Here is a 57,671-nt window from a genome sequence, read left to right on the forward strand (position 1 = left end):
AGTAGAGCTGCTGGCGCACGTCGTCGTTGATGGCGAACGGGTTGAAGAGCCGCTCGCCGTGGGCCAGCAGGAACACCAGCGCGCTCAGGCCCAGGGCCCAGAGCGCGTCGGTCGCGGGCGGCGGCGGCTCCGCCTGACCCGTGAGCAGGCTGATGTGCGCGCAGCGCGGCTCGTGCGTGGTCATGGAGGGGCTAGATGTCGCGGTCGTAGAGGCGGAAGGTGCGCCAGATGCGCCCGCCGAACATGACCAGCGTCTTGTTCCACTTCACCAGCGATTCCGGGATCAGGGAGCAGTCGCAGTAGCTGTAGCCTGTGCGCCATTTGCTCTGCACGATCATGGTGTGCAGGATCAGCGCGTGGTGCAGCTTGCGCCACTGGTGGGATTTCTTCACGCCCATGATGACGTCGCGGGTGGCCGTGAGCGGGAACACGCGGCAATCCAGCAACAGGCGGATCATGCCCCACCAGTTCAGGTTGCTGCGGATCTTGTGCAGGGTCACGTTGATGTCGGGCACCACCACGTTGAAGGCCAGCAGCTCGTCGTTCTCGATGATGAAGTTGATGAGCTCCGGGCGGATGATGGGCTTCATCTGCAGGAAGATGTCGTCGAACTGGCGCTCGGTCAGGGGCACGTGGCCCCAGTTCTTCTGCCAGAGGGTGTTGAACATCTCCAGCACTTCGGGCCCGCGCTTGAGGAACTCGCTGGTTTTGCCCTCGGTGATGGTCACGTTGGCGGCGGTGAGGATCTCGTCGCGGCGGGCCGTGAGCTGCTCGATGGTGCCTGGAAGCTTGTCGATGTTGTAGGCGAACCAGTCGAAAGCCTTTTTGAAGCCCCAATTCTCGACCAGCTTCTCGTAGTAGGGCGGGTTGTAGACGTGGAACATCACCGGACGCTCGTGGTAGCCCTGCACCAGCAGGCCCACCTCGTCGTAGATGCCGAAGGAGAGGGGGCCGTGCAGCTTGCTCTTGCCGCGGGCCTTCACCCAGTCGGCCGCTGCCTGGAACAGGGCGTCGGCGGTGTCCTGGTCGTCGATGCACTCGAAGAAGCCGAAGAACCCGGTGCTGGCGTCGTGGTGCTTCTCGTAGGCGAAGTTCAGGTGCGCGCTGATGCGCCCGATGACGCGCTCGCCGTCCTTGGCCAGGAAGTACTGGGCCTCGCCCACCTCGAAGAAGGGGCCGGTCTTGGGGTCAAGGAACTTGCGCTGGTGCGACAAAACGGGGGGGACCCAGTGCGGGTCCCCTTCGTAGATGGAAAACGGGAGCTGGAGGAAATCCTCCATGTCCTGCTTGGTGGTTACTGCGACGATGCGTGCGGACATAATTCTGGATTATTTTTTCGGTATGATGGTCACAAGGCCCTTGAGGCCTTCCTTGAGCGTGTAATCCGCGTTGGGCAGGGTCAGCTCGATCTCATAGTAGGACGGCTGCTGGAGCGAGCTGGGCAGCGGAGCCCAGGGGATGCGGCTCACGGTGGCGGTGAACTCCTTGCCGGGCAGGGAGTCGAAGGTCACCTTGGCCTGGTCGCCCAGCTTGAGGCGCAGGGCCTCAATCTCGTGCACCTGGGCCCGGATGAGGATGGGGTCCAGCGTGCCCACCTGGAACACCTCGGCGTCGCGGCTGAGCTTCACGCCCGCGCGCAGCTCGGGGTTGATCCAGAGGATGTAGCCGTCGATGGGGGCCTTGACGATGCCCTCGGGCGGAAGCTGGCCGTAGTTGGCCTTGGGGCCGAAGCGTTCGCGGGCCTGCTCCAGGCGCTGCTGGGCCATGTCGCGCTCGAGGTTGAGCTTTTCCTGCAAGGCCACGCGCTGCTTTTCGGCCACTTCGATGTCCTGGGCGTTCTGCGCCAGGGCCTGGGAGGTGGCCATGTTCTGCTTCTCCATGACCTCCAGTTCCTTGCGGCGCACGCGCAACCGGTCGATATCCTTGCCGGTGGTGGCGAGCTGGTGCTCCAGGTCCTTGACGGTGGCCAGGGACAGGGCGCGCTTCTCGGCCATGCGGGTGTCCAGCGGGGTGTCGAAGGTCAGCAGCACCTCGTCCTTCTTGACCTTCTGGCCGATGCTGGCGTTCATGGTCATTATCTTGGAGGTGTAGGGCAGGGTCACCGTGAGCTTGACCGGGCTGTAGAGCTTGCCGGAGAAGATGATCTCCTGCGCCGCCGGGGACGGATCGGGCTTGGCCATGGTCTGAGCGGGGGCCTGGGGCTGCCCCGCGTTCTGGGGGGCCTGGGCCAGGGCTTCGCCGCCCGCGAGCATAAGGGCCAGGGCGAGGGCGGTCAGTCGCTTGTTCATCTATTTCTCCCAGGAGGTCACGTCGACGTACTGCGACTGCAGGTCGCCGGAGAGGTGCTTGAGCGTCAGCAGGGCGATGTCGCGCTGGGTCTTGACCAGGATCATCTTCTGGTAGTCGTCGTAATAGGCGAGGCGGTCGGTCATGAAGCGGTCGAAGTCGATCTGCCCGGTCTTGTGGCGGTATTCGGTCTGCTCGTCCTGGAGTTTGGCCAGGTCGGACTTGGCCGTGGCCAGGGTCAGGTCGCTGTTGGCGCCCATATACTCTGAGAGGGCCTTCTGCACGGTGACCATGAGCTCGAAATCCTTGGCGCGGGTGGTGGCCTGAACCTGATCGAGCTTCTTGTACTGGCGGGCAACGTCGCGGCCCTTGGTCCAATAGTCCAGGGGCATGGAGATGTTCAGGCCGGGGTAGAAGGGGATGCCTTTCTCCAGCTTGCGCTGTTCGCTGGAGAGGGCGTCCTGCGTCTGGAAGGTGAAGCCGAAGCTGGGCATCATCTTCACGTAGGAGAGCCCGATGTTTTTCTTCTGCAGGCGCTTCTCGTACTCGGCCATGCGCAGGTCGAAGCTGGCGGCGCGGACCTTGTCGTCCGTCACGTCGGCAGGGGCGAACTTGCCCAGGATCTGCTGCTTGGCGTTCTCGGGCTTGAGTTCGAGCTTCTGGCTGAAGGGCACGCCCAGGATGAACTTGATGTCGTCGAGCACCATCTGGCGGGAGGTGAAGAGCTTGTCCTCTTCGGCCTTGGTCATCTGGACGCGGGTCTCGGCGATGCGCAGATCGAGCTGCGTGGCCTGGCCCATGCTCTGCCTGGTCTTGAAGAAGTTCAGGTTCATGGTGGCCAAATCCTGCTTCTTGCGGATGACTTCGCGCTGCTCGGCCATGGCCTGGAGCTGCAGGAAGTCCATGGCCAGGCGGCGGATGCCCTCGCCGATGACCTTGAGGTGGGACAGGATGGCCATGTTGGTCATCTCGTTGCGGGCGTGGACCTCGAATCCGGAGAGGACGGGGTTCCACTGGCCGGTGGAGAAGCCGATGGTGTAGGGCTTGGAGTTGGTGGAGCTGTCGGTCTGCGGCGGGAGCTTGAACCAGTAGGTCGTGTTGATGCTCACCGTGGGGATGAAGGTGGACCAGGCGTCCTGCACGTCCAGCCGCCGGGACTCGATCTCCAGGGCGGATTTGACCAGCATGGGCGACTGCACCAGGGCCACGCGCACGCACTCGTTGAAGTCGGCAGGGCTCTTGATGCTGGTGGACCCGTGCACGGCGTCGCCCGCGAGCACCGCCCCGGCCGGGATGGGGCCGGCGGTGGTGGCGGTGGCCTTGTCGGCGGGCATCTCCTTGGAGAGCGGGGCCTCCTTGGAGGCGGTCGCATCCTTGGAGGCGGACGTATCCTTGCCCGGCTGCGCCAGGGGCTGCGCGGGCCTGTCCGCCCCGGCGGGGGGCGAATCCGGCAGGGATTCGTACTGCTGGGGCTTGCCGGAGGAGGCCTTGGGCGCCGCCAGGGCCTGGCCCAGGGGCGCGAGCGCGAAGCACAGGCACAGGGCGAGAATGCGCCACATGGGGCGGGCCGCAGTGGAGGCAGTGGTGCGATGCGTCATGTGTTTCCCGTCAGTAGGGCTTGAGCACGCCGTCGGAGAGCAGGCATTTGCGCGTGCAGCGTTCAGCGGTGGCGGCATCGTGGGTGACGATGACCATGGCCACGCGCGCCTCTTCGGTGATCTTCACGAAATAATCCATCACGCGCTCGGAGTTGTCCTTGTCCAACTGGCCGGTGGGTTCGTCGGCCAGAATGAACTCGGGCTCGTTGACCAGGGCCCGCGCGATGGACACGCGCTGCCGCTCGCCGCCGGAGAGGCGGTTGGAGGGCTGGCGCACGCGGTGTTCCAGGTTGACCCTTTGCAGGGCCTCCATGATTTTGTGTTCCCTCTCGTGGCGTTTAACCCCGGTATAGATCAGGGGCAACTCCAAATTCTCGTAGACCGTGGAATTTTCGAGCAAATCGCAGCTCTGGAACACGAAGCCCATCTTCTCGCGGCGAAAGACCGCCTGGGCGTCGCGGTTCAGGTTGAGCACGTCCACCCCGGCGATGGTGTAGCTGCCCGAGGTGGGCGGCTGGAAGATGCCCAGGATGAACAGCATGGTGGACTTGCCCGAACCCGAGGGGCCCATGATGGCGAGCATCTCGCCCCGGTTCACCTCGAGGTTGATGTCCTTGAGTACCTTGATCTGCTCCGAGCCCGACGCGTAGGTCTTGCTCAGGTGGCGGATGTCGATGACGCGGTCGGAATGTCCGTTATTCATAGCGCATGGCGTCCACAACCTGCATCCGGCTGGCCCGGATGGAGGGATACAGGCCCGAGCCCACGCCCAGGACAGCCGCGAAGATCAGGCCCGCCAGCAGGCAGATCGCGAACAGGCCCTCGGGCGGCTGCGTGCCCAGGGAGCGGCACATGTACTGCACGCCCACCATGCCCAGGGCCACGCCCAGAAGGGCCGAGGAGAACGTGACGCACAGGGCCTCGAACAGGAACTGCCAGAGGATGTCGGAATCCTCGGCGCCCATGGCCTTCTTCAGGCCGATCTCGCGGGTGCGCGCGGTGACCGCGGCCATCATGATGTTCCAGATGCCGAAGCCGCCCAGGACCAGCGTGGCCCCGATGGAGGCGTAGATGAACAGGCTGACCCACCAGAACACGCGCTGCACCTGCTTGAGCGGCTCCCAGCCCACCTGGATGCGCAGGCCCTTGCTGGGCTGGTAGGTGGTGATGGTCTTCTCCAGGGCGGCGGCCACGGGGGCCACGTCGTCCCAGGTGTTGCAGCGCACGTAGAGGCTCGAAAGCTCCGAGATGTTGGGCACGCGGGCCTGGGCCGTGGTGATGGGCAGGAAGGCCATGAGGGTCTTGTCGGCCGCGCGCACGCCGCCGATGATGCCCACCACGGTGTAAAGGTTGTTGTCCAGGTTGAGCATCTGGCCCACGGCGCCCTCGGGGGAGCCGAAGATCATCTTGGCCAGATCCTGCCCGAGCACGCAGACCTTGCGGCCCTCGCTTATGTCGGCGTCGTTGAACAGCCTGCCGTAGCGCGGCGTGAAGGAGAACAGCGACCAGTAGTTGGTGTCCACGCCCAGGAGGTTGAAGCCGTAGACCTTCTCCTGGAAGGTGGTGGTGGCCGCCGAGCGGAAGCGGCTCTTGGTGACTTCCTTGACCCCGGGGATCTTCTCGATGGCGTCGATGGTGCCTGTGCGGAACCACTCCTGCCGGTCGCCCATCTGGAGGTCGAAGTGGGCGGCGATGATGGTTGCGCCGCCCAGGAGGTCGAGGTCGTTGTTGAGGTTGGCCTTGAGGTCGCGGCCCATGGTCACGATGGTGATGAGCCCGGCCGTGCCCAGGGCGATGGCCGCCATGACGCCGATATAGCGGCGGCGTTTGCGCACCACCTCGCGGAAGCTGATGCGCAGCAGGTCGCTGAAGCGCAGAAGGCGGGTGCCCCTGTCCTTGGGGAGGAAACCTTCTGCCCTCAGGCTTTGCAGTGTCTTGTTGGCCATGCTCTCTTGTGGGCGGGCTGGGCGCCCGTCCCTTATTGGACCCGTTTCACCGGGCTCCGGTTACAACAGGGACTGGCTGGAGCGCGCCCCGGCGATGTTGGACGCTCCGGCGGACTCGTCCTCGCCCTGGACCTCTTCGTCCTGGTCCTGCACGCGGATGCGGTATTTCTTGGCCATGTCGTCCATGACCTCCAGCACGTAGTCGAGCTGGCGGTCCTGGTGGGTGGACATGCACGCGGTGCGGATCAGGGCCTCGCCGCGGGGCACCGCCGGGTAGATGGCGGGCAGGGCGAAGATGCCGCGCTCGAACAGCTCGCGGGCGAACATGAAGGCCTTCTCGTCCGTGCCGATGGTGATCGGGATGATCGGGGAGATGGAGTCCGTGATGCGCAGGCCCATCTCGCGGTAGGCGTTGCGCATCTTGCTCGTCACGGCGCGCAGGCGCTCAACGCGCTCCGGCTCCTTCTCCATGATGTCGATGCAGGTCATGGCCGCCACGGTGGAGGCGGCGGGCAGCGCGGCGGAGAATATCTGCGTGCGGGACTGATGCTGGATGTACTCGAGCACGTCGTCGTGGTCCGAGGCGATGAAGCCGCCGATGGAGGCGAAAGCCTTGGAGAACGTGCCCATGATGAAGTCGGCGCGGTCGGTGATGCCGAAATGGTTGGCGGTGCCGCGCCCGTTCTCGCCCAGCACGCCCAGGCCGTGGGCGTCGTCCAGGTAGATCAGGATGTCGGGGAACTGGTCCTTCAGGGCGGCCAGCTCGTCCATGCAGGCCACGTCGCCGGACATGGAGAAGATGCCCTCGGTGATGAGCAGCACCTGGCCGTCGAAATCGGATTTGCCCAGCTCGTTGGCGATCTTCTTGGCGGCCGAGGCGGCGTCGTTGTGGGCGAAGGTGCCAAGCTTCCGGGTGCTGGTGGTGCCGGCGAAGATGGAGGCGTGGTTCTCGCGGTCGCAGAGCACGTAGTCGCCGGGGGTGAGCAGGCAGCCCAGGGCGCCCAGATTGGTGGAGAAGCCCGTGACGTGAAGCACGGCGCGCTTCTTGCCCACGAAGGCGGCCAGGCGCTCCTCCAACTGCTGGTGCAGCACCATGTTGCCGGAGAGGAAGCGCGAGCCGCCGGGGCCGGTGCCCATGCGGTAGAGGGCCTGGGCCGCGGCTTCCTTCACGCGGGCGTCATGGGACAGGCCGAGATAGTCGTTGGAGCCGATCATCACCAGGCGTTTGCCGGCCACCTCCACCTCGGTGCCCCAGGAGCGTTCGATGGGGCGGAAGTAAGGGTAGATGCCCGCTTCCCTGAGGTGGCGGGTGATGCCGGAAACTTTCTGGCAGCGTTCATGCAATTTCATCGGCAGGTGTTCCTCGCGAATGGATTTGCCGGGCTGGCAAGACGGCGCTTTGCGGCCATTTTAGGAACGGGGCTCTACCCCAAATACCCGGCGCGCGCAACCTCTTGCGGGTCAGGGGGTCGTACGCCCCATATATTCCCGGACGTGGCGGGCGTTTTCGCCCATGATCTTGGACAGGGCGGTGGCCGCTCGCCCCAGTTGTTTCGGGAAGGCCGGGGTATAATAGGCCTCGTCGTCATCGTCGGCCAGCACCAGGGTGTAGCTGCGGGTCCACAGTTTGCGCTTGGCGGACCACTCCAGGTAGATCCAGGCCAGTCGCTCGCGCCCGTCGGCGGTGCGGCACAGGGCCGTGCCCCAGCAGTAGGCCTCGTCACCGGTCTCCACGGGGCGGTACTTGATGAAGGTGTCGCCCTGGAACGTAAGCCCGCTGGACTCGCAGAAACCCTTGGCGGCGCGCTCCCAGGCGGTGCGGTACTGGTCCTTGCCGAGGTCCGTGAGCCCCATGGGCGGGTAGACCCAGGCGTTGAAGAAGGCGAACGAGCCTATGGCCAGCGCGAGCACGGTCAGGAGCGCCAGGATGATTTTCTTCACGGCCTGCCCGCCTCCGCGCCCAGGTCGTCGAAGCGGGGGAAGTCCGCCCCGCCGAGGCTCCAGCCCAGGGACCAGCCTTCGGCCTTGAGGCGCCTGGCCCGGTCCAGCTTCTCCTGCGCCAGCAGCACGTAGTCGGCGTTGCGGGCGTCCTTGGCCAGGCATTTGCCCAGGGCCAGCTCCGCGCGCTCGCGTGTGACCAGCGCCGTGTCGGGCGGGGTCTCGCCGCGCTCGCGCATCTCCCTGAGGCGCATGGCGACGGCCAGCCCGGTCTGGTAATTGAAGTCGAAGTGGCGCTCCTTCATGACGAGGGAGTTCTCCCCGTCGTTGATCAGGCCCCGGTAGAAGCGCTCGGGGTCCAGCACGGGGTAGACCTCGGGCAGCTTCATGAAGCCCTTGTAGAAGGTGAGCGCCAGGCACAGGAACAGCCCCAGCTTCACCACGCGGGTCGCGTCAATCCGCACGGGGGGCCTCCTTGCGCCTGTAGACCTCAAGCGTCGCCTGGGGCGGCCCGGCGGGCACGAAATAATGGAAGTAGGGGTCCGCGCGGTTGCCGAAGGTCTCGTCGGGCTGGGTCATGGGGACGCGCTCGTAGTCCCGCTCCAGGTTCAACTGCTCCAGAATGAAAACGCGCGGGGCGAAGACCAGACCGTCGCGGTTCACGCGCACGTCGCGGCGCATGCTCACCCAGTCGGGTCTCTCATCCGGGGCGATGGGGCCCTGCAGGCCGCCGAGAACGCGGAAGGGGGTGTGGAACTGCAGCACCATGTCGCCGTACTCCGCCAGGATGGTCTGGCCGGGCTTGGCGTTCTTGTTGAAGAAGCGGATCAGCGCGGTGTTCACGTCCGGGTAGCCCCGCGTGAGTTCGGTCAGATGGAGCTTGATGGGGATGTTCACGCTGGTGAGCATCCTGAAGTCGTTCTGCCAGGGCCGGTTGACGATGCCCAGGCGCTCCATGGGGATCAGGTGCAGCCAGTTGGTCAGGCCCACCAGCACCAGGAACAGCACGGCGGACGGGCGGGAGAAGCGCCACAGCCTGAGCCCGGCCCAGGCCAGGATGATGGAGCAGGAAGGGTAGAAGTGCACGATGTAGCGGTGGAAGCGCTGGGGGAACAGAGCCAGGATCATGAAGCTGCCGATCATCAGCAGCACCATGAACAGGCAGAAGCGCTCCCGCTGGCCTTCGGGGCCGCCGCGCCCCGCGAAGAAGCCGCGCCAGCGCCAGGCCAGCACCGCCAGCACCGGCAGCGGGATCATGAACATGAGCCAGTCCGCGAAGTAGAGCTCCAGGTTCTCGGGCACCAGCATGATGTTGAACAGCGTGGACTGGCGGCCCAAGCGGTAGAGCAGCACCCCCGGCACGATGAGCGCGGACGCCCACAGGCCGATGAGCACGAGCCTCTTGAAGGGCACGGGTCTGTAGAGCAGGTAGGTGGCCAGCACCAGCGGGGGGCCCAGCGAAATGAGCAGCAGGTAGTTGGCGTGGAAGAGCACGCCCAGGGTCAGCCCGATGACGGCCGCTGGCAGCGCCCTGCGCCGCCAGTCGCCCAGGAAGCCCCAGAACAGGATGAGCATGAGCAGCGCGCCCGCCGAATAGTAGCGCCCCTGGCGCGCGAACAGGAGGAAGGGCACGTGCAGGGTGAGCAGCGCGGCGGAGAGCAGGGCCCAGGCCCTGTCGCCGAAGCGGCGCAGGATGAGCAGGTATGTGCCCGCCACGCAGGCCAGGCCGGTGAGCGCGAAGAAGAACCGGGCCCAGTAGGCCGAGGTCTTGTCGATGAGTTGGCCCGCCGCGGACATGTAGATCTGCAGCCAGGGGGACCAGCGCCAGACCATGTCCGCGTCGAACTCGCGGCGCTCCTCCTGGGAGACGAGGTTCACCCCGTCGGTGACGTAGGGCACGCCGGTCTTGAGGACGTTGCGGGCCAGATTGGCGGTCTCCGCTTCGTCCTGCCAGAGTGGGCGGTCGCCCAGGCCCTTGAAAATAAGGAAGGCGGCCAGGGCCATGATGGCCAGGAACAACGGGTCGCGCCAGGCGCGTGGGGGGGCTGCTGTGGTGTTGGTCATGATGAGAGCGGCCCGTCTGTAACCGCAAACGCCGGAGAAAACAAGGCCGGTGTTATTTGGGGTTGACAGGGGGCGGCCTTTGGGGATTAATCCCGCGTTCCCGATTTATCCTCGACGAGACCATTCGGAGGAATTCCCCGATGATGAACGGCAAGAAAGTGGTGGTGGTGATGCCGGCCTACAACGCCGCCGCCACCCTCGAACGCACCTACGCCGAGGTGCCCAAGGACATCGTGGACGACGTCATCCTCGTGGACGACGCCAGCCGCGACAACACCATCGAACACGCCCGCAACCTGGGCATCAAATGCTTCCTGCACGAGCGCAACTGGGGCTACGGCCGCAACCAGAAGACCTGCTACTCCGAAGCCCTCAAGCTGGGCGCGGACGTGGTCATCATGGTGCACCCCGACTACCAGTACACCCCGCTCATCATCCCGGCCATGGCCAACCTGGTCACCTCCGGGCTGTACGACGCTGTGCTGGCCTCGCGCATCCTGGGCGGCTCCGCCCTGCAGGGCGGCATGCCCATGTGGAAGTACGTGGCCAACCGCTTCCTCACGGCCAGCCAGAACATGCTCATGGGCGCCAAGTGCTCCGAGTACCACACCGGGTACCGGGCCTTCTCCCGCGAGGTGCTCGAGAAGCTGCCCCTGTGGGAGAACTCGGACGACTTCGTGTTCGACAACCAGATGCTGGCCCAGACCATCTACTTCGGCTTCAAGATCGGCGAAGTGAGCTGCCCCACCAAGTACTTCAAGGAGGCAAGCTCCATCAACTTCCGCCGCAGCTGCATCTACGGCATGGGCTGCCTGAAGACCGCCTCGCAGTTCCGGCTGCAGAAGATGGGCAAGGCCGACTACAAGATCTTCGATCCCAAGGGCCGCGGCCTCAAGGATCAGGACGCCTCCTACTACTCCGACCAGACCCGCGAGTGCTGCGAAGGCTAGTTCGCGGACATCCGCACGATTCGAAAAGAAGCCCCCGGACGTGTGAGTGTCCGGGGGCTTCCGCTTTTTGGGGGAGCATGGGGAGGACGCGGGGCTCAGCGCAAATCGAAGGCCGCCTTCATGGAGCCGCTGCCCTTCTTGTCGAAGCTGGACTGGAAGGCCTGTTTCCAGTCCTCCAGCTTGAAGAGCCCGGTGAGCAGGCCCCGCGTGGGGTAGCCGCCCGAGGCCAGCAGATCCAGGCAGAGCTGGTAGGTGCGCACGCGCTCCCCGTTCCAGAGGGCGGTCGCATACGCCATCGTGCCCGTGACCTTGAGCTGGCGGAACCACAGGCTGGAGACGTCCACGCCCGAAAGCGCCCCGGCGGTGCCCACCATCACGTAGCGCCCCCTGGCGCGCAGGGCCAGCAGGCCGTCCTGCACGGTGCGCGGGGAGGCCACGCAGTCGAAGATCACGTCCGCGCCGCCCTCGATGTTGCCCCCGCCCATGGTGGTGGGCACGAAGCGCGCCCCCAGGGCCTTGGCCAGCTCCTGGCGGGAGGCCGAGCGCAGCACGGTGTCCGCGCCGCCCTCCCTGGCCAGTTCGGCCTGGAAGGCGTGCCGGGCCACGGCCACGATGCGGCCCTCGAAGCCCAGGGCCCGCAGGCAGCGCACCGCGTGCTGCCCGAGCACGCCCGCGCCCCAGACCAGCGCGGTATCGCCCGGCTCGGGGAAGTTCTCAAGCACGGGCTGGGCCACGGAGGCCATGGAGTCCACCAGCACGGCCTCCTCGTCGGAGAGGCAGTCCGGCACGGGAAGAATTTTCGAGGGGTGCGCGGCGGTGCGCTCGGCCATGCCGCCCGAGGCCGCCGCGTTGAAGCCCAGGGTGGAGCCGGGGGGCAGCGCGCCGTCCAGGAAATTTTCGCAGAGGTTGTAGTCGCCACGGGCGCAGAAGCGGCAGGGGGGCAGCTCGCGAACGGCGCAGTCCAGCACGGGCTCGATGACCACGCGCTGCCCGGCCTTCAGGCCGGAGCCCTCGGGCGCGTCCTCCAGCACACCCACGATCTCGTGGCCCAGGACCATGGGCAGGGAGGCGTAGGGCTCCAGCAGCATGGACTCCGCGCCCTTGAGCAGGTTCAGGTCCGAGCCGCAGATGCCGCAGAGGCTCACGCGGACCGTGGCCCAGCCTGGGCGCGCCGGGGCGAAGGGCACCTCCGCCAGGGAGAGCGGGGTGACGAGATGATGGAAGCGCCTGCGCTGCAGTTTGGAAAAAAATGCCGAGAGCAGATAGCGCGGAATGGAGCGGCGATAGAGGAGGGCTTTCATGCCCCGGGTTGTGTGGCAGGCCGTCCGCGCTGTCAAGGTTGACCCGGAAGGCTTCCCCGGTTAGTAGACCCCGCTTCTTTGGGTTGACAAACCCCTCCCGATTCCTACACTGCGCCGTCGCCGACTTTTCGGCCTGCGAGGTTCCATGTCCAAGCGTTCAAGCATCGCCCTCGGCACCATTCTCAAGAATTTTGCCCGCGTCTCCCGCCATCCCTGGATCGCATCCCGGCTGGTGGCCCTCGAAAAGGAGAAGATGCTCTTCAAGTGGCTCAACCCCAAGGCGGAGGAGGGCTACGCCCGCTCCATCCGGCAGGTCTCCGTGCGCATCACGGACATCTGCAACCTGCGCTGCCACACCTGCGGTCAATGGGGCGACCAGGGCTTCCTGCACTGCGCTGACCTCAAGAACCTCAAGAAGTCCGAGGTGACGCCCGAGCGCTACCACCTGCTCCTGGGCGACCTGGCCACCCACGGCCACTTCCCCTCCGTGTACCTCTGGGGCGGCGAGCCCACCATGTACAAGGGCTGGCTGGAGATCATCGAGCACGCCACGGCGCTGCGCATGCCCACCTCCATCGCCACCAACGCCACGGGCATCGCCAAGGCCGCCGAGCGCCTGGTGGCCGCGCCCATGTTCCTGCTGCAGATGTCCATCGACGGCCCCGACCCGGACACCCACAACGCCGCGCGCCCCTCGGCCGGCGGGGGCAACAACTTCCAGGACATCCTCGATTCCCTGGAGGCCGTGAACGAGGCCAAGAAGCGCACCGGCCGCAAGCTGCCGCTCACCGCCTCGCTGACCACCATCTCCCAGGCCAACGTGGGCCGTCTGGTGGACATCTACGAGACCTTCAAGGACAAGGTGGACCTCTTCGTGTTCTACCTCTCCTGGTGGATCGACGAGCAGAGCGCCGACGCCCACGAGGTGGACTTCATGCAGCGCTTCGGCTTCGCGCCCAAGCTGCACCGTGGCTGGGTGGGCGACTGGACCATCAAGGAGTACGCCACCCTGGACGCGCAGCTCAAGGAAGTGCTGGCCCGCTCCAAGAGCTGGGACAGCCCCGCCGTGAACATCATCCCCAACATCACCGGGGTGGACAACCTGCGCGAATACTACTCCGACCACTCCACCACCTACGGCTACAACCAGTGCATCTCGATCTACCAGGCGGTGGAGATCGACTCCAACGGCGACATGTCCCCCTGCCGCGACTACCACGACTACGTGGTGGGCAACGTCAAGGACCAGACCATCACCGAGATCTGGAACAACGAGAAGTACCGCAAGTTCCGCTCCAGCCTGCAGACCAAGGGGCTGATGCCCGTCTGCACCCGCTGCTGCGGCCTGATGGGCTACTAGGCCGAGATTCCTCTCCGGGCCGGGGGCTGACCCCGGCCCGGTTTCCGCCTTCTCCCAGTCCGCCCCCAGCTCGACCCCAGCTCGACCGAGGTTGCACCCCATGGCCCAGCCCAAACGCCTCGTCCTCCTCTTGCAGGATTTGCTCTTCGGCGGCACGCAGCGCCACGCCCTGGAGCTGGCCCGCCGCATCGACCGCACCCGCTTCGCCCCCGAATTCTGGATGATGAGCGCCGGGCGCGATTTCGAGGCCCAGGCCCGCGAGGCGGACATCACACTGGCCTGGGTTGACGATAAGCGTTCGATAAGCGCCGGAACAATTCTCAAGCTGCATCAGCATCTTAAGCGTGAGCAGCCGGACATCCTCATGCCGCTCACCGCCGTGCCCAACATCTGGGGGCGGGTGCTGGGCAGGCTCTCCGGCCTGCCCCTGGTGCTGGGCACCTGCCGGGGCGGGGGCAACATCACCCGCCAGCACGAGCGCTTCCTGGCCCGCTTCGCCCACCATCACATCACCAACACGCAGGCCCTCAAGAACGCCCTGCTGGCCCTGGGCCGCAGCGACGAGCAGGTGACCGTGATCCAGAACGGTGTGGACACCGATTTCTTCAGCCCCGACCCCGACGGCTTCGCCCCGGTGCGCAAGGTTGTGCTCTGCGTGGCCCGCTTCGTGGAAGACAAGGACCATCTGACCCTGCTCCAGGCCTTCGACAAGGCCTGGAAGGCCGTGCCCGAGGCCGAGCTGTGGCTGGTGGGGGATGGGCCGCTCAAGGGGCGCGTGGAGCACGCGGCGCGCAAGCTGGGCTGCGCGCGCAACATCCGGGTGTATCCGGGCGGGCCTGATTTGCGTCCTTTCTATCGGCAGGCCACGATACTGGCTCTGTCCTCCCTGCGGGAGGGGTTGCCCAACGTGGTGCTGGAGGGCATGGCCACCGGCCTGCCCATCGCGGCCACAAACGTGGGCGGCATCCCCGAAGTGGTGGAGCAGGGCCGCACCGGCCTGCTCAGCCCCGCGCGCGACGCCGACGCCCTGGGGGCCAATCTCGCGGCGCTGCTCTCGGACGAGGAACGCCGCGCGTCCATGGGCTCGCAGGCCCGGGCCGCGGCCCTGGAGACCTACTCCATGGAGGCCATGGTCAGGCGGCACGAGGAGCTGCTCACGCGCCTCGCCGGATGAGCAGCGAGTGATTATATGGGATTCCAAAGGGAGGAACTCCCTTTGGCCGCCGGAGGCTCTCTTGATGCCTGATCGCGCCGGAGAACGTAGAGCGCCTCCGGCGGCCCAAGAGGGCTCCGCCCTCTCGGGACTCTCCCGCCAAAGGGCCTTCGGCCCTCTGGACTCCCATGCCGCTTCGCGCCTGTCCGGCGGGGATTGTGGGCTGGGGCAGCGATATGCGGGCTGTTCAATCCAGTTGCGAACGTTTATAAGGCGCGGGCGAAGCCCCCGCTGGAGTATGATATGAAGCCTATAACGACGGCCTGCGCCGTTCTGCTGGCCCTCGCCCTGGCCCTGCCCGCCGCCGCCTCGGCGGACATGACCGGGCTGTGGGAGGCCGACTTCATGGGCAACCGCGTGGAGTGCCACCTGGAGCAGCGCGGCAATTTCCTCTACGGCGTTGCCTACGTGTTCACCCGCAGCGGCGATCGCAACACCTACCACCTGGCGGGCATGGTGGACCACGGCCGCATCCGCGCGCAGCACGGCAGCGGCAACTATTTCGAGGGCGCGCTTCAGAACGCGGACACGGCCGCGGGCACGTTCTACTTCAAGGACGGCCCCTCGGTGCCCATGCAGGCCAAGCGCACCGCCAAAGGCCGCACAGCCCCCGGCGGGCTGGAGTGGCCGGCGGGATTCCCCCCCGCCAACTGATTTTTCAAGGAACCATACGCAGTGAAAACCCTTTTCGTTCTCTCGGCCCTGGCCGAAATCGCAGTCCTTTTCGCGCTCTATTTCGCGGGCCGCAAACACGTGCTGAGCGGCATGCGCCTCCAGCCGCCCCTGGACAGGCCCCCGGCCAAGCCCCTGCGCGCCGCCATGATCGTGCCCGTCACCGGGGATACGCCCACGGTGCGAAACGGCCTGGCCAGCCTGCTCAAACAGGAATACCCCGGCATCCGCTACGTCATCGTCACCCGCGACGAGGAAGACCCGGCCACGGACATGGTCCGCGCGCTCATCGAGGGCCGCGAGGACGCCGTGCTGCTCACCAGCGGTCCCGCCACCACCAGCGGCCAGAAGAACCACAACCTGCTGGCCGGTGTGCGCCACCTGGGCGACTGGCCCGAGGCCTACATCTTCTGCGACTCCTCGCACCTGGCCAAGCCCGACCTGGCCGCGCTGCTGCTGGAGCCGCTGGCCAATGAATGGGCCGTGATCTCCGGCGGGTTCCATCGCGTCATCCCGCGCGACACGGTCATCCCCACCCTGGGCATGCTCAACGTCTGCCTGGCCCTGCACTGCCTGCAGCCCATCCGGGCCATCACCCAGCCCTGGGGCGGGGCCATGGCCATCACCCGCGAGGCCTTCGAGGAAAACGGCGTGGCCAAGGTCTGGGCGCACAACATCGTGGACGACTTCTCCATGGGCCCCCTGCTGGCCAAGAAGCGCATCCGCACCTGGCCCGTGGCCGACGCCTGCCTGGACACCCCGCTCAAGGCCGTGAAGTGGAAGCTCTGGGAGGACTGGCTCACCCGCCAGCTGCTCTACCTCAAGTTCTGCACCCCGGAGATGTGGCTCGGAGCGCTGGCGGTGGTCTGGCTGTTCCTGTTCCCGCCGCTGGCCGCGCTGGGCGGCGTGCTGGGCGCGCTGCTGGGCTGCGCCGGGTGGTGGTGGCTGGGCGCGGCCCTGGCCTACGCTGGCGGGTTCACCGCTGTGGGCATGGCCTTCAGGAACTTCAGCCCGCGCCCCATGCCCCTCTGGCACTGGATGCTGGGATTCTTCACGACCTTCCTGGTGACCTCCTGGTGCTACCTGCGCACCTGGACCACGTTCACCATGTCCTGGCGGGGGATATCCTACAAAGTGACCTGGGGCGGGCGCGTGGTGAAGGTGCTCAGGAGCTGAGCGGACGGGCGCTCGACGCTACGATGCGATGAAGGCCGGTGCGGGATGTTCCCGCACCGGCTTTTTTCTGTTCGGTCGGGGGAGGTGTTTGAAGACGCGGGGCGCTGCCCCGCACCCCGCCAGGGGGCGTGGCCCCCTGGACCCGCAAATGGGACAGGATCGCCCTCCCTACGTGCGTATGGGGCCGCCTGTGTCAGTGGTGATGAAACACTCGCAGCCTGTCTGCCCAGTGGGGGGCAGGCTGTCGGGATAATTGCCGCCGGACGGCGCGAAGCTATTGGGGGTGCAGGGGAGTCACTCCCCTGCCGGTGGGGTTTGGGGAGGCGGAGCATCCCCAAGAAATATCGTCTAACAGGTCTCTTCAACCCTTCTGCAACTGCCCCCGCATCTCCTTCCACCACTTCCAGCCCAGCACGACAAACGGCGCAATCGCCGCGCCTTCGGCCAGTTCCCTGATCCCCAGGGGGCGCAGGGCGAAATAGAGCGCCGCGCCGATGGCCGTGGTCAAGGCCACGGGCGCCACGGCCCGCCATTTGATGAGCTGCATGGTGCGCTGGCAGTAGAGCGTCGTGCAGGCCCCCACCACTCCCTTGGTGATGACGATGGCCAGCCCGGCGCCAAGCAGCGGGTTGTGCGGGATGAGCAGCGCGCACAGGGCCACGTTCAGGGCCAGCCCGGCCCCGTAGATCCAGAACAGGGCGTTCTGGCGGTGCTGGCTCATCATCAGGTAGGCGGCGAGGTTGTGGATGAAGCTGAACATCACCGAGGGCACCAGCCACTTCTGCAGCCACATGGCCTGGGTGTAGCTCTGGCCGTAGATCAGGCCGATGATCCTGTCGGACTCGATGAACAGGAAGAACATCACCGGCACGGAGGCCCCCAGCAGCCACTTGACCGAGTTGTCCTTGAGGCGGTCGAATTCGTCCTTGTTGTGCCGCCAGAGCCCAACGAACAGCGGGAAGAGCACGCTTTTCATCAAGAGGCTTGAGATGGGGATCTGGATGGCGTCCACCACCTCCCAGGTGGCGGAGTACTGGGCCACGAAGTTGGGGCCTGCCACGCGCTGCAGGAAGAAGAGGTTGGCCTTGTTGTAGAGGATGGAGAACAGGGCCATGAACACGAACACCAGCCCGCCCTTGGCCGTGGCCCAGGTGCGGGCCAGGGCCTTGCCCTTGAGGGTCAGGCTCTGGATGTCGGTCTTGTTGATGGCGATCCAGGCGCCGCCCACCAGGTTGATGCCGTTCTCGATGATCTTGAACAGGGCGATCCAGTGGGGCTGGAACCCAAGGGCCAGGGTGCCCAAAGCCCAGCCGTAGCCGCAGACCGCGCCCACGGTGCGGATGCGGGCCTCCAGATCCTGCCGGCCCTGCACGCGGCAGGCCACGAAGAAGGTGCTGGCCAGGGCCTCCAGGCCCACGCCCGCCGTGATGACCTGGATGAGGTTGGTCAGGCCGCCGGTGTAGCGCTGCTGCATGACGAAGGCCGTGACGCCCAGCCACCCGAGGACCAGGATAGTGGCTTTGATGAGCGTGTACTGCACCAGGATGTCGCCCTTGTGCCCGAACTTCTTGGAGAGCGAGGAGACAAGGGGCTGGTTCAGGCCGAACTCGCCAAGGAAGAGCACGATGACGGCCGTGTTGAAGGCCAGCTGGAACTCGCCGTAGTGGCTCTGGTTCACGCGGGCCAGGTAGATGAAGAAGGCGGTGTGCAGCAGGTCGCGGATGGTCTGGGCGGAGGCCAGATGCAGGAATTTTCCCAATATGCCGTGGGATTTGACGCCGGTAGTCGACGATGCGGGCGGACGGCTCATGCGGTTGGCGTCTTATGGGGATGGAGAGGGGCGGGCCGGTCGGCCCGCCCCTGCGGCATCACTTGGATTTTTTGGCCTTGGAGGCCTTGGATTTCTTCGCTGCTGATTCAGCTTTGGGCTTTGCCTTGGGGTTGGCCGCCGGAGCGGGCTTCGCGGCGGGCGCTGCAACGGGTTCTGACACGGCGGGCAGCGGCGTCTCGTGCACCACGGGCAGGGGCATCTGCTTCACCTGGGGCAGGGCCTCCTCCTTGGGGGTGGGCAGATGCTCCTCGGCCACGGCCGGGGCCGGCGCGGCCTTGGGTGCCTCGGCCTCGGCCGCTTCGGGCTGGGTGTCGCCCTCGGGGGCCTGCTCCTGGGCGGGGGCGGCCTGGGCCGCGCCGCCGCAGCATCCGCCGCGAGGCGTGCAGGAGATGAACCCGCCGAACTTCTCCAATTCGTCCACGCGGCAGCTCCAGACCATCTTGCCCTTGTAGTGGATGGCGTCCGGGCAGCCGTCGCACATGTTCTGGCGGCCGTCGTCGAAGACGTCGCAGGGCTGGATGATCATGATGGACTGGATGTGCAGGCAGTCGGCCCACTTGGAGGGGGCCTTGAGCCAGCGCCCGAAGATCTTGCGGATGGACTTGTCGAACAGCGCCAGGGGGAACATGGCCTGGGCCGTGTTGGTCAGCCAGGGGCGCCCGTAGGCCAGGTAGGTGCCGAAGAACAGGTGGTGGAAGCTCTGGACGAGCTCCGCGAACTTGGGGGAGAGGTGCCCCAGGATGCGGTTCTTGTCGCCAACGCGCAGGGTGAGCAGCCACTTCATGGACTGCGGGTCCTCGGTGCCGTTCAGGTAGGCGCAGGGCTCGAATTCGGGGCAGATTTCGCGGATCTTGTCCGCCACTTCCTGGGCCACGATGTCCTTGTGGGTCTCCATGTGGTCCAGCTGGTAGACCAGCTCGGTGGGCTTCACCTCGCGCCCGCCCACGTGCACGTCGAAGTTCCACTGGGTTCTGGCGGAGCGGAACAGGATGTAGACCATGGTCTGCACCAGGTCCATGTGCTCCTGGGCCCAGTTGGTGAGCATGGGGATGTCGTCCAGGGTGTCGCGGTAGATGGTGGCGTTGAAGGCGCAGGCCACCTTGCCGCCGCTGTGCTCCTTGATCATCCTGGCCAGCTTCAGGCGCAGCTCGCATAGTTCCGCCTCGGTCTTGCCGATCCAGCCGGGACGCTTCTGGTGGGAGTCCACGTGCATGGTGAAGCCCACCAGCCCGGCCTTGGTCAGGTCGCGCACCAGGGCGGGCGTCAGGGCCTGGCCGTTGGAGTTGATGATGGGCTTCCAGCCCTGTGCGGCCACGTAGCGCACCAACTCAACGATGTCGGGGTAGATCAGGGGCTCGCCGCCCGCGATGGAGATGCCGTCCGTGCGGCGCAGCGCGCGGACCTGCTCAAGGTCGCGGATGACGTCGGCCAGGGGCTTGTGCCCCTCCGGGTCGTTCTCGCGGTAGCAGCCCTCGCAATAGAGGTTGCACTTGGTGGTGGGCTCCAGCCAGGTGATGGCGTTGTCGGCCAGGTTCCAGGGGAGACGGTAATAGCTTCCGGGAGTCAGGGGGCGTTTCGCATTCATGGCGTATCCGTAATCGCTTAGGTGACTGTCCTATTTTTTACACATCCTGCCCGAACTAGCGCAATCGTCAATCCTTGGCAACGGCGGGGAGGCGCTTCCCGCCTATGTAGCTTTCCACGAGCCCGAAGGCGTACTCGTTGCCCCTGAAGTCCACGGCCGCGACGCGCTCCCGGCAGCGCTCCACCTGGCCCTCGAAGCCGGAGACGGCGGCCTCGTCCAGGTGGTGCATGTCCAGGTGCAGGCCGTAGCCGAGCTTCTGCAGGTAATGGGCGTTGAGCCACTGCTCGAACGCGCCCTTGACCGGCAGGGAAATGATGGGCTTGCCGTAGTAGAGGGCCTCGCTCATGAGCGTGTGCCCGCCGCCGCAGATCACGTATGCGGCGGAGGCCATGTCCTTGAGCAGGCCGTCTTCGCTGAAGGTCTTGAAGGTCAGGGGGCCGTCCACCTCGTCGCGGTGGTAGCCGTAGACGATCACGGGGCGGCCCAGGGTCTTGAGCAGGGGCACGAAGCGGTCGCAGATGGAGCAGCTCTGGTAGACCAGCACGTGTTCGCCGATGCTCGGCGCGTGCTCGAAGACCTTCTCCCGGTGGATGGGCGGCGAGATGGCCCGGTGCGGCCCGGGCTTCAGCGGGGGCTGATAGAAGGAGATCACCAGGTGGTCCGTGGAGTTGGAGAAGAGGTTGTCCACGGAGAAGGACGTGGAGCGCAGGTCCCACCAGACGGAGCGGGGCAGGTGGTGCTGGCAGAGCGTGATGACGTGCTGGTGGTCGATGGAGAGGCAGCGGATGCCCGCGCGCTTGGCCGCGATGGGCACGAAGTATTCGTAGTCGGAGATGCAGGCGTCGGGCTTGAAGCTTTCGATCACGCGGCCCAGGCGTTTCAGCTCGCTTTCGCGCCGCGCCAGGGTCTTCACGCCGAGCTTCATGGTCTCCCAGAGGTCCAGGGAGTAGTTCTTGTAGCGGGTGCCGGGGTTGAGCGCGGTCTCCACGCGGTAGTCGCGCCGCAGGATGCCGGCGGCCTCCTCGCTGGTGACGAAGAGGAACTCGTGCTGGGGGAAGCGCCGGGCCAGGGTCAGGGCGCGGATGGCGTGCCCGTGCTGGGAGCCGTGAACGCCGTAGAGGATGCGTGCCATGTTCGGTCCGTTCCCTGGGCGCGGCCTAGCCGATGCTCGGGTTGTTGTGCTTGAGCCAGAGCTGGAGCACCAGCAGGGTCCACAGCTCCTTGCGGCGGTCGGCGCGGCCCGTGGCGTGCTCCTCCACCAGGGCGCGCACGGCCTTTGGCTCGAACAGGCCCTGGGCGCGCAGGTGCGCCTCGCCCAGCAGCTCGTCCACCAGGGGGCGGAGCCTGCCGCGCAGCCACTTGGCCACCGGGATCAGGAAGCCGCGCTTGTTGCGCGTGAGGATCTCCCTGGGGAGCACGTCCGCCAGGGCCTTCTTCAGGATGTATTTGCGCTTGAGCCCCCGTAGCTTGAAATCGAAGGGCAGCCTGCAGGCGAACTCGGCCACGCCGCGATCCAGGAAGGGGGCGCGGGCCTCCAGGGAATGCATCATGGTGCAGCGGTCCACCTTGACCAGGATGTAGTCCAGTAGGAACTGCCTGGCGTAGGTGTGCGCGGCCTTGTCCATGACGGAGCCGGGTGCGCGCTCGAAGATGCGCCTGGTGGAGTCGTAGAGGTTCTCGCCCTTGAGCGCGCCCATGCCCTGGTCCAGCCAGAGGGCGCGCTGCTGCGCGGGGTGCAGGGCCGTGAGCCAGGTCTGTATGCGCAGCCACTCGGGCTTCGTGGCCCCGGCCAAAAAGGTTGCCGCTCCCAGGCGCAGGTTCACGTAGCCCTCGGAGGCGGGCAGCACGGCGCACAGCGGCTCCACCACGCCCCGGCGCAGGAAGCCGGGCAGGGCGTTGTACCAGCGCGAGGCCTTGAGCCCGATGAAGTGCTCGTAGCCTGAGAAAAGTTCGTCCGCGCCGTCGCCGCCCAGGGCCACGGTGACCTTCTCCCGCGTGATCTTGGAGAGCAGGTAGGTGGGCGCGATGGAAGGGTCGGCCATGGGCTCGTCGAAACGGGTGACGATCTCGGGCAGCAGGTCGGCGCAGTCCTCGGCGGCCAGGATGCGCTCGTGGTGGTCCGTCTCCCAGCGTTTGGCCACCACGCGCGCATAGGAGGACTCGTCGTAGCTGGCCTCCTTGAAGCCGATGGAGAAGGTCTTGATGCGCGGGGCCAGCTGGGCCATGAGCCCGGCCACGATGGAGGAGTCGATGCCGCCGGAGAGGAACACGCCCAGGGGCACGTCCGAGACGAGCCTGCGCTTCACGGCCAGGGTCAGGCGCTCGCGCAGCTCTTCGCAGAGCTCCTCCTCGGTGGCGTGGGTGGGTTCGGGGCCGGGCAGGTGCCAGTAGGGCTCCACCACCACCTGCGCGTCGTGCAGCAGCAGGAAGTGCGAGGGCGGCAGCTTGCGCACCTCGCGGTAGATGCTCTCCGGCGTGGGCACGTATTCGTAGGCCAGGAAGCGGGCCAGGGTCTCGGAGGCCACGGTCAGCTTCAGGCCCGGGTACTGCGCCAGGGCGGTGAGCTCCGAGGCGAAGGCGAACACGCCGTTCTGCACGGTGTAGAAGAAGGGCTTCTTGCCGAAGCGGTCGCGGGCGCAGAACAGGGTGCGGGTGGAGTCGTCCCAGAGGGCGAAGGCGAACATGCCCTCGAAGCGGTCCAGGCAGTCGGGGCCCCACTCCAGCCAGCCCGCCAGGATGATCTCCGTGTCGGAGCTGGTGCGGAAGCCGTGGCCCCTGGATTCTAGCTCGGCCTTGATCTCGCGGTAGTTGTAGATCTCGCCGTTGAAGGTCACGGCGCAGCGGCCCGAGTGGTGCTCCATGGGCTGGCCGCCGCTGGAGAGGTCGATGATGGAGAGCCTGCGGTGGCCCAGGGCCGCCGGGCCGCGCAGCATGTGCCCCCAGCCGTCCGGGCCGCGGTGGGCCATGCGCGAGGTCATGCCCTCCAGCACCTGGGTGGCGTCCTGGGGCAGGGGCTCGCCGCCCGTGAGAACGAAACCGGCTATGCCGCACATGCGCTAGGGTTTCTCCGTGTCCTGGGGGGTGAGGTGCCGGGCGAAAAGCTCGAAGAGCGCTTTGGCGTTGGCCTGCGGGTCGAACATGGTCTTCACCAGTTCGCGCCCTTTCGCCGCCATCTCGACGGCGCGGCCCCTGTCGGAGGCCATCCGGCGCACGGCGGCGGCCAGGGCGGCCGGGTCGCGCTGGGGCACGATCAGGCCGGTCTCGCCGTCGCGGATCACCTCGGGGATGCCGCAGACGTCCGTGGCCACCACGGGCATGCGGTAGGCCAGGGCCTCCATGATGACGTTGGGGATGCCGTCGCGGTCTCCGCTGGAGTGCACGACGCTCGGCACCAGGAACACGTCGTGGGTCTTGAAAAGGTAGGCCAGCTGGTCGTGCGGCAGGAAGCCGGGCATGTCCACGCAGTCCTTGAGGCCCAGCAACAGGCGCAGGGCGCGCAGGATGGGGCCCTGGAAGCCCGCGCCCACCAGGGTCAGCTTGAAGCGCACCCCCTGCTTCTTGAGCAGGGCGCAGGCCTTGAGCAGCACGTCGAAGCCCTTGGTGCGGGCGAAGCGGCCCACGGCCAGCAGCTTGAGCGGCTCGGCCATGGCGGCGTCGCAGTCGCCGTTCTCGCGCAGGGTCAGGCTGTTGTAGACCAGGTTGACCTTGTGCTCCTGCCCGGGCGCGAAGGAGCCCAGGTAGCCCACGTTGGCCAGGTTGTTGGCGCGCACGAAGGCGCTGTCGCGGATCTTTTCGGCCAGGGCGCCGTCGGGGGGGTAGATGTCCCCCGCGCGGCCGGCCATGGAGAAAGGAATCCCGGTCAGGCGCGAGGCCACCCAGGCCGCCGTGGCCGGGCCGTTGGCCCAGGGGGAGTGGATGTGCCCCACCTGGTCGCGCTCCAGCAGGCGCGCCAGCCTGAACCCGGCGAGAAAGGCCCACCAGGCCTCGCCCTTGACCTCCAGGCAGCTCCACTTGCGGTTCAGCACCTCTTTGGCCAGGGCCTTGAAGCATCCGGGGATGCGCCTGTTCCAGTAGAGGATGTCGCGCACCATCAGCGGCAGGGCCTTGAGGCCCATGCGCCGCACCCCGTAGGAGGCGTCCAGCATCTCGGGAGAGAGGTTGGAGAGCTTCTTGCCGTACAGGCTGTAGACGAGCACGTGCAGACCCTGCTGACGCAGGGACTTGACTTCGCGGAAGATGAAGGTTTCCGATGAGAGAGGAAACCAGAGCAGTACGTATGCGGTAGTGGGCAGATTCAAAAGTGGTCCCCAATGGCGGATCGGTCCATGATCCCTTGCTGGGGTGTAATCCAGCACGGGCCGTGTGTAAAGTGTGCAGGTCCGGAAGAAAGGCTTGACAAGCGAAGGTTTGTAACACATCCGGTATGTGGCTTGAACTGAAGCGGTTTATGCCCGTGTGACTTCATTTCGCACCACATTTTCCAGGGCAGGACATGAGCCAGACCAACATCCTCCTCGAATCCGGCACCAACGAGCTTGAGATCGTCGAGTTCTATATCGACGAAACGGGCGAAGACGGCGCGACCTACCGCAGCCATTTCGGCGTGAACGTGGCCAAGGTGCTGGAGATCATCCGCAAGCCCAAGGTCACCAAGCTGCCGAGCACCCCCCACCCCTCCGTGGAGGGCACCTTCAACCTGCGCTCGCGCATCATACCGCTCATCGACCTGTCGGTCTGGCTGGGCAAGGTCATGGTGGAGACGGACAACGCCAAGGTCATCGTCTCGGAGTTCAACAACATCACCAACGCCTTCCTGGTCTCGGGCGTCACGCGCATCCACCGCCTGAGCTGGGAGCAGGTGGAGCCGCCCAGCGGCTACGTGGCCAGCTTTTCTTCCAACAGCTTCACCGGCGTCATCAAATTCGAGGACCGCATCGTGCTTCTGCTGGACATGGAAAAGATCATCTGGGACCTCAACCCCAGCCTGGCCATGCGCGAAGACCCCGATGCGGACGCCCGCGTGGAGGCGACGGAGGATTTCCATTACCGCGCCCTGGTGGTGGACGACTCCACCTCCATCCGCAAGCTCATCGCCGGCACCCTGGCGCGCGACGGCTACGAGGTGGAGCAGGACATCAACGGGCAGAAGGCCTGGGAGCGCCTGCTCGCCATCAAGCAGATGGCCTCCGAGCGCGGCGTGGACATCCTGGACGCGGTGAACCTGGTGGTCACCGACATCGAGATGCCGGCCATGGACGGACACAACCTCTGCAAGCGCATCAAGGACGACCCCGTGCTGCGCGACATCCCCGTGATCCTGTTCTCCTCGCTCATCAACGACAAGCTCTACCACAAGGGCCAGTCCGTGGGCGCGGACGACCAGGTGACCAAACCCGAGATCACCACCCTGACCGTGCGGGCCAAGAAGCTCATCGAGCAGAAGGGCAAGCGCCTGGGCATTTAGGCGCTTAAGCCCGGCCCGAGCCGGAGAGGACCCATGAGCATTCGGGTGTTGCTTGTCTGCGAGGAGGGGCCCGCCAGGCGGGCCTATCTGCTCGCCCTCGAAGGGCCGGACCTGCGGGTGGACGTGGCGGACTCGCCGCGCAGCGTGAAGGAGCGCATCCAGACCGTTGCCTACCAGGGCGTCGTGGTGGACATGCACACCCTGATGCGCGACCGGACCTACGACAAGCGCGAGCTCTTCCGCCTGGAGGAGCGGTTCCCCGTGGTCCGCGTGCGCCTTGACCCGGCCACCGGCGAGATCGCGGGGGTCTCCTGCGGGGAGGCCATACGCGGCAAGGCGGGCCTGCGGGAGTTCATCGTGAGCCAGTGCGGCTGCGCGAGGTCCGCGGCGGCCCATCTGGCGGAGGGTGTGCCCCTCAATCTGGCCGTGATGATCTGCCCCGCAAGATCAAGCCTGGAAGAGAAGTGCGGCAAGTCCGTTACGCTGCGCATGGCCTTGGCCGGGTGCTCGGTGTTCGCGCCCGCGCCGCCCGAGGAAGGCGCGCTGCTCTGGCTCATATTCCCCGACCTCAGCGACCGCACGCCCATACCGTCCCGGGTGGTCTGGCGGGTGCCCTGGGGCGGCAAGCGCGCCGCGCCGGGCATGGGGCTCACCTTCACCTCGCTCACGCAGGCGCAGTTGCGCGAGTTCCTGGATATGGGGCTCACCGGCCCGCAGCCTCCCCTTGCCCCGGACCTCCAGGACGTGTAGACACTTGGCCCACGGCGCGGAGGGATGGCCGAGCGGTTTAAGGCGGTGGTCTTGAAAACCATTGAGGGGGAGACCCCTCCGGGGGTTCGAATCCCTCTCCCTCCGCCATATCGGCGCCTATCGAGCCTTCTCCCGTTTTTTGCCGCTCCCGCGGTGTCTTCTTCTTCCGACGATTTCCTCATTCTTACGTTGCCTTCCCGAACGCCGTATTTCGTGAACAAGGCCGCCATCGGCTGAGTCGCGCTGGCGACCATGCTCCTCAGTCCGGCGGTCAGGCGGTTCAACCGGGCCAAAGGAGGTGCGGGAGAATCCTTTTCGGGTGACGCTGGGGCAAACCAGCAGAGTTCACATCCCAACGGCATCGAATCCCAAGAGAAGCAGCACCCTACTCGGAGCCCTCTTCCCCTGGCGCGTCCTCCCGCCCCGCACGGGCCCGGCTCTCCTCCATCGTGTTGGCGATGAGTTCCTTGAGGGCCGCGATGTCCATCGGCTTTGAGATGTAGCCGTTCATGCCGACCGCCAGAAAGGATTCCCTGTCGCCGTTCATGGCGTAGGCGGTCAGGGCGATGATGGGAATTTCCCTGACCGCCTCGAAGCGTTCCTGGAAGCGGATGGCGCGGGTGGCTTCGATCCCGTCCATTTCCGGCATCTGGATGTCCATGAGGATCAGGTCGAACGGCTCCCGCTCGAGCAGTTGCAACGCCTCCAGCCCGTTCTGGGCCACGCTCACCCTGTGCCCGGCATTTTCGAGGAGCTTCTTGGTGGAAAGCCTCGTGACGGTGTCATCCTCGGCGAAGAGGATGTTCAGCACAGTCTCGTCACCTGCGCGGGTTTTCGGGCGGGGGAGCGCGGCGGTCATGGTGGGCATTCTGAGCGGAAGCGAGATGCAGAAGGCTGACCCTTCCCCGAGGGTGCTTTCCACCGCGAGGTTGCCCCCGAGCAGCTTCACCAGCTTGGCGACGATCGTCAGGCCCAGGCCGGCTCCCTGGAAGCGCCTGGCGTATTTGGTCTCACCCTGGACGAAGGGCTGGAATATGGCCTCCACCTGCTCGTCGGAGATGCCCTCGCCCGTGTCGCTTACCGTGATGAGCACCCGGTATGGAATGCTGTCCCAGGAGGAGGACAGCGGCGAAATGTCCACCCGGATATCCCCCCGGGTTGTGAACTTGACCGCGTTGCCCACCAGGTTGAAGAGTATCTGCCTGAGCCTGACCTCGTCGCCCACGACCACCCCCGGAAGGCGTTCGTCCAGGTCGAATTGAAGCCGCAACTCCTTCTGCCCCACCGTGAAGGCGAACAGGTCCAGCACGGCCTCCTTGAGGTTCGCCAGTTCGAAGCGCTCCTCATGCAGGATCAGCTTGTCCGCCTCCACGCGGGCCAGGTCGAGAATGTCGGTGAGCAGCGTGGCGAGCCGCTTGGATGAGCGCAGGGCCGTGTGCACGAAGTCGTGCTGCTCCTCGTCGAGAGTTGTCGTCTGCAGCAGCTGGAGCATGCCCTGGATGCCGTTGAGCGGGGTGCGGATCTCATGGCTCATGTTGGCCAAAAAGCCGGACTTGGCCCTGTTGGCGGTCTCGGCCTTTTCCCTGGCCGCGGTCAGCTCGATCTCGGCTCTCTTGCGCTCGTCTATGTCCTGGATCGTGCCGATGAGTGAGGTCTGGCCTTCTTCGTCCATGCGGCTCACGGCGCGCAGGTGCGCCCACTTCCTCCTGCCGGTTCCGGTGAGGATCTCGCATTCGAGTCCTGCGGACGCATTCTCCCGCATGGCCGTGAGCAGCAGTTCCTTGACCTTCGGCAAATACTCGGGGGCGTAGAACTGCATCCCCTCACGGAGGGAGGGCTTGTATGATGTCGGAATCTCGAAGATGCGGTTCACCTCGTCCGTCAAGTAGAGGGAATCGGTGTCGAGGTTGGCCTTCCAGCTGCCGATCTGGCCGATGCGCTGCGTTTCGATGAGGAACACCTCCCTTTCCCGGAGCTCCTGCTCGATCAGCTTGCGCTCGGTTATGTCGCGGTTGCAGCCACGCCTGCCGAGGAACTCCCCCCCGGCGCCGAATATGGGTTTGCACGTGTGAGCGATCCAGACCACCCTGCCGGATTTGGTGACGATTCTGAATTCGAGCGTCCGGTGTTCGGGTTCGGCCAGGTTGATCTCCCGGATGTGTTCCGCCCAGATGGCCCGGTCGTCCGGGTGGATGAGCTCCATGAACTTCTCGTCGCCCCCGCCCATGAACTCCTCCGAAGCAAGGCCGGAGGTCAGCCGGCAGGAAGGGGAGACCCAGAGCATCCTGCCGTCGGGGCCGCGCCAGTATTCCCAGTCGTAGGTGTTGTCCGCGATGATGCGCAGGTGCTCCCTCTGGGCCTCCAGGGCCTTTTCCGCGGCGTGGCGCTCGCTCACGTCCCTGGCCACCCCGAGGACGCGGCGTTCGCCGTCCTGCTCGAAGATGACGCCCATTATCTCCACGGGGTAGCAGCTGTTGTCGGCCCTGCGGTGCTTGGATTCAAAGCTTATCCTGGTGTTCACAGGCAGGGATTCGATCTTCTCCCAGCTCTGCGGGGATTCGTTGCAGTCGACGTCGAACACGCTCATCCGCAGCAGCTCCTCACGGGAGCGGCCCGTCTGGCGTTCGGCCTCCTGGTTGACCTCCAGGAGCTTGCCGCTGCCGTCGGCCAGGTAGATGGCGTCGCCCGCGTTCTGGAACAGCCTGCCGAGCTGGTCCGCATGCTGCTGTTCCAGGCGCTGCAACCGCTCGAAGAACATGATGACGATGCCGATGGCCACGGTGAGGGCGAGTATCGCCCCGGCGAGGAATCCCCAGGGGGCGATCCAGGTCACATGGCGCAGGAAGGGGTAATCAAGCTGGTGCACCCCCCAGACGATGAGCGAGAAACCGGCCAACCTGCTGCCAAGCCCGCTCCGGCCCGACTTGTGCCGCCAGAGGGTGAGTCCGGCCAGGATGAACATGCCCCCGAGCAGGGCGTATGTGGGGGTGTAGAGCATGGGCCGGGGCACATCCAGGGCGATGGCGGCCGGTATCCAGCAATAGGCCGCGAGCAAGGCGGCGACCAGCATGCGGGGGAACCGGCCCTTGGTGAACCAGGTGGCGCCCAGAACCAGCAGCGTGGCCGTGGAGAGCACGCAGAACTGCTCGGCCCCGAGCAGGAGCCGGCTCGCTCCGCCCATGCTCGTGGAGGCCAGCAGGAATATGTTGCGCAACACGTGGAAGCCGAAGGCGCCGCCCCAGGCCAGCAGGTAGGCGTGGCGGTAGGTCGAATAGAGATAGCAAAAGGCCAGGGAGAGAATGCCCGATGTGGCAAGGACGGATATGAGTGCGACAGGCAGCCAGGTGTCCATGTGTTCCTTGCGTAGACGGCCAGGGATTATGGAAGTTTTCTATAAATAATTCTGTCTTCCGGGGGATTGTTTGTCAATGAGGCCTCGCAGCCCAAAGCCGCGAACGGCAGGAGGCGTGATGAAGCCTGCGCGGCCCCGGCTCCGGCCGAGCCCATCCTCAGGAAAGCCCCTCCAGCGGCTCGCTCTCCCCGCCTTGCCCCTCGTACCCGTCTGACAACAATCCATCCGCCAGCAGTTGTTCGGGCGGCATGGGCCTTGCGAAATAGTATCCCTGCCCGATGCGGCAGCCCAGCGCCTTGAGGGTGCTGAACTGCTCGATGGTCTCGATGCCTTCGGCCACGACCGACAGCCCCAGCGACTCCGACATGGCGATGATGGCCTGGGTGATGGCGCGGTCGTCCGGGCTGCGGTCCACCTCCATGATGAACGAGCGGTCGATCTTGAGCTGGTTGATGGGGTAGTGGCGTAGCGACGACAGGGAGGAGAAGCCCGTGCCGAAGTCGTCGATGGCGACCTCCAGCCCCATGTCCCGGAAGGCGGTCAGGGCCTGCTGCACCTCCTGGCGGTCGGACATCAGGGCCGTCTCGGTCAGTTCGATGGCCAGCAGCCGGGGCGGGATCCCGTGGCGCTTGAGGATGCGCTCGATCATGGGCTGGACGTCACCTCGCCGGAACTGGCTGGGCGAGAGATTGATGGCCACCTGCGGCGGAGCGAGCCCCGCCTTCAGCCAGGCTGCTATCTGGGCGGCGGCCGTATCCGCGACCCACTCCCCCAGGAGGTCGATCAGCCTGCTCTTCTCGGCCTGAGGGATGAAGCGGCCGGGGAGAATGCACCCCTCCACGGGGTGCTGCCAGCGCACCAGGGCCTCCAGTCCGACGACCTTGAGCGAATCCATGTCGAACTTCGGCTGGTAATGCAGCAGGAGTTCGCCATGTTCGATGGCGCGGGGCAGCCCGGTCTCGATGTTCAGTTGCTCGTTCACCACCTGCTGGAGCTGGTCCGTGAAGAACCTGTAGGTGTTCTTGCCCTGGTCCTTGGCGAGGTACATGGCGGTGTCGGCGTTCTTGAGCAGGCTCAGCGCGTCGGCCCCGTGCTCTGGGTAGAGCGAGATGCCGATGCTGGCCCCGGCGTATATCTCCTGGCCGCCCACCCTGATCGGGCGGGTCAGGGCTTCGCTGATGCGCCGCGCGGTCTTGTCGGCGATGGCCCGGTCCGCGTTGTGGAGCAGCATGGCGAACTCGTCGCCGCCGAAGCGGGCGATGATGTCCGTGGCGCGCAGCAGCTCCCGCAGGCGTTTGGCCAGCTCCCTGAGCAGCTCGTCGCCGGTGGAGTGCCCCAGGGAGTCGTTGACGATCTTGAAGTTGTCGATGTCGATGAAGGCCACGGCGAAGCGCCCGCCAGTCGCGGCGCAGCCCTCGATGGCCTGCTGGATGCGGTCGTTGAACAGGGTCCGGTTGGGCAGCAGGGTCAGCTCGTCGTGGGTGGCCAGGAACTCGATGCGCCGTTGGGTGCCCGCGATCTTCTTGATGTCCGAGAACACGCCGATATAGTTGAGCGGCTCGCCCCGGCTGTTGTGAATGACGTTGATGCTCAACCATTCAAGGTAGATAGTGCCGTCCTTCTTGCGGTTCCAGATTTCTCCCTGCCACCAGCCCCTTGTGTTGATGCTGTCCCACATCTCCTTGTAGAATTTCTGGTCATGCCGCCCGGAGGCCAACTTGCGGGGCGTTTCGCCCACGATTTCATTGTGGGTGTAGCCGGTGATGCGGCAGAAGGCGTCGTTGACGGTGAGGATGGTGGTGTCCACGTCCGTGATGCAGATGGCCTCCCCGGAGCGGTCGAAGACGTTGGCCGCGAGCTGCAACTGGCGCTTGGCCCGCTCCCGGTGGCGCAGATTGTCGATGATGAGCGCCGCGAGGATCAGCAGGATCACGGAAACCGACGCCACCACGAGGATGACGGTGTTGCGGACCTGCTCGAAGGGCGAGAACACGGACTCCACCGAGCGCCCGCTGACGAAGGTCAGCCCGTACAGGGGGAGCCTGTAGAACCCGAAGACCCGCTCGATGCCGTCGATCTGGGAGGCCCGCCGGAAGTTGCCGCTCATGGGCGGGGCCGGCACCAGGTAGGGCGTGTCGGTGATGGTCCCGCCGAAGATGTTGTCCGTGGTGGAGGCGCGCGCCAGCAGCACGCCGTCGTCGCGGACGATGTCCACCACGTCCTTCTCGTCCAGGCCCAGGCTCCAGAAGAAGTGGGCGAAATAGTCGGGGTCCACCGAGAGCACGATCACTCCCGCCAGCTTGCCGTCGCGCACGATGCGCCCCGAGAACTGGATGGACCACTTGCCGGAGACGCGCCCAAGCACGGGCTTGCCGATGAAGATCGGCTTGCGCGGGCCGGAGAGGTGGGCCTTGAAGTGCTCCCGGTCGGCGATGCTCACCGGTGCGGCGCCCAACTGCGTGGAGGAGTAGGAGACCAGGCCGTCCGGCTCCGCCAGGGATATCTGGAAGGCCAGGTCGTCGATTTCGGTGCGCAGCCGCTGGGATTCGTCGATGAACCGGGCGTGGTCCGGAGTCCAGGCGCGGTCCAGCACCTTGAGGACCATTTCGATGCGCTTCACCGTGGAGAGCATGTGCTCGGCCAGGATCCTGGCGAGGTTCTTCGTCATGGTCTCGGCGGCGGCCCGGGCGTCCTGCTCGGCCCGGGACAGCTCCCAGAGGGTCGCCCCCCACAGCGCGGCCAGCAGGCAGATGAAGAAGACGGCGACAGTGGCCCGCGAATGCCACCTGCGGGGCTGGCCTGCGCCCGTGGCCTGCCTGCCGCCTGTCTGCGCGTCTCTCGTGGGATATTCTTGGGTGTTGGTCATCTATGGGAACCGTAAAGGTGCTGGTAAACGGTACAAAGCAATTATACGCCTCACGATGCGGTCTTGTAAATGATTCTTGCCCCTTTGGAAAAGCGGCGCTGTCGAATCATCCCCGACTGTAAAACAGGAGTGGAATTGTCTTGATTGAAGCAGGCGAAAAAGATGCGGCAGGCATTTCCCCAGCCTAAGTTGGCCGGGCCGCGCACTCCGGGGCGTATCCCGGCGGGGGGGGGGGAAGGCCCAGCCGGGTGGGACGCCGCGAGAGTCATCCGGGTGTGGAAGCACGTGGGATGGGGCTCCAGCCTTGTGTCCCCAACGGGGTTGGCGCGCAGCCCCCGTGCGAAGTGCCTTGGGCGTCAGGAGCGGCGCGCCCCTTCGACTGCTGACGGCACAAGGCCAGAGTGCGGGGCGTCATCCCCGGCGTAGCCCGGCGCGGCCCTTCATGGTAGTCTTGAGTCTAGGCGGGAGGCCGGTGCGGCCAATTGTTCGACCCGCGGGAGGCAGCCGATGGACGACGCCGATATCGTGGAGCTTCAGGCCCGCAGCGTGGCCTATTATTCGCCCGGGGATGAGGAGGCCTTCTTCGAGTGGCTGGACAGGATCGAGTGCGTGGAGGGCGGCTCCGGGAGCGGCGACACGCTCTACATCTCGGTGGACAGGGCCGAGCTGGACGAGGAGTGCCTCACCGAATTGCTGGCGCTGTTCAGGCGCTACGGGGTGGATCTGAAACAGTTGCGCGTCTTCGACAGCGAGGAGTTCGCGTCCTGGTTCCGCAACCCCGAAGCCTTTTGGTACGCCGAAGTGTTCGGCTAGAGGCCAGGCTGGCCCGGGGCGCGCGAGCGCGTTCCCCGGGCCTGCATGGCAAGGTTTTCGCCTGCCGGAGCGGCGTCCTCAGCCGGAGTGCTTCCCGCCAGGGAGCCCGCGGCGTGCCTGCGGGCGGGACGCGCCCTCGTCCTTGAGCTTGAAGAAGCTCACCGTGGAGAGCAGCTGTTCGGCCTGGCTGGAGAGCTCCTCCGCGGTGGAGGCCATCTCCTCCGAGGCGGAGGCGTTCTGCTGGACGACCTGGTCCAGCTGCTGCACGGCCTTGTTGATCTGGCCCGCGCCGTTGTTCTGTTCGCGGGAGGCGGCGGATATCTCCTGGATGAGGGCGGCGGTCCTGCGGATATCGGGCACGATCTCCCTGAGCATCTCCCCGGCCTTGTCCGCCACGGCCACGGATTCCGCCGAGAGGGCCGATATCTCGGTCGCGGCCCGGCCCGAGCGCTCGGCGAGCTTGCGCACCTCGGCCGCCACCACCGCGAAGCCCTTGCCGTGCTCGCCCGCGCGGGCGGCCTCGATGGCGGCGTTGAGCGCCAGCAGGTTGGTCTGCCGCGAAATCTCCTCGATGATGGAGATCTTCTCCGCGATCTGCTTCATGGCCCCCACGGTCATGGTCACGGCCTGGCCCCCGGCCTCGGCGTCCTGCGCGGCCTTCAGGGCCAGGGCCTCGGTCTGGGTGGCGTTTTCCGCGTTGTGCTGGATGTTGGAGGCCATCACGTCCATGGAGGAGGAGACCTCCTCCACGCTGGCGGCCTGCTGCGAGGCCCCCTGTGAGAGCGTCTCCGAGGTGGCCGAGAGCTCCTGCGCGCCCGAGGCCACGTTGCCAGCTCCCTCGATCACCTCGCTCATGACTTCGCCCAGGCGTTGGGTCATCTCGCGCAAGGCGGCGGCGAGCATGCCGATCTCGTCCTTCTGGTCCACGTCCAGGTCCTGGCTCATGTCGCCCGCGGCCATGCGTTCGGCGAACGCCACGCCTTTGCGCACAGGGACCACGATGCCCCGGGCCAGCAGCACGGCGAGCGCGATGGCCAGCGGCAGGGCCACGGCCGTGGCCGCGATGATGGTCGAGCGGGTGTTGGCGGCGGCCTCCAGCATGGCCTCGTCGGTCATGATGTGGGCGCTTATGGCGTCCTTGGTCTTGTCCAGAAGCTCCTGGACCTTCACCAGGTTGGGGATGGTTTCCGTGGAGTAGGCCTTCTTGGCCTCCTCGGCCGTGAGCATCCTGGCGTTGTGCCAGCCCACCACGCCGGTGATGGAGGCCAGGGCCAGGCCCGCCTCCTTCTCGGTGACGTCGCGGAAATACTGCTTGGCATCGTTGTTGCGGCCTTCGCCCAGCAGGGCGTTGATGCGGACCACGCTCTCGTGCAGGCGCTCGTGCGGGCCGAAGACCGCGGTGATCTGCTTGTCGAACTCGGGGTCGGCCTGGCGCAGCGCCGCCATTTCATCGGAGTAGAGCCACTTGCCGAGCCCGCATTTGTGCGGGTCGGACTCCACCTCCACCTTGCGGCTGGCCTCGTCGGCCAGGGCCTTGAGCACGGCGTTGCTCCACTTCAGGTGGTCGGCCAGCTTGTCGCGCAGGAACCCGCCCAGCTCCGGGTTCACCGGGACGAACTTCTCCTTGATGGTGGCGGCGGAACGATGCAGCCCCTCGTGGTAGCGCTCGATCTCGGCCAGCAGCGGCGCGATGGCCGGCACAAGCTTTTCGGCCTCCTTGCGGCCCTCGCCGTAGTACCATTTGCCGAAGGCGCACAGGCGCGGGTTGAGCTGCACCTCCAGCGTGGAGGCCTTGGAGCTGTTCAGGAACTCGCTGAGCTTGCTGGCCCAGTTCAGGTGGTCGACGATCCTCTGCGTGAACTCCCCCCTCAGTTTGTTGCCCACGATGACGATCTTGGCGTCGTCAACGATCGAATTGACTCCGGTGATCGAGATCACGCTCGCGGTGAGCATGAAGAATATCACCGCGCCGAAGCCGATGGCGAACTTCCATTGGATCCTAACATCCTTCCAACGCATCAGTTTCCCCCCCCTGAGATACGAAAGGCGTGATGTTGCACAAGGCCATATGGATCAACGGCGCGGGATGAAGAAACACGAAGTCATCAGGCACCGATAGTGGAATCGGAAGCTGCTGTTGCAACTTTAGAACGCAAGGCCGCCCGGCTTGCGGCAACGCACAAGGGCGCAAGAAGGGATGCGGCGGCCCGCGTTCCCGTATGCCGGGCATCGTCGGGAAGAGGGAAGCCGCAAGGGCAGGCCGGGAGCCGGGCTCCGGCGGAGCGCCGCCGGGGTGGAGCATCAAGGGCCGCGCTGACGGCCATGCCGCCAATCCCGCCGGGCGGGAGCGGCCCAGGCCGCGCTCCGGCTCAGGCCGATAGCGCCGAAGAGCCGGCGGCAGTTGGTAACCGCCACGATTTGCACCACATTTTTCCGAATTTGTCCAGGGGCTCCGGGTGGCCCCGCCGGACGGCGCCCGCCCGGGGCGGTCCGGCAGGGCCTCGCGCCCTATTCGGCCGGGATGGCCTCCCGCAGGGCGATGGGCATGATCATGAAGGGGATGCCCACCTTGTAGATCTGGCGTTGCAGACTGAAGACCACGTAGTTGTGCAGCATGCGGGTCAGCAGGGTCTCCTTCTCGAACACCAGCTGCCCGCCGAAGAACACGCAGCGGGGGAAGCGCTCCTTGATGACCGGGGCCAGCTCGAGGATTTCGTGCACCACGTCCGTGCCCACTGCCCAGTGGGCCTCGGCGTGGAACCCGCGCGAGAGCGTCAGGGCGATGTATTTGTCCATGCTGGAGCGGATGGTCTGCTTGAGGCGGTCCAGCTCGGCGTGGTCGCGCATCACCTGCACGTCCACCACGCCCACCTGCAGGAACACGTAGTTCTTGAACTCCTCCCCGTGCAGGCGCAGCACGTTGGTGAGGGTGTGCAGCCCAAGCCCGTTGTATCCGTTCACCAGGATCACGGCCGTCTTGGCATCCGTATCCTCGGCGGGGGCGGCGGCCGGATCGGGGGTGGGGCTGCCGACGGACTCCACCAGGGTGTCCAGGGCGCGTATCTGCTCCCAGGTCTCGTCGTAGTGGCGCTTGATCTTCAGCGCCAGGGCGGCCAGGGCGGCGGTGATGAGGATGGTCAGCCAGCCGCCCTCGAAGAACTTGACCACCACCACCGAGGCCAGGATGAAGGCCGTGAGCCCCAGGCCAAGGCCGTTGAGCATAAGCCCCTTGAACCACCTGCCCCCGCCGTGGCGCTCCTGCCACCAGTGGCGCACCATCCCCATCTGGGAGAGCACGAAGGTGATGAACACGTTGATGGAGTAGAGCACGATCAGGAAGTCCACCGAGCCCCGCGAGATCAGCATCAGCGCCAGGGCCGAGCCGCCCATGAGCAGGATGCCGTTCTGGCTGACCAGGCGGTCCGAGAGCATGGAGAAGCGGGTGGGGAACCAGCGGTCCAGCGACATGTTGGCCAGCACGCGCGGCCCGTCCAGGAAGCCCGCCTGCGCGGCCACGAAGAGCAGCAGCGCCTCGGAGGCCAGGGTCACCCAGACGAAGCCCGTGCCCAGGGGCGCGGGCCACGAGACGGTAAGCGCCTCGAACAGGACGGCGTTGAGGGTCTTGCCCTCCTGGTGGCGCACGTCGAACAGCAGGTAGGCCAGCATCAGGCCCGTGACGGTCACCGCCAGGGAGACGGCCATGTAGGCCATGGTGCGTTTGCCCGTGCGCACCTTGGGCTCGCGCAGGATGGGCAGGCCGTTGCTCACTGCCTCGATGCCCGTGTAGGTGCCCGCGCCCATGGTGTAGGCCCGCAGGATCAGCAGGAACATGCCCATATAGCCCAGTTGGGTGTGCGCGGCGGAGGCGTCCTGGGCGATGTGGGCCACCAGCTCGGGGCCTTGGGCAGCGTGGGTTCCCAGGGCGTAGCCCAGGGCGATGACGTGGGTGACCACGAAGGTCATGAAGATCGGCACCAGCACCGTCACCGATTCCTTCACCCCGCGCAGGTTGAGCAGCGTGAGCAGCAGCACGCCCGCCACGGCCGTTTCCAGCTTGTAGGGCGCGAAGGTTGCCGGCAGCGAGCTGAACACCGCGTCCGCGCCGGAGGCGATGGAGATGGTGATGGTCAGCACGTAGTCGATGAGCAGGGCGCAGCCCGACACCATGCCCACCCTGGGGGAGAGCAGCCGGGAGGCCACAAGGTAGCCGCCGCCGCCCGAAGGGAAGAGCTCGATGATCTGCGAATAGCTGGCGGAGATGATGAGGATGGTCACGGCCGTGCCCAGGGCCACGAAAACCGCCAGGAAGGTGTGTTCGCCCAGGGCCAGGAAGGCCTCCTCCGGGCCGTAGCAGGATGAGGACAGGCCGTCCGCGCCCAGGCCCACCCAGGCGAAGAAGGCCATGAGCGACAGGTGGTGGAAGATGGAGGTGTCGCCCAGGTTGAGGCTTTCGCCTATGAGGGCGTTCTTGACGCGCTTGCCGACGGACGCACGCTGATCCATGACCAGGCTCCTTGCCGATCCTTGCGGGATCGGGCCGAGAGCGGATGTCAGCCAACGGGCGCGCGTCGAGAATCAGACCGGGATGTCGTGGGGCGCCCATCGGCAAACACAACAGGCGCGCGGCGCGGCGGTTCGCTCGGCCACAGAACGCGGGCAGAGCCTCGCCACCGGAATGGAAAGGTTCTCCCCCTCGACGCCTGCGAGGTTAGCTGACGGGCTCGGGCCGAGGAAGTTGCCCTACGCCTTGCGGCGATACGCCCCGGGATTTTGGGTCCCCCGCTTCCGCTTTTGCGGAACTCGGCGATTGATTCGCGCCAGATACGCCCGGCATGCCCCCCTGGCAAGGGGGGGACGATTACAGTTTTGGAAACGTTTCCGGGCGGCTACCCCCTGGGCAGCCCCCGGCCCTTCCAGAGCGCGAAGATGGCCGGATACAGGAGCAGCTCCAGGATGGTTGAGGTCACCACGCCGCCGATCATGGGCGCGGCGATGCGCTTCATCACGTCCGAGCCCGCGCCCGTGGAGAACATCACCGGCAGCAGGCCCGCCAGGATCACGGCCACGGTCATGATCTTGGGGCGGATGCGCTTCACCGCGCCGTGCTCCACGGCCTCGCGCAGGTCCGCCTGGGTCTTGAGGCGGCCCTCGTCCCGCCACTGCTTGTAGGCCAGCTGCAGGTAGAGGAGCATGACCACGCCCGTCTCAGCGTCCAGGCCCGCCAGGGCGATGATGCCCACCCACACCGCGATGCTCAGGTTGTAGCCCAGCAGGTAGAGCAGCCAGAATGAACCCACCAGGGAGAAGGGCACGGCCAGCAGCACGATGCAGGTGGAGGCCAGGGACTTGGTGTTGATGTAGAGCAGCATGAAGATGATGAAGATGGTCAGCGGGATGACCATCTCCAGCCGCTCCTGGGTGCTGACCAGGTTCTCGTACTCGCCGCTCCAGACAAGGCGGTACCCGGCAGGCAGCTGCGGCAGCACGGCCTCCGCCACGGCCTTTTTCAGGCCGTTGACGTAGCCGCCCACGTCGGAGCCGGTGAAGTCGATGTAGACGTAGGCCGTGGGCATGCCGCCCTCGCTCTTTATCATGGAGGGGCCGTTGGTCACCTTCACGTTGGCCAGCTCGCCGAGCGGCACCTGCAGCATCCTGCGCGGCGCGGGCGGAACGCCCATCCTTGGCCTGGCCTCCTCGCCGCCGGGGCCTGCGCCCTGCACCGGAACGAGCATGGCCTTGATGGTCTCCACGTCCTGGCGCAGCTCGCGCGGGTAGCGCACGTTCACGGGGTAGCGCTCCCGGCCCAGGATCACGGTGGTCAGGTTGCGCCCGCCCACGGCGGACTCGATGATGTCCTGCACGTCGGCCACGGTGAGCCCGTAGCGCGCGGCGGCCTGACGCTTCACGCTGATGTCCAGGTAGTAGCCGGTGTTGACCTTGTCCGCGAACACGGAGCGGGTGCGCGGGTCGCGCTTGACCACCTCCTCCAGTTTGGTGCCGATCATCTCGATCTCGGCCAGGTCCGGCCCCAGGATCTTGATGCCCACCGGGGTGCGGATGCCCGTGGAGAGCATGTCGATGCGGGCCTTGATGGGCATGGTGAAGGCGTTGACCACCCCCGGTATCTGCAGGCGGGCGTCCAGCTCGGCCTTGAGCTTCTCCACGTTCATGCCCGGGCGCCACTGGGCCTCGGGCTTGAGGTTGATGACCGTCTCGAACATCTCCATGGGCGCGGGGTCCGTAGCGGTCCCGGCGCGCCCGGCCTTGCCGAACACCTGGGCCACCTCGGGCACCGAGGCCAGGATGGAGTCCTGCAGCTTGAGGAGCTTCCCGGCTTCGGCGATGGAGATGCCGGGCATGGTCACGGGCATGTAGAAGAGCGTGCCCTCGTAGAGCGGGGGCATGAACTCCGAGCCCAGGCGCGTCACGGGCCAGACCGTGGCCGCCATGACCAGCACGGCCAGCAGGATCATGGTCTTCTTGAAGCGCAAGGCCAGCAGCACGAAGGGGTGGTAGATCAGGCGCAGCACGTGGCTGAGTGGGTTCTTGTCCTCCGGGCGCACTGTGCCCCGGATGAAGAGCGTCATGAGCATGGGCGTGAGCGTCACGGCCAGGAAGGCCGAGAAGAGCATGGCGAAGGTCTTGGTGTAGGCCAGGGGCTTGAACAGCCGCCCGGCCTGCCCCTGGAGCGTGAACACGGGCAGGAAGCCCACGGTTATCACCAGCAGGGAGAAGAACAGCGAGGGCCCCACCTCCTGCGCGGCCTCCAGGATGACCTCCACGCGGGAGCCGGGCCTGCCCGCGTGCTCCCACTCCTCCAGCTTCTTGTGGGCGTTCTCCACCATGATGATGGCCGCGTCCACCATGGCGCCGATGGCGATGGCGATGCCGGAGAGGCTCATGATGTTGGAGGTCACGCCCAGGGCGTTCATGCAGATGAAGGAGATGACGATGGCCAGCGGCAGGGTCAGGATGATGACCAGGGCGCTTGGCAGGTGGAACAGGAAGACCACGCACACCGCGCTCACGGCCACGGTGAGTTTGACGATCTCCTCCGTGAGGGTGGAGATGGCCCTGTGGATCAGGTCGGAGCGGTCGTAGGTGACCTCGAACCTTACGCCCGGCGGCAGCGATGGCGCGACCTCGGCTATCTTGGCCTTCACCCTGTCGATCACGGAGAGCACGTTCTCCCCGAAGCGCACCACCACGATGCCCCCCGCCACCTCGCCCCGGCCGTCAAGGTCGGCAAGGCCCCGGCGCATCTCCGGCCCGAGGCTCACCTGGGCCACGTCCTTGAGGAAGACGGGCGTGCCCCGGTTGTCCGTGCCCACGGAGACGCTCTCCAGGTCCGCCAGGCTCTTCACGTAGCCGCGCCCGCGCACCATGTACTCCGTGCCGGACATCTCCACCACGCGGCCTTCCACGTCGTTGTTGGAGAGGCGCACGGCCTCCAGCACCTTCTGCAGGGGCAGGCCGTAGCCGAACAGCCGCCCCGGGTCCACGGTGATCTGGTACTGGCGCACGAAGCCGCCCAGCGAGGCCACCTCGGAGACGCCGGGCACGCTCTCCAGGGCCAGCTTGACGTTCCAGTCCTGCAGGGAGCGCAGCTGGGAGAGGTCGAGCCGCCCGGACGTGTCGACCAGCGCGTAGGAGAAGCCCCAGCCCAGGCTGGTGGCGTCCGGGCCGAGCACGGGGTTCACGTCGGCCGGTATCTTGGCGCGCACCGACTGCAGGTATTCCAGAACCCGCGAGCGCGCCCAGTAGATGTCCGTGCCTTCCTTGAAGATCACGTAGATGAAGGACGAACCCAGGAAGGAGAAGCCGCGCACCGCCTGCACGCCCGGCGCGGCCAGCAGCGAGGTGACGATGGGGTAGGTGACCTGGTCCTCCACCAGGTCGGGGCTGCGGCCCTGCCACTCGGTGTAGACGATGACCTGCGGGTCCGAGAGGTCCGGGATGGCGTCCAGGGGCGCGCTGCGCATGGCCCACACGCCCCACAGCCCCAGCGTGGCGCACATGATGGTCACGATGAGCCTGTTGCGGCCCGAGAACCCGATGATGCTCTGGATAATCATGGCTGCCCCGGGCTAATGGTGGTGATGCTCGCCGCCGCTGCCGCTCTTGAGGCGCGTTTCGGCGTCCAGGAGGAAGTTGGCGGAGGAGGCCACCTTGGTGCCGGGGGCCAGGCCGGAGAGAATCTCCACGAAGCCGCCGGAGCGGATGCCGGTGGTCACGTCCTGGGGCTCGAAGTTGTTGGGGCTGGACTCGTAGTAGACCACCTTGCGCAGGCCCGTGTCTATGATGGCCGACTCGGGCACGGCCAGGCGCTGGCCCAGGTCGGTGCCCATCTGGATCTCGGCGTACATCTCGGGGCGCAGCAGGCCCTTGGGGTTGGGCAGCACGAAGCGCACCTTGGCCGTGCGGGTGTCGGCGGCGATCACGGGGTAGATCTGGGCCACCTTGGCCGTGAGCGGCGGGCCGGAGACGCCCGTGAGGGTGATGAGCGCGGCCTGGCCCTCCTTGAAGAAGGGCAGGTTCTCCTCGTAGACGTCGGCCAGCACCCATACGGTGCTGAGGTCGGCCAGGTCGTAGAGCTTCTCGCCCGGGGCCACCTGCATGCCCAAGGTGGCCTGGCGGGAGATCACGTAGCCGTCCACCGGGCTTGTGAGCACGTAGTCGCGCGAGGGCTTGCCGGTCTTCTCAAGCTGGGCTGCCAGGCCGCCCGCGTCCAGCAGGGCCAGGCGCTGCCTGGCGGCGGCGAGCAGGGCCTGGCTGTCGTTTGCGAGCATGGCCGCGTATTCGCCCCCGCCTTCCGTCGAGGCTTTGGGCTGGGCGCTCCTCCAGCGCAGCAGGTTCAGGTACTCCAGCTGCGTGGCGTAGACCTCGGGGCTGTAGATGGCCAGCAGGGGCTGGCCCTTTTTGACCATCTGGCCGGTGTGGTCCACCATGAGGCGCTCCACGTAGCCTTCGGCCTTGGTGGTCACGGTGGCCAGGCGGGTTTCGTCCGGCGCCACGCGCCCCGTGGCCCGGATGATGGTCTTGAAGGGGCGCATGGCCGCCTGGGTGACGGTGACGCCGATGAGCTTGGCCTGTTCGGGGGTGAGCATGGCCATGGGGGGCATCGTTCCGGAGGCCGGAGGCGCTCCGTGGCCCTCGTGCCCTGAAGACGCCGGCGCGGCAGGCGCGCCGTGCCCGGCGTGGCCCTCGTGCCCGGCGGACGCGGCCGGTGTGGCGGGAGCCGCCGGTGCGCCATGGCTGGAATGATCCATGCCAGAGGTTGGGGCCGGGGCGGGCTGCTGCACGCTCTGGCTTCCGGAGGACATGTCCATGCCGGGCATGGAGTGCCCGGCGTGCCCCTGCTGCGGCGCTTGTGGCGGAGCCTGCGGCCCGGCCGGGGCCGGGGCGCCGTGCCCGGAGTGGTCCATCCCGGCCATGGAGCCCGTCCCGCCCGGTTGGGCCGGGGCCTGGGCCAAAACTCCGCCCGGCAACGCCAGCGCGGCGGCCAGGCAGGCCGCCAGCAACACGTCCTTCAACGTCGGTCCCGCCGTGGATGGCAACGCCCGCATGTCTCTCCCCCGCGCCTTGTGGTTCCGGCTGCTATTGCTGGCCCTGGTTCATCTTCATCATCTCCTCGGGCGACATCTCCTTCATCTGGCCGGGCTGGCCAGGCTGGCCAGTCTGGGATGGCTGGGCCTGCCCGTGCGCCCCGTGCTGGGCGTGGCTGGCGGGCATGGCCTGCATCTGCTCGGGCGACATCGCCTTCATCTGCTCAGGCGTCATCTGCTCCATCTGCTGGGGAGTCATAGCCTTCATCTGCTCGGGGGTCATGTGGCGCATGAGCTCCGGCGGCATGTTGTGGATCTCCTCCGGGGTCATCTGGCGGACCTCCTGCGGGGTCATGGCCTTCATCTGCTCGGGGGTCATCATATGGCCGGAGCCGCCGTGCCCGCCGTGCTGCATCTGGGCCTGGGCCACGCCGCCCAGGGCGATCAGGGAGGCCGCGGCAAGAGAGAGGATCAATTGCTTCGATTTCATGTTCCACCTCATTTCAATTTGGCCGGGGCGTTGCGGGCGCCCGTCGCTGCGTCCCCGGTGGGAGGCTGCGCGGCGTCCCCGCCCTCGTCCAGTGGTTTAGGGATGTTCAGCCCGTCGGAGAAGCCCGCCAGGCTCTCCAGCCTCGCGATGGCCTTCTGCTTCTCGGACAACTGGATCCAGTACTGCACTTCGTAGTCCAGCACGGCCTTGAGCCGGGCGACCACGGCGTAGATGTCGCCCTTGCCTCCGGCGTAGTTCGCGGCCGCGAGCTGGAAATCCTGCCGGGTCTTGGGCAGGGTTCCGCCGGCGAACAGCTCGCTCAGCTTCTCGGCGGACTGGAGCATGGAATAGTTCTCACGGATGGAGGAGGCCACGAGGTTCTTGCCCGCCTCAAGGTCGTAGCGGGACTCGGCCAGGTCCGCCCGGGACTCCTTGAGGCCCTCGGCCTGTTTGACGAAGAAGTACAGCGGCACCGTCACGGAGACGCCCGCGCTCCACATGTCCTGCCATTTCTGCTTGATGCCGGCCGGGCCGAGCAGCTCCGAACCGTCCGGGCCGGTGACCGACTGGGGTTCCTGCGCGATCCTCCAGCCCTTCTGGGAGTATCCGGCCGAGAGGGTCACGTCCGGCACGAACTCGGCCTTGGCCTGGGAGACCTTGGCTTCGGCCCGCTCCACCTTCTTCATCCGGGCCTTGGTGTCCGGGGAGTCGAAGGATGCCTTGACCAACAGGTCCTCCAGGCTGCGCTTGTAGGGGGCCTTGGAGGGCTCGGAGGGCTTGGCCAGGGGGGAGTTGACCTCCCTCCCAAGCATGGAGTTGAGCATGCCTTCCAGGGTGGAGAGGCGCTGGCGGACCATCTGCTCCTTCTCCTTGAGCATGTACTTCTCGGTCTGGGCCATCACGGCGTCGCGCTGGTCGCCCAGGCCGGAGGCGTAGCGGGCCAGCGCGGCCTTCTCCACCTGATCCAGAAGTTTGGCCTTGTCGTCGAGTATCTCGAGGGTGCGGTGCGCGGTGAACAGGTCGTAGTAGAGCTCCTTGACCCGGGCCACGGTGGAGAGGCGCAGGGCGTGCAACTGCAGGCCCAGGGTCTCCATCTCCTTCTCGGCAACGCGGCCCTTCTGCACGAGCTTGCCCGGGAAGGGCACGGTCTGGGAGACGCCGAAGGCCCACACCGAGTCGTAGGAGTTGCCGAAGGTGTACTGGCTCAGGCCCGTGTTGGTGTACCCGGCGGAGACCGAGGGGTCGGGCAGGGCCTTGGCCTGGGGGATGCGGTGCCGGGCGGAGGTGACGCGCTGCTGCCCGGCGCTCAGCTCGGGGTTGTTCTTCAGGGCTTCGCCCACCAGGGCGTTCAGGTCGAGCGTCTCGGCGGCCTGCGCCGGGGGGATGAGCAGGAGGGCGCAGAGGGCCGCGCAGCAGGCCAGCTGCAGGGCGGTCGGGCGAAGCGGGGCGGGCGTCTTGGTCATGGCGTAATCCGCGTTGGGGTGAAGCCGGGGAATAGAAAAGATAGTTAGGGCATCCACGGGATTATTGCAATGACAAGCGGGAGAATACCGCATGTTGATCGATGCATCGAACCTCGGCAGGGCGTGCGCCCCGGGGGGCGGCGGAGCGCCTGGCCGAGCCGCCGGCGGGCATACCGCCCGCAACGAAAAAGGCCCCGGACCGTGCGGTCCGGGGCCTCGTCAATGCGGGGACGGGGCGTTGTCTAGTACATGCCGCCCATGCCGCCCATGCCGCCGGGCATGGGGGGGGTGTCCTTCTTGGCTTCGGGCTTCTCGGCGATGGCGCACTCGGTGGTGAGCAGCAGGCCGGAGACGGAAGCGGCGTTCTGCAGGGCGATGCGGGTGACCTTCTTGGGGTCGATGACGCCGGCCTTGATCAGGTCTTCGTACTCGCCGGTGGCGGCGTTGAAGCCGTAGCCTTCCTTGCCGTCGCGCACCTTGGCCACGACGATGGAGCCTTCGAACCCGGCGTTGCCGGAGATCTGGCGCAAGGGGGCTTCGCAGGCGCGGCGGACGATCTCGATACCAGCGGTCTCGTCGTCGTCGGCGGCCTTGACCTTCTCGAGGGCGGTCAGGCAGCGCACCAGGGCGACGCCGCCGCCGGGGACGATGCCCTCTTCGACGGCCGCGCGGGTGGCGTTCAGGGCGTCCTCGACGCGGGCCTTCTTCTCCTTCATCTCGGTCTCGGTGGCCGCACCGACGTTGATCACGGCGACGCCGCCGACGATCTTGGCCAGGCGCTCCTGGAGCTTCTCGCGGTCGTAGGAGGAGGTGGTCTCTTCGATCTGGGCGCGGATCTGCTTCACACGAGCCTTGATGGTCTCGTTGTCGCCGGCGCCGTCGATGATGGTGGTGTTGTCCTTGTCGATGATGACGCGCTTGGCGCGGCCCAGGTCGGTCAGGGTCAGGCTTTCCAGCTTGATGCCCAGATCCTCGGAGACGGCCTGGCCGCCGGTGAGGATGGCGATGTCCTGCAGCATGGCCTTGCGGCGCTCGCCGAAGCCGGGGGCCTTCACGGCGCAGACCTGCAGGGTGCCGCGCAGCTTGTTGACCACCAGGGTGGCCAGGGCTTCGCCCTCGACGTCCTCGGCGACGATCAGCAGGGGCTTGGCCATCTTGGCGACCTGCTCGAGCACGGGCAGAAGGTCCTTCATGGAGGAGACCTTCTTCTCGTTGATGAGGATGAAGGGGTCGTCCAGCTCGACGACCATCTTCTCGGGGTCGGTCACGAAGTAGGGGGAGAGGTAGCCGCGGTCGAACTGCATGCCCTCGACGACGTCCAGGGTGGTTTCCAGGCCCTTGGCTTCCTCGACGGTGATGACGCCTTCCTTGCCGACCTTGTTCATGGCCTCGGCAATGATGTTGCCGATGGTGGCGTCGGAGTTGGCGGAGATGGTGCCGACCTGGGCGATCTCCTTCTGGTCGCGGGTGGGCTTGGCGAGCACGCCCAGCTCTTCCACCAGGGCCTCCACGGCCTTGTCGATGCCGCGCTTGATGGCCATGGGGTTGCGGCCGGCGGCCACGAGCTTCACGCCCTCGTTGAACACGGCCTGGGCCAGGATGGTGGCGGTGGTGGTGCCGTCGCCCGCGACGTCGGAGGTCTTGGAGGCGACTTCCTTCACCATCTGGGCGCCCATGTTCTCGAACTTGTCCTCAAGTTCGACTTCCTTGGCCACGGTGACGCCGTCCTTGGTGATGATCGGGGAGCCGAAGCTCTTCTCGATCACGACGTTGCGGCCCTTGGGGCCCAGGGTCACCTTCACGGCGTTGGCGAGCTTGTCAACGCCCCTTTTCAGCTTCTCGCGGGCCTTGGCGTCGTAAAGAATCTCTTTAGCGGACATATGTGTCTCCTTCTTGAGGATGAATGGTTCGGATGAAGCGGAAACTTAGTCGATGACGGCCAGGATGTCGTCCTCGCGCATCATCAGGAACTCTTCGCCGTCGATCTTCAGCTCGGTGCCGGCGTACTTGTTGAAGAGCACCTTGTCGCCGTTCTCGACGGACATCTTGGCGCGCTTGCCGTCGTCGCCGATCTTGCCGGGGCCAACGGCGATGACTTCGCCGCGCATGGGCTTTTCCTTGGCGGAATCGGGGATGATGATGCCGCCCTTGGTCACCAGTTCTTCTTCGAGGCGCTTCACGAGAACGCGGTCGTTGAGGGGTTTGAGCTTCATAGCGGATAAACCTCCGGTGGAATGTGCGTTTTTGCGTCGTTGCTAGCACTCTGCGTTGGCGAGTGCTAACGACGGCAGCGTAATAGGGCAATTCAGGGGAAATGCCAATACCCTTGGACGCAAAAAATCGACACGTCCGGCCGTTTGTCAAGGAAGAGGGCGAAAAAAAACCGACATTTCCCGCGCAAACAAGGAACCATGCGGCCTGCGGGGCGGGTCCCGCTGGAGGCCCTGTCGCTCGTGCCGCTTGACTTCGCGACCTCTTCGGGGGAATTTGCTGCGGCCGCAGGTGCCCCTCCCGGTCCGGAAGGTGGCCGCCGTCTGGGGCGGGCAAGCCGTATCTGCCCTGAATCATAAGATCATCCGCCTGGAGGGCCGGGCACCATATGAACGCCATCATAGGCATTGTCGTTGTCCTGGGCAGCGTCATCGGCGGCTACGTGCTCTCGCACGGGCAGCTGATCGTGCTGGTCCAGCCTTACGAGTTCCTGACCATCGGCGGGGCGGCCTTCGGCGCGTTCTTCATCTCCGCGCCCATGAGCACGGCCATCGACGTGCTCAAGCACATCCCCCAGATATTTACCGCCAAGGAAGACTCCAAGGCCTTCTACCTCGAGCTGCTCTCCCTGATGTACGAGCTGTTCCAGCTGGCCCGCCGCTCCGGCGCGGTGGCCCTGGACGCCCACGTCAACCGCCCGTCGGATTCCGACGTGTTCCGCCGCTACGCCTCGGTCTCCAAGAACAAGACCGTGCTCAACTTCATCTGCGACAACCTGAAGATCGTCATCGCGGGCAACATCGAGCAGCACCACTACGAAGCCATCATGGATACCGACATATCCACCCGCAAACACCACGACAACATGCCCGCCGCCTCCGTGAGCAAGATCGCGGACTCCCTGCCGGGCCTGGGCATCGTGGCCGCGGTGCTGGGCATTGTCATCACCATGGGCGACATCAACCAGCCCCCCGAGGTGCTCGGCCACCACATCGCGGCAGCGCTCGTCGGCACCTTCCTGGGCGTGCTGCTCTGCTACGGCTTCGTGGGCCCCATGGGCTCCCTGCTGGAGCACCAAGCCGCGGCCAAGCAGGCCCGGCTGAAGGTGGTCAAGTCCGCGCTGATGGGCTACTCCATCGGGCTGGCCCCCATCCTGGCCGTGGAGTACGCACGGCGGGCCATCCCCTCCAACGTGCAGCCCTCCATGGAGGAGCTCGAGGAAGGCATGAAGAAGGGCGGCTGATCGCGCTTCACGCCCCGCGCATCAAACGACAACGCCCCCTTCGGCCAGGCCGAAGGGGGCGTTTTGCATTCTGGGCGGGGCGGATCAGGCCTTGCGCTGGGCGGCCTTGGCCTCCTTGGCCAGGCGGGCGGCGCGGATGATCTCCAGCTCGCGCATCAGGCGCTCAAGGCGCAGCCCGCTTGGGGGGCGGTGGTGCTGGCCCAGGGCCTTGCGGTTCATGTCGTCGCACCACTTGGTCAGGTCGGCGATGCCGTACTTGGTGGCGTCCGCGAAGGAGACTGCCTTCTCGTTCTGGTCGGGTACGCCGTCCCAGTGGAGCCTGAGGCCCAGGTAGTCGCGCGCGCCGTGGTGCTGGGAGAACTGCACATCGTACCCGGTGAAAAAGCTCAGAGGCTCGCCCATGACGTCCATGGGGTCCACCAGCTTGAAATAGACCAGCACGGCCACCCCGAGGAACTTCTCCGTGGGCACGGGCTGCTCCGAGCGGAAGGAGAGGCACATGCCGTTGGACGAGATGTCGTCGATGCGCGGCAGTGGAGGCCTGCCCTGGATCATCTTGGGATCGCCCAGGTCGCTCAGGTGCAGGTGCCCCATGGCGGAACTCCTGCGCAGCCAAACCGCCAGTTCAAGGACGTAGCTCTCGTCCACCTCGACCCTGAACGTAGACCTGTAATCGTCCATCACGCCTCTCTCCTGGGAGCCCAACGCCAAAAGGAAACATTATCCATGTGTTCGAGCTGTCTGGTAACGTTTTTTTGCGCACAAGCAAAGAACCTGGAGCACTTCCCGAGAACTTCTGCCCTGTGTCATTCTGACACGGGAAATTCGTCCGCCGTTTACCGAGAGATTTCTGCCGTTCACCGGCCGATTGCGACCGCTTATGCCGGGCCGGAAAAACAATCCGCCAGCGGAGCGCGAGAAACAGGCGTGCGGCCTGGAAATCCGGCCCGGCTTGACCGGAATGTTCCAATTCCTTAAGACTTACGCCCAATATCAAAATCCAGAATCGGCAGTTGGCGGTCGGCCGGGGGGCCGGCGGTGTATCATAACGCACATCGGGGGAGGGAAAGGAAAAGGCGCAGAGATTTCGAGGCGAGGAGACTGACTCGACACAACCTAACGTGAGGTGAATATGGACATCTTGGTTTTCGCGACCGTGGTGCTCCCGTTCCTGGCGGCAATCGCTCTCTTGCTGCTTCGGGACAAGGGCTCCAGAGGCCTGATCGTGGTCGGAACTGCGGTGGTCCTGGCCGCGGCTTCCCTGGCCCTGGTCGGGCAGGGCGCGTTCGAGTACGGACCTAAAAGCATCCTTGGCATCAGCCTGGACGGTTTGATCACGCTGCTCGATTTTGCCCTGTTGTTCGTCATCCTGGTCATCGCCATGACCAAGCTCAAGAACCCTCTGGTCGCAGCTCTCACCGCGATCCAGATCGTCGGGCTCATCTATCTTGAATTCTTCATGATGGACCACGGCGCGGCCAAGGCCGCCCCCGCCATGTTCGCCGACAGCCTGTCGATGATCATGGTGCTGGTCATCTCCATTGTGGGCTCGCTCATCTGCGTGTACGCGCTGGGCTACATGCCCGCCCACGAGGATCACCTCCACCTCGCGCGCTCGAAGCAGCCCCGCTTCTTCTTCTACCTCGTCGCCTTCCTCGGCGCCATGAACGGCCTGGTTCTGGCCAACAGCCTGCTGTGGCTCTACTTCTTCTGGGAAGTGACCACCTTCTGCTCCTTCATGCTCATCTCCCACGACGGGGACGAGACCTCCGTGAAGAACGCCACCCGCGCCCTGTGGATGAACATGACCGGCGGCGTGGCCTTCGTCTTCGCGCTGATCTTCCTGCAGAAGACCGGCACCGGCCTCTACCTGAGCGAGCTGCTCAAGCCCGGGTTCTCCGCCGCGGGCGCGGCCGCGCTGATCCCGCTGTTCATGCTCTGCTACGCGGGCATCACCAAGTCGGCCCAGGTGCCCTTCCAGAGCTGGCTCACGGGCGCCATGGTGGCCCCCACGCCGGTCTCCGCGCTGCTGCACTCCTCCACCATGGTCAAGGCGGGCGTGTACCTGGTGCTGCGCCTGGCCCCGGCCTACGCGGGCACCATGCTCTCGGGCACGCTGGCCATGTTCGGCGCGTTCACCTTCCTGACCACCTCGGCCCTGGCCGTGGGGCAGTCCAACGCCAAAAAGGTGCTGGCCTACTCCACCATCGCCAACCTGGGCCTGATCATCGCCTGCGCGGGCATCAACACCCCGGCGGCCATCACCGCGGCCATCGTCATCATCATCTTCCACGCGGTGTCCAAGGCGCTCATGTTCCTGTGCGTGGGCACCATCGAGCAGAAGATCCACTCCCGCGACCTCGAGGACATGCGCGGGCTCTACATGGTCATGCCCAAGACCACCATCGTGGCCCTGGTCGGCGTGGTGACCATGCTGCTGCCCCCCTTCGGCGTGCTGATGGGCAAGTGGATGGCCATCGAAAGCGCGGCCGCCATGAAGTACATGCCCGTGACCGTGATGCTCGCCCTGGGCTCCGGCCTGACCGTGATGTTCTGGGCGCGCTGGGCCGGCATCCTGCTCTCCACCCCGTACCCCAAGGGCGTCCCTGCCGAGCCCCAGGCCGGAACCGTGCGCGGTCCCCTGGTGCTCTTGGCCGCCGGCGCGGTGCTGCTCTCGCTGTTCGTGCCCTTCATCTACGGCGGGCTGATCGAACCCGCGGTGCGCAGCTCCCACAAGGCGGCGGGCTTCGTGCTCGACGGCTTCAACTTCGTGAACCAGCAGGGCGTGTTCTACGTCTACCCCCTGTTCCTGGTGCTGGGCGTGGGCTTCTACTTCGCCTGGAAGCAGGCCCGCAAGGTTGAAGCCGCCGATTGCGTGGGCCCCTACCTCTGCGGCGCGCAGTCCCCCGGCGACGACAAGGCCTTCCTGAGCACCGCCGGCGCGCCCGTGGGCTACCAGGCATCCAACTTCTACCTGACCTGGCTCTTCGGCGAGGAACGCCTCACCGGGCCGATCAACATGGTCTCCGGCGTGCTGCTCGCGGTCATGCTGGGCCTTCTGCTGGGAGGGGTGATCTAATGGGTAAGCTCCTGCTCGCCACCTTGGCGGTGTTCCTGGCCCCGATCGTGGGCGGCCTGATCGCCGGTATCGACCGCAAGATCACCGCCCGTCTGCAGTCGCGCTTCGGTCCCCCGATCCTGCAGCCCTTCTACGACGTGTTCAAACTGCTGGGCAAGGCGCCCATGATCATGAACCCCTGGCAGGTGCTCACCGTGTGGGTCTACCTGCTGAGCTCCATGCTCACGGTGTTCCTGTTCTTCATGGGCTCCGACCTGCTGCTCATCTTCTTCGTGATGACCATCGGCGCGGTCTTCTTCGTCATGGGCGCGCTCTCCACCCAGTCGCCCTACGCCCAGGTGGGCGCCCAGCGCGAGCTCATCACCATGCTCACCTACGAGCCGCTGATCATCCTGGTGTTCGTGTCCATCGCCATGGTCACGGGCAGCTTCAAGGTCAGCGAGGTGTTCGCCTACGGCAAGCCCCTGCTGTACCAGCTGCCGCTGATGTTCATCGTGCTCGGCTACGCGCTGACGATCAAGCTGCGCAAGTCGCCCTTCGACATCTCCGCCTGCCACCACGCCCACCAGGAGCTGGTTCGCGGCGTCCTGACGGAGTATTCCGGACCCCAGCTGGCCATCATCGAGATCGCCCACTGGTACGACGTGGTGTTCGTGCTCGGCCTGTGCGCCCTGTTCTGGGCCACCAGCGCGCCCGGCATGATCATCCTGCTCGTGGTCACGTACTTCGCCGAGCTGGTCATCGACAACGTCACGGCCCGCATGACCTGGAAGTGGATGCTCCAGAGCGTGTGGTGCTGGGGGCTCGCCCTGTCGGTGCTGAACCTTCTCTGGCTGTACGCCGGCTAATCCTTCGTCACCGGGAGAAAATCCATGAGCATGCTCAAAGACTGGATCAACAAGGGCCGGCTGAAGTCGCCGTGGGTCGTTCATTTCGACTGCGGCTCCTGCAACGGCTGCGACATCGAGGTGCTGGCCTGCCTCACCCCCGTCTACGACGTGGAGCGGTTCGGCATCCTCAACATTGGCGACCCCAAGCACGCCGACGTTCTGCTGGTCACCGGCACGGTGAACCACCGCAACAAGCACGTGCTCAAAAACATCTACGACCAGATGCCCGAGCCCAAGGCCGTCATCGCCATGGGCGCCTGCGGGCTGACCGGCGGCGTTTTCCGCGAGGCCTACAACGTGGTCGGCGGCGTGGACAAGGTCATCCCCGTGGACGTGTACGTCCGCGGCTGCCCCCCCAAGCCCGAGGCCATCATCGACGGCGTGGTCCTTGCCCTGGAGAAGGTCAAGGCCAAGCTGGAAGCCGCCGGCTAACCACAGCCCAGAGAGGTATCGAACATGCTTGCCAACGAACAGGCCGTCACGGTGGACACCCTGATCCCCGAGTGCCAGACCCGCTTCGACGCGGGGCTGCGCCTCGTGGGCATCTCCGCGGTGGAAATCAAGACCGACTCCACCTTCGACGTGCTGTATCACTTCGACAAGGATCTCCAGGTCTCGCACCTGCGCCTCAACGTGCCCAAGGCCGACGCCGTGCCCTCCATCTCCGGGGTGTACTTCGCGGCCCTGCTGGCGGAAAACGAGATCAAGGACCAGTTCGGCGTCAACTTCCAGAATATCGTCATCGACTTCGGCTGCACGCTCTACCTCGAGCCCGAAGTGGTGAAGAGCCCGTTCTGCACCTTCACTTTCGCCAAGAAAGACAAGGTCAAGGAGGAGGCCTAGCCCATGCGTACTATACTTCCCTTCGGTCCCCAGCATCCGGTGCTGCCCGAGCCCATCCACCTGAAACTGGTGGTGGAAGAGGAAAAGGTGGTCGAGGCTCTCCCCAACCTGGGCTACGTGCACCGCGGCCTGGAGAAGCTCACCGACATCCGCGACTACAACCAGATGGTCAACATCGTTGAGCGGGTGTGCGGCATCTGCTCCTGCATCCACGCGCTGAACTTCTGCGAGGCCGTGGAGGAGATGATGAAGATCGAGGTGCCCCAGCGCGCGCACTTCCTGCGCGTGATGTGGTCCGAGATCCACCGCATCCACTCCCACCTGCTGTGGCTGGGCCTCTTCGCCGACGGTTTCGGCTTCGAGTCCCTGTTCATGCAGCTGTGGCGCATCCGCGAACGCTCCATGGACCTGATGGAAGCCACTGCGGGCAACCGCGTGGTCATCTCCACCAACATCGTGGGCGGCGTCCGTAAGGACATCACCGAGGAGCAGAAGACCTGGATTCTCGCCGAGATCGACAAGATCGAGGCCGAAGTGCGCCAGGTGGAGAAGACGCTCCTCTCCGACTACACCGTGAAGAGCCGCTGCTGCGGCAAAGGCGTGCTCACCAAGGAGCAGGCCCACCAGCTCGGCGCCGTGGGCCCCTGCCTGCGCGGCTCCGGCTGGGCGCAGGACGCCCGCATGACCGGCTACGCCGCCTACGGCCAGCTCGATTTCGAGCCCGTGGTCGAGCACGACGGCGACTCCTACGCCCGCTGCGTGGTGCGCTTCCGCGAGGTCTACACCTCGTGCGACCTGGTGCGCCAGGCCCTGGCCAAGCTGCCCGGCGGCGAGCTGGCCGCCAAGTTCAAGGCCAAGCCCGAGGGCGAGGTGTGGCGCAGGGTGGAGCAGCCCCGCGGCGAGCTCTTCTACTACATCAAGGGCAACGGTTCGAAGTTCCTGGAGCGGGTCAGGATCCGCACTCCGACATTCGCCAACATCCCGCCGCTCCTGGCCATGCTGCCGGGCTGCGACCTGGCCGACGTGCCGGTCATCGTGCTGTCCATCGACCCGTGCATCTCCTGCACCGAGCGCTAAGAAGGAGCCCGAGCCATGTTCGAAATGACGCGAAACGTGCTGAAGAACCTCATGGGGAAATACTCCACGAGGCTCTACCCCTTCGACACCCGTGAGCCCTTCGAGCGCTTCCGGGGCACCCTGGACATCAACGTGGAGGAGTGCATCTTCTGCTCCACCTGCGCCAAGAAGTGCCCCAGCCAGTGCATCACGGTGGACGTGAAGAACCGCACCTGGACCTGCGACTCCTTCGCCTGCGTGTATTGCGCGGTCTGCGTTGAGAGCTGCCCGACCCAGTGCATGAGCATGTACCCCGTGACCAAGCCCGCCGCCGGCGAGAAGAGCCTGATCTTCTACCAGGGCGCGGCCAAGATCAAAAAGCCCAAGGCCGAGAAGCCGGCCTAAAGGGCGTAACACCCTGCAAACGAAAGCCGCTCCGGGAGACCGGGGCGGCTTTTTTGCGTTGCGGACTGTATGGAAGGGAAAGGGGCGGCGGGAGAGGGCCAGGAGGGCGGTTACTTGCCCTTGCCGCCCTTGCCGGCCAGCTCGGCCAATCCTTCCCGGGCCTGCGGGTCCTGCGGGTCATAGCCCAGCACGCCGCGCCAGAGGCGCTCGGCCTCCTCGCGCTTTCCTTCCGCAAGGGCCTTGCGGGCCTGATTCCCCAACACGGTGACCACGGCCAGCCGCGCGGCCCCGCTCTGGGGTTCGAAGGCCAGGGCCTGACGCCAGGCGTTGAGCGCCAGGTTGTCCATGCCCTGGCGCAGATAGGCCCGGCCCGCCAGCACAAGGCCCGGGGTGTTGCGCGGGTCCAGGTCCAGGGCGCGCTCCAGCTCCAGGCGGGCGTTCACGGGCAGGCCCATTGCCAGAAAGGTTTCGCCCAGGGCGAAGTGCAGGGTGGCGTCGTCTCCGGCGGTCTCCTGGGCCTTGGCCAGAAGCGGGGCGGCCTGCCGCTCGCGCCCCTGGGCCAGCAGGCAGGAGGCCGAGCCGAGCTGGGCCCAGCCGTTCTGCGGGTCCAGGGTGGCGGCGCGGGAATAGGCGGTGTACGCAGTGGCCGGGTAGCCCTGGGCCAGGTGCACGTGGCCCAGCCAGATCAGGGCCAGCACGTTGTCCGGGTCGCCCTCCAGCACGGCCTTCAGGCCGTCCGCCGCCTCGTCCAGCTTGCCCTGGAGGGCGTCCAGCTGCGCCAGGCGCACCAGGGCGAAGCTATCCCGCGGGGCCAGGCGCAGGGCCGACTCCACGCTGCGCCGGGCCTCGCCCAAGTTGCCGCGCGCCTGCCACTCCTGCGACATGAACAGCTCGTCCAGCGCGGTCTGCGCCCCGGCGGGAGCAGCCCCGGCCAGCAGCAGCGCGGGCAGGGCCAGGGCGGCCAACAGTGCGCTCAGGGCCTTTTGAAGGGACACATGGCCTCCAGGTGTTGGATGTGCTCTTGGGCGATGGCGTTGAGCTGCGGGATGTGGCGGGTGAACACCTTCGCGAGCACGGGGTCAATGTAGCGGTGCATGCTGCGCGTGGTCAGGGAGCGGAAACCACGGCGCGGCTTGTGCTCGCCGCCCATGCCGGGGTCGTAGCGAGGGATGCTGCGGCGGATGGCCCATTCCATGGGCGCGTAATAGCACAGCTCGAAATGCAGGAAAGGTATTTCGCGGGCCGCGCCCCAGTAGCGGCCGTAGAGGGCGCCTTCGTCGTGGATTAGCAGGGCCAGCCCCACCGGGTCGTCGCGACCGTTCTCGAAGGCCGCGCTGAAGGCCAGGCGCTCGCGGAAGCAGTCCGCCAGCCCCAGGAAGAATTCGCGGGTCAGGTACTTGCAGCCCCACTCGCCGAACTTGTCGTTGGTGTCCTCGTAGTAGTGGTGCATGAGCCCGAACCACTCCTCCGGGGCCTGCGTCCCCTCCACCACCTCCACCTTCACGCCGGATTCAGCGAGGCGTTTGCGCTCCTTGCGGATGGTGGTGCGCGCGCCGCTGCGCATGGTGGCCAGAAAGTCCTCGAAGTCCGCGTATCCCGGGTTCTCCCAGATGAATCCCTGATGCTCCCAGGCGGTCATGCCCCACTGTTCGAGCTGGTCCCCGAAGTCGTCCTGGATGAAGAGCGCGTGCAGCCCGCTGAAGTTGTTGGACTGGGCAAGTTGGAGCATCCCCGAGAGCATGGAGTGGTGCAGGGCGGCCCGGCGCGGGAAGGAGGGCCGGGAGAGGAATCTGTAGCCCCGCACGGGGGTGAAGGGCGAGGCGGCCACCAGCTTGGGGTAGTATTCGATGTTGAGCTGCCGGGCCAGGTCCGCCCAGAGGCGGTCGTACACGAACTCGCCCTCGCCGTGGCCCTTGGCGTAGAGCGGGGCAGCGCCCACAAGGCCGGCCTCGTCGCGCACGGCGCAGTGCAGGGGCAGCCAGCCGGTCTCCGGGCGCACGCTGCCCGAGCGCTCCAGGAGGTCAAGCCATTCCCAGCGCATGAAGGGCGTCGTCCCCGCGGCCAGGGTGTTCCACTCCAGCGGGTCGAAGCCCTGCATGGAGCGCTCCCAGGAGATGGTCACGGTGTCGTCGGGATGGCTCATGGCGGGGGGAGGAAAGGCCGGGGCCCGAAGGCCCCGGCGGGCGGGCGGAAGTTATTTTATGTTGGCCCAGGCCTGGTCGCCCTTGAGGAAGAGCTCGATCTCCACGGCCTTGCAGATGTCCACGTCCTTGATGGTGTAGCCGAGCTTGTCCACCACGGTGTAGCGCAGGTCCCACATGCAGTTTCCGCGATCATGCGGGACGGCGATGTTGGTCTTGGTGCCGGGCTTGAGCTTGTACTTCTTCAGCAGGTTCTGACCATACTGCTTGGTGCCGGTGGGGGCCAGGAAGATGCCCTTGATCTCCACGTCGGCGGAGTTGATGAAGACGATGCGTTTTTCCGCCGCGAAGGCCTGAACGGACGCCAACATGGCGACGAGCAGCACGGACAGGACGAGGAACTTTCGCATGGTTTTCTCCGGTTCGGGTTCTGGGGCGGCGTCCGCGCCCCGGTGGCTGCGCCTCACATCGGTTGGCCCCGCGCATCCGCAGGGAGAAACCGTATCCGACACCTAGCGTTTCTTGCGCCCCGTGTCCAATGCCTCGCGCCTCAGCGGGAGCCGTCCTTGCGCAGGACGCGGCGGTGGAACTCCGAGATGGAGAGCCTGCGGCTGGATGGCCCGGCGCGCACGTAGAACTCTTCTTCCTTGGCGCCCTTGAGGAACACCGGCTCCTCCGAGGGGGAGCACTCGATCAGCAGCACCTGGGCCTCCCCCACGCTGCGCAGGGCGAAGCGCGCCAGGCGCATGAACTCGGTGCCGATGTGCTGGGCGAAAAGGGAGCAGAAGTGGCGCAGCAGGTGGTCGTCGTTCTCGAAGCCGTCGGCCTCCAGGCCCAGCACCTGGCCCTGGTCGTCCACGCCCACGGCCAGGATGCCGCCGTCGGTGTTCATGTAGGCCGCCAGCGTCTTCATGCTGGCCAGCTCGATCTCCTTGCCGAACTTGCCCGAGGCCAGGTTGAGGCGCAGGGTGGATTTGAACTCAAGGCGTTCGCTCTCGCCGCGCGCCAGAAGCTTGAGCACGTCGGCCTCGGTCTCGAAGAAGGGGCCGGGCGAAGCGCGCCCGCGTTTTCGCAACTGCACGCCCAGCACCACCAGCAGCCCGAGCACCAGGATCACCCCGCCGCCCAGCAGCAGGGGGG

The 57,671-nt window shown here is 66.1% G+C and carries 46 protein-coding genes, 1 tRNA gene and 1 riboswitch (2 of these 48 running past the window's edge); of the genes, 16 read left to right on the forward strand and 31 right to left on the reverse strand.

Going from position 1 to position 57,671, the window contains the following annotated elements; genetic code table 11:
• The 10 genes from MLE27_RS09305 to MLE27_RS09350 all read right to left on the reverse strand — a co-directional run.
• Positions 1–184: the start of a hypothetical protein gene (locus MLE27_RS09305; protein WP_243311791.1), read on the reverse strand. The gene continues 1,499 nt to the left of window position 1, outside the view; 184 of the gene's 1,683 nt are visible here — the first part of the coding sequence; its start codon is at positions 182–184; the stop codon falls past the left edge of the window.
• A 7-nt stretch (positions 185–191) separates the two neighbouring features.
• Complete coding sequence (locus MLE27_RS09310; RefSeq protein ID WP_243311792.1) at positions 192–1,319, reverse strand: hypothetical protein; 1,128 nt, start codon at positions 1,317–1,319, stop codon at positions 192–194.
• Positions 1,320–1,328: 9 nt separating this feature from the next.
• Positions 1,329–2,288 (reverse strand): efflux RND transporter periplasmic adaptor subunit, encoded by a 960-nt coding sequence (locus MLE27_RS09315; RefSeq protein WP_243311793.1) that lies wholly within the window; start codon positions 2,286–2,288, stop codon positions 1,329–1,331.
• Positions 2,289–3,884: a TolC family protein gene (locus MLE27_RS09320; RefSeq protein WP_243311794.1), complete on the reverse strand. Its 1,596-nt coding sequence runs from the start codon at positions 3,882–3,884 to the stop codon at positions 2,289–2,291. It abuts the gene before it with no gap.
• Between the two features lie 10 nt (positions 3,885–3,894).
• Complete coding sequence (locus MLE27_RS09325; protein ID WP_243311795.1) at positions 3,895–4,587, reverse strand: ABC transporter ATP-binding protein; 693 nt, start codon at positions 4,585–4,587, stop codon at positions 3,895–3,897.
• A complete protein-coding gene (locus MLE27_RS09330; RefSeq protein ID WP_243311796.1) occupies positions 4,580–5,830 on the reverse strand; it encodes an ABC transporter permease in 1,251 nt (416 codons plus the stop codon). The genes MLE27_RS09325 and MLE27_RS09330 overlap by 8 nt, the downstream gene beginning before the upstream one ends.
• A 60-nt stretch (positions 5,831–5,890) precedes the next feature.
• Positions 5,891–7,180 carry an aminotransferase class I/II-fold pyridoxal phosphate-dependent enzyme gene (locus MLE27_RS09335; RefSeq protein ID WP_243311797.1) on the reverse strand — a complete coding sequence of 430 codons (1,290 nt, stop codon included), beginning with the start codon at positions 7,178–7,180 and terminating at the stop codon, positions 5,891–5,893.
• Positions 7,181–7,291: 111 nt separating this feature from the next.
• The gene (locus MLE27_RS09340; RefSeq protein ID WP_243311798.1) at positions 7,292–7,771 is read right to left on the reverse strand and encodes a hypothetical protein; all 480 of its coding nucleotides are present in this window, start codon (positions 7,769–7,771) and stop codon (positions 7,292–7,294) included.
• A complete protein-coding gene (locus MLE27_RS09345) occupies positions 7,768–8,232 on the reverse strand; it encodes a hypothetical protein (RefSeq protein WP_243311799.1) in 465 nt (154 codons plus the stop codon). The genes MLE27_RS09340 and MLE27_RS09345 overlap by 4 nt, the downstream gene beginning before the upstream one ends.
• On the reverse strand, positions 8,222–9,832 hold the full coding sequence (locus tag MLE27_RS09350) for an ArnT family glycosyltransferase (RefSeq protein ID WP_243311800.1): 1,611 nt from the start codon (positions 9,830–9,832) through the stop codon (positions 8,222–8,224). The genes MLE27_RS09345 and MLE27_RS09350 overlap by 11 nt, the downstream gene beginning before the upstream one ends.
• A 140-nt stretch (positions 9,833–9,972) precedes the next feature.
• On the opposite strand from MLE27_RS09350, the gene MLE27_RS09355 reads away from it, so the two are divergent.
• On the forward strand, positions 9,973–10,782 hold the full coding sequence (locus MLE27_RS09355) for a glycosyltransferase family 2 protein (RefSeq protein ID WP_341482520.1): 810 nt from the start codon (positions 9,973–9,975) through the stop codon (positions 10,780–10,782).
• A gap of 95 nt (positions 10,783–10,877) precedes the next feature.
• On the opposite strand, the gene MLE27_RS09360 is transcribed toward MLE27_RS09355, so the two are convergent.
• The gene (locus tag MLE27_RS09360; protein WP_243311802.1) at positions 10,878–12,083 is read right to left on the reverse strand and encodes a zinc-dependent alcohol dehydrogenase; all 1,206 of its coding nucleotides are present in this window, start codon (positions 12,081–12,083) and stop codon (positions 10,878–10,880) included.
• A gap of 145 nt (positions 12,084–12,228) precedes the next feature.
• Between MLE27_RS09360 and MLE27_RS09365 the strand changes: the two genes are divergently transcribed.
• The 4 genes from MLE27_RS09365 (at position 12,229) to MLE27_RS09380 (ending at position 16,504) form a co-directional block, all read left to right on the forward strand.
• Positions 12,229–13,443 (forward strand): radical SAM/SPASM domain-containing protein, encoded by a 1,215-nt coding sequence (locus MLE27_RS09365; RefSeq protein ID WP_243311803.1) that lies wholly within the window; start codon positions 12,229–12,231, stop codon positions 13,441–13,443.
• 100 nt (positions 13,444–13,543) lie between these two features.
• Entirely contained in the window at positions 13,544–14,617 is a 1,074-nt protein-coding gene (locus MLE27_RS09370) for a glycosyltransferase (RefSeq protein WP_243311804.1), read from the forward strand.
• 282 nt (positions 14,618–14,899) lie between these two features.
• Entirely contained in the window at positions 14,900–15,310 is a 411-nt protein-coding gene (locus tag MLE27_RS09375) for a hypothetical protein (protein ID WP_243311805.1), read from the forward strand.
• Positions 15,311–15,331: 21 nt separating this feature from the next.
• Positions 15,332–16,504: a glycosyltransferase gene (locus tag MLE27_RS09380; RefSeq protein WP_243311806.1), complete on the forward strand. Its 1,173-nt coding sequence runs from the start codon at positions 15,332–15,334 to the stop codon at positions 16,502–16,504.
• A 361-nt stretch (positions 16,505–16,865) separates the two neighbouring features.
• Here the strand turns inward: MLE27_RS09380 and MLE27_RS09385 are convergent, their stop codons facing one another.
• From MLE27_RS09385 to MLE27_RS09405, 5 genes are all read right to left on the reverse strand, one after another.
• A complete protein-coding gene (locus MLE27_RS09385; RefSeq protein WP_243311807.1) occupies positions 16,866–18,314 on the reverse strand; it encodes an oligosaccharide flippase family protein in 1,449 nt (482 codons plus the stop codon).
• 58 nt (positions 18,315–18,372) lie between these two features.
• Positions 18,373–19,920, reverse strand: coding sequence for a radical SAM protein (locus tag MLE27_RS09390; RefSeq protein ID WP_243311808.1), 1,548 nt, complete (start codon positions 19,918–19,920; stop codon positions 18,373–18,375).
• Positions 19,921–19,987: 67 nt separating this feature from the next.
• Complete coding sequence (locus tag MLE27_RS09395; protein WP_243311809.1) at positions 19,988–21,052, reverse strand: glycosyltransferase family protein; 1,065 nt, start codon at positions 21,050–21,052, stop codon at positions 19,988–19,990.
• A gap of 25 nt (positions 21,053–21,077) precedes the next feature.
• On the reverse strand, positions 21,078–22,973 hold the full coding sequence (gene asnB / locus MLE27_RS09400) for an asparagine synthase (glutamine-hydrolyzing) (protein ID WP_243311810.1): 1,896 nt from the start codon (positions 22,971–22,973) through the stop codon (positions 21,078–21,080).
• A 3-nt stretch (positions 22,974–22,976) separates the two neighbouring features.
• The gene (locus tag MLE27_RS09405) at positions 22,977–24,218 is read right to left on the reverse strand and encodes a glycosyltransferase family 4 protein (protein ID WP_243311811.1); all 1,242 of its coding nucleotides are present in this window, start codon (positions 24,216–24,218) and stop codon (positions 22,977–22,979) included.
• A gap of 194 nt (positions 24,219–24,412) precedes the next feature.
• On the opposite strand from MLE27_RS09405, the gene MLE27_RS09410 reads away from it, so the two are divergent.
• From MLE27_RS09410 to MLE27_RS09420, 3 genes are all read left to right on the forward strand, one after another.
• Complete coding sequence (locus MLE27_RS09410; protein ID WP_243311812.1) at positions 24,413–25,384, forward strand: chemotaxis protein; 972 nt, start codon at positions 24,413–24,415, stop codon at positions 25,382–25,384.
• A 33-nt stretch (positions 25,385–25,417) separates the two neighbouring features.
• On the forward strand, positions 25,418–26,134 hold the full coding sequence (locus MLE27_RS09415; RefSeq protein WP_243311813.1) for a hypothetical protein: 717 nt from the start codon (positions 25,418–25,420) through the stop codon (positions 26,132–26,134).
• Between the two features lie 18 nt (positions 26,135–26,152).
• Positions 26,153–26,242, forward strand: a tRNA-Ser gene (locus MLE27_RS09420).
• Between the two features lie 277 nt (positions 26,243–26,519).
• Here the strand turns inward: MLE27_RS09420 and MLE27_RS09425 are convergent.
• Positions 26,520–29,486, reverse strand: a complete 2,967-nt coding sequence (locus MLE27_RS09425) for a PAS domain S-box protein (RefSeq protein WP_243311814.1) — start codon at positions 29,484–29,486, stop codon at positions 26,520–26,522.
• Between the two features lie 157 nt (positions 29,487–29,643).
• A complete protein-coding gene (locus MLE27_RS09430; RefSeq protein WP_243311815.1) occupies positions 29,644–32,352 on the reverse strand; it encodes a bifunctional diguanylate cyclase/phosphodiesterase in 2,709 nt (902 codons plus the stop codon).
• A gap of 507 nt (positions 32,353–32,859) precedes the next feature.
• On the opposite strand from MLE27_RS09430, the gene MLE27_RS09435 reads away from it, so the two are divergent.
• The gene (locus MLE27_RS09435; RefSeq protein ID WP_243311816.1) at positions 32,860–33,165 is read left to right on the forward strand and encodes a hypothetical protein; all 306 of its coding nucleotides are present in this window, start codon (positions 32,860–32,862) and stop codon (positions 33,163–33,165) included.
• Positions 33,166–33,243: 78 nt separating this feature from the next.
• On the opposite strand, the gene MLE27_RS09440 is transcribed toward MLE27_RS09435, so the two are convergent.
• The 8 genes from MLE27_RS09440 to groES all read right to left on the reverse strand — a co-directional run bounded on the left by MLE27_RS09440 (position 33,244) and on the right by groES (position 46,876).
• Positions 33,244–35,184 carry a methyl-accepting chemotaxis protein gene (locus MLE27_RS09440; RefSeq protein ID WP_243311817.1) on the reverse strand — a complete coding sequence of 647 codons (1,941 nt, stop codon included), beginning with the start codon at positions 35,182–35,184 and terminating at the stop codon, positions 33,244–33,246.
• Positions 35,185–35,673: 489 nt separating this feature from the next.
• Positions 35,674–37,668: an APC family permease gene (locus tag MLE27_RS09445; RefSeq protein WP_243311818.1), complete on the reverse strand. Its 1,995-nt coding sequence runs from the start codon at positions 37,666–37,668 to the stop codon at positions 35,674–35,676.
• A 179-nt stretch (positions 37,669–37,847) separates the two neighbouring features.
• Positions 37,848–37,981: riboswitch (cyclic di-AMP (ydaO/yuaA leader) on the reverse strand.
• A gap of 70 nt (positions 37,982–38,051) precedes the next feature.
• Positions 38,052–41,240 carry an efflux RND transporter permease subunit gene (locus MLE27_RS09450; protein ID WP_243311819.1) on the reverse strand — a complete coding sequence of 1,063 codons (3,189 nt, stop codon included), beginning with the start codon at positions 41,238–41,240 and terminating at the stop codon, positions 38,052–38,054.
• Between the two features lie 12 nt (positions 41,241–41,252).
• The gene (locus MLE27_RS09455) at positions 41,253–42,689 is read right to left on the reverse strand and encodes an efflux RND transporter periplasmic adaptor subunit (protein ID WP_243311850.1); all 1,437 of its coding nucleotides are present in this window, start codon (positions 42,687–42,689) and stop codon (positions 41,253–41,255) included.
• A 73-nt stretch (positions 42,690–42,762) separates the two neighbouring features.
• A complete protein-coding gene (locus MLE27_RS09460; RefSeq protein ID WP_243311820.1) occupies positions 42,763–43,200 on the reverse strand; it encodes a hypothetical protein in 438 nt (145 codons plus the stop codon).
• An 8-nt stretch (positions 43,201–43,208) separates the two neighbouring features.
• Positions 43,209–44,663, reverse strand: coding sequence for a TolC family protein (locus MLE27_RS09465; RefSeq protein WP_243311821.1), 1,455 nt, complete (start codon positions 44,661–44,663; stop codon positions 43,209–43,211).
• Between the two features lie 242 nt (positions 44,664–44,905).
• Positions 44,906–46,543 (reverse strand): chaperonin GroEL, encoded by a 1,638-nt coding sequence (gene groL / locus MLE27_RS09470; RefSeq protein WP_243311822.1) that lies wholly within the window; start codon positions 46,541–46,543, stop codon positions 44,906–44,908.
• Positions 46,544–46,588: 45 nt separating this feature from the next.
• Positions 46,589–46,876, reverse strand: coding sequence for a co-chaperone GroES (gene groES / locus MLE27_RS09475; RefSeq protein WP_243311823.1), 288 nt, complete (start codon positions 46,874–46,876; stop codon positions 46,589–46,591).
• 386 nt (positions 46,877–47,262) lie between these two features.
• Here groES and motA point away from each other — a divergent pair, with 386 nt between their 5' ends.
• Positions 47,263–48,117 carry a flagellar motor stator protein MotA gene (gene motA, locus MLE27_RS09480; protein ID WP_243311824.1) on the forward strand — a complete coding sequence of 285 codons (855 nt, stop codon included), beginning with the start codon at positions 47,263–47,265 and terminating at the stop codon, positions 48,115–48,117.
• 84 nt (positions 48,118–48,201) lie between these two features.
• Here the strand turns inward: motA and MLE27_RS09485 are convergent, their stop codons facing one another.
• Positions 48,202–48,801 carry a hypothetical protein gene (locus MLE27_RS09485; RefSeq protein WP_243311825.1) on the reverse strand — a complete coding sequence of 200 codons (600 nt, stop codon included), beginning with the start codon at positions 48,799–48,801 and terminating at the stop codon, positions 48,202–48,204.
• 448 nt (positions 48,802–49,249) lie between these two features.
• Between MLE27_RS09485 and MLE27_RS09490 the strand changes: the two genes are divergently transcribed.
• From MLE27_RS09490 to MLE27_RS09515, 6 genes are read left to right on the forward strand one after another with little or no spacing between them, the layout of a single operon-like run.
• A complete protein-coding gene (locus tag MLE27_RS09490) occupies positions 49,250–51,196 on the forward strand; it encodes an NADH-quinone oxidoreductase subunit 5 family protein (RefSeq protein WP_243311826.1) in 1,947 nt (648 codons plus the stop codon).
• Positions 51,196–52,044, forward strand: a complete 849-nt coding sequence (locus MLE27_RS09495) for a respiratory chain complex I subunit 1 family protein (protein ID WP_243311827.1) — start codon at positions 51,196–51,198, stop codon at positions 52,042–52,044. The genes MLE27_RS09490 and MLE27_RS09495 overlap by 1 nt, the downstream gene beginning before the upstream one ends.
• A 30-nt stretch (positions 52,045–52,074) precedes the next feature.
• Positions 52,075–52,518, forward strand: coding sequence for an NADH-quinone oxidoreductase subunit B family protein (locus MLE27_RS09500; RefSeq protein WP_243311851.1), 444 nt, complete (start codon positions 52,075–52,077; stop codon positions 52,516–52,518).
• A 24-nt stretch (positions 52,519–52,542) separates the two neighbouring features.
• Complete coding sequence (locus MLE27_RS09505) at positions 52,543–52,929, forward strand: NADH-quinone oxidoreductase subunit C (protein ID WP_243311828.1); 387 nt, start codon at positions 52,543–52,545, stop codon at positions 52,927–52,929.
• Between the two features lie 3 nt (positions 52,930–52,932).
• Positions 52,933–54,006, forward strand: a complete 1,074-nt coding sequence (locus tag MLE27_RS09510; RefSeq protein WP_243311829.1) for a hydrogenase large subunit — start codon at positions 52,933–52,935, stop codon at positions 54,004–54,006.
• Positions 54,007–54,021: 15 nt separating this feature from the next.
• Positions 54,022–54,390 (forward strand): 4Fe-4S binding protein, encoded by a 369-nt coding sequence (locus MLE27_RS09515; RefSeq protein WP_243311830.1) that lies wholly within the window; start codon positions 54,022–54,024, stop codon positions 54,388–54,390.
• Positions 54,391–54,500: 110 nt separating this feature from the next.
• Here MLE27_RS09515 and MLE27_RS09520 read toward each other — a convergent pair whose 3' ends face one another.
• The 4 genes from MLE27_RS09520 to MLE27_RS18155 form a co-directional block, all read right to left on the reverse strand.
• Positions 54,501–55,385, reverse strand: coding sequence for a tetratricopeptide repeat protein (locus MLE27_RS09520; RefSeq protein WP_243311831.1), 885 nt, complete (start codon positions 55,383–55,385; stop codon positions 54,501–54,503).
• The gene (locus MLE27_RS09525) at positions 55,364–56,533 is read right to left on the reverse strand and encodes a GNAT family N-acetyltransferase (RefSeq protein WP_243311832.1); all 1,170 of its coding nucleotides are present in this window, start codon (positions 56,531–56,533) and stop codon (positions 55,364–55,366) included. The genes MLE27_RS09520 and MLE27_RS09525 overlap by 22 nt, the downstream gene beginning before the upstream one ends.
• 51 nt (positions 56,534–56,584) lie before the next feature.
• Complete coding sequence (locus tag MLE27_RS09530; protein ID WP_243311833.1) at positions 56,585–56,941, reverse strand: hypothetical protein; 357 nt, start codon at positions 56,939–56,941, stop codon at positions 56,585–56,587.
• Positions 56,942–57,081: 140 nt separating this feature from the next.
• Positions 57,082–57,671, reverse strand: the end of a protein-coding gene (locus tag MLE27_RS18155; RefSeq protein ID WP_243311834.1) for an AlbA family DNA-binding domain-containing protein. It continues 970 nt past the right edge of the window; only the last 590 of its 1,560 coding nucleotides appear in the window; the start codon falls outside the window, past its right edge; the stop codon is at positions 57,082–57,084.

Source organism: Fundidesulfovibrio agrisoli, assembly GCF_022808715.1.
Classification (GTDB): Bacteria; Desulfobacterota; Desulfovibrionia; order Desulfovibrionales; family Desulfovibrionaceae; genus Fundidesulfovibrio; species Fundidesulfovibrio agrisoli.

Bases quoted from the DNA above. Each gene is read 5' to 3' on its own strand.
- asnB (WP_243311810.1), bottom strand. From the start codon at position 22,973: ATGTGCGGCATAGCCGGTTTCGTTCTCACGGGCGGCGAGCCCCTGCCC.
- MLE27_RS09410 (WP_243311812.1), top strand. From the start codon at position 24,413: ATGAGCCAGACCAACATCCTCCTCGAATCCGGCACCAACGAGCTTGAG.
- MLE27_RS09525 (WP_243311832.1), bottom strand. From the start codon at position 56,533: ATGAGCCATCCCGACGACACCGTGACCATCTCCTGGGAGCGCTCCATG.
- MLE27_RS09395 (WP_243311809.1), bottom strand. From the start codon at position 21,052: ATGGCACGCATCCTCTACGGCGTTCACGGCTCCCAGCACGGGCACGCC.
- MLE27_RS09530 (WP_243311833.1), bottom strand. From the start codon at position 56,941: ATGCGAAAGTTCCTCGTCCTGTCCGTGCTGCTCGTCGCCATGTTGGCG.
- MLE27_RS09500 (WP_243311851.1), top strand. From the start codon at position 52,075: ATGCTCAAAGACTGGATCAACAAGGGCCGGCTGAAGTCGCCGTGGGTC.
- MLE27_RS09375 (WP_243311805.1), top strand. From the start codon at position 14,900: ATGAAGCCTATAACGACGGCCTGCGCCGTTCTGCTGGCCCTCGCCCTG.
- MLE27_RS09450 (WP_243311819.1), bottom strand. From the start codon at position 41,240: ATGATTATCCAGAGCATCATCGGGTTCTCGGGCCGCAACAGGCTCATC.
- MLE27_RS09430 (WP_243311815.1), bottom strand. From the start codon at position 32,352: ATGACCAACACCCAAGAATATCCCACGAGAGACGCGCAGACAGGCGGC.
- MLE27_RS09360 (WP_243311802.1), bottom strand. From the start codon at position 12,083: ATGAAAGCCCTCCTCTATCGCCGCTCCATTCCGCGCTATCTGCTCTCG.
- MLE27_RS09315 (WP_243311793.1), bottom strand. From the start codon at position 2,288: ATGAACAAGCGACTGACCGCCCTCGCCCTGGCCCTTATGCTCGCGGGC.
- MLE27_RS09320 (WP_243311794.1), bottom strand. From the start codon at position 3,884: ATGACGCATCGCACCACTGCCTCCACTGCGGCCCGCCCCATGTGGCGC.
- motA (WP_243311824.1), top strand. From the start codon at position 47,263: ATGAACGCCATCATAGGCATTGTCGTTGTCCTGGGCAGCGTCATCGGC.
- MLE27_RS09465 (WP_243311821.1), bottom strand. From the start codon at position 44,663: ATGACCAAGACGCCCGCCCCGCTTCGCCCGACCGCCCTGCAGCTGGCC.
- MLE27_RS09390 (WP_243311808.1), bottom strand. From the start codon at position 19,920: ATGAATGCGAAACGCCCCCTGACTCCCGGAAGCTATTACCGTCTCCCC.
- MLE27_RS09490 (WP_243311826.1), top strand. From the start codon at position 49,250: ATGGACATCTTGGTTTTCGCGACCGTGGTGCTCCCGTTCCTGGCGGCA.
- MLE27_RS09355 (WP_341482520.1), top strand. From the start codon at position 9,973: ATGATGAACGGCAAGAAAGTGGTGGTGGTGATGCCGGCCTACAACGCC.
- MLE27_RS09310 (WP_243311792.1), bottom strand. From the start codon at position 1,319: ATGTCCGCACGCATCGTCGCAGTAACCACCAAGCAGGACATGGAGGAT.
- MLE27_RS09495 (WP_243311827.1), top strand. From the start codon at position 51,196: ATGGGTAAGCTCCTGCTCGCCACCTTGGCGGTGTTCCTGGCCCCGATC.
- MLE27_RS09425 (WP_243311814.1), bottom strand. From the start codon at position 29,486: ATGGACACCTGGCTGCCTGTCGCACTCATATCCGTCCTTGCCACATCG.
- MLE27_RS09350 (WP_243311800.1), bottom strand. From the start codon at position 9,832: ATGACCAACACCACAGCAGCCCCCCCACGCGCCTGGCGCGACCCGTTG.
- MLE27_RS09515 (WP_243311830.1), top strand. From the start codon at position 54,022: ATGTTCGAAATGACGCGAAACGTGCTGAAGAACCTCATGGGGAAATAC.
- groL (WP_243311822.1), bottom strand. From the start codon at position 46,543: ATGTCCGCTAAAGAGATTCTTTACGACGCCAAGGCCCGCGAGAAGCTG.
- MLE27_RS09445 (WP_243311818.1), bottom strand. From the start codon at position 37,668: ATGGATCAGCGTGCGTCCGTCGGCAAGCGCGTCAAGAACGCCCTCATA.
- MLE27_RS09435 (WP_243311816.1), top strand. From the start codon at position 32,860: ATGGACGACGCCGATATCGTGGAGCTTCAGGCCCGCAGCGTGGCCTAT.
- MLE27_RS09505 (WP_243311828.1), top strand. From the start codon at position 52,543: ATGCTTGCCAACGAACAGGCCGTCACGGTGGACACCCTGATCCCCGAG.
- MLE27_RS09415 (WP_243311813.1), top strand. From the start codon at position 25,418: ATGAGCATTCGGGTGTTGCTTGTCTGCGAGGAGGGGCCCGCCAGGCGG.
- MLE27_RS09325 (WP_243311795.1), bottom strand. From the start codon at position 4,587: ATGAATAACGGACATTCCGACCGCGTCATCGACATCCGCCACCTGAGC.
- MLE27_RS09440 (WP_243311817.1), bottom strand. From the start codon at position 35,184: ATGCGTTGGAAGGATGTTAGGATCCAATGGAAGTTCGCCATCGGCTTC.
- MLE27_RS09365 (WP_243311803.1), top strand. From the start codon at position 12,229: ATGTCCAAGCGTTCAAGCATCGCCCTCGGCACCATTCTCAAGAATTTT.
- MLE27_RS09330 (WP_243311796.1), bottom strand. From the start codon at position 5,830: ATGGCCAACAAGACACTGCAAAGCCTGAGGGCAGAAGGTTTCCTCCCC.
- groES (WP_243311823.1), bottom strand. From the start codon at position 46,876: ATGAAGCTCAAACCCCTCAACGACCGCGTTCTCGTGAAGCGCCTCGAA.
- MLE27_RS09510 (WP_243311829.1), top strand. From the start codon at position 52,933: ATGCGTACTATACTTCCCTTCGGTCCCCAGCATCCGGTGCTGCCCGAG.
- MLE27_RS09385 (WP_243311807.1), bottom strand. From the start codon at position 18,314: ATGAGCCGTCCGCCCGCATCGTCGACTACCGGCGTCAAATCCCACGGC.
- MLE27_RS09335 (WP_243311797.1), bottom strand. From the start codon at position 7,180: ATGAAATTGCATGAACGCTGCCAGAAAGTTTCCGGCATCACCCGCCAC.
- MLE27_RS09460 (WP_243311820.1), bottom strand. From the start codon at position 43,200: ATGAAATCGAAGCAATTGATCCTCTCTCTTGCCGCGGCCTCCCTGATC.
- MLE27_RS09370 (WP_243311804.1), top strand. From the start codon at position 13,544: ATGGCCCAGCCCAAACGCCTCGTCCTCCTCTTGCAGGATTTGCTCTTC.